The sequence below is a fragment of the Nonomuraea sp. NPDC050786 genome (assembly GCF_040654115.1).
Taxonomy (GTDB): domain Bacteria; phylum Actinomycetota; class Actinomycetes; order Streptosporangiales; family Streptosporangiaceae; genus Nonomuraea.
The window spans coordinates 279,574-336,392 of record NZ_JBFAHJ010000005.1 but is presented as its reverse complement, the minus strand read 5'-3'; the positions used below and the strand labels follow the sequence as shown (position 1 = coordinate 336,392).

The window sequence follows — 56,819 nt, the reverse complement described above, 5'->3', positions numbered from 1 at the left end:
ACCACCGCGATCTTGGAGTAGCCGACCACGCGGGCGTGCCTGACGGCGGCCTCCACGTCGAGGATCTCCAGGTCGCCCACCGTGGTCTCGCCGCCCGAGCGCCCGTGGCCGCGGAAGTCGAAGGCGACCACGCCGCCGTACTCACTCAGCACGTGCACGATGCGCCGCGCACTCCGCTCCCGCCACGACCCGGTGAACCCATGCGCCACGACCAGACCGAGGTCCGTACGGGCTGAGGGCGTGTGCGCGGCGTCGATGCGGACCCCGTCAGCGGTGCGCAGCATGACGGGGAAGTTGGGCGCGAAGTGCATGGATATGAGCTTATGTTCGCCCCGCGTCCGCCCCATGCTCGGCCGCCCACACCGCGATCTGCGCCCGCGAGTCGAAGTCCAGTTTCTCCATGATGTTGGCGATGTGCCGGGCCACGGTGGCCGAGCTGATCACCAGCTCCTGGGCGATGCCGCGGTTGCTGAGGCCGCGGGCGAGCAGCACGGCGATCTCCTGCTCCCGCGCGGTCAGCCTGCCGTACGGCGCCGCCTCCTGGGCCGCCTCCTGAACGGGTGCGCCCGGCTGCGCGAGAGCGCGCCCGGCCTCGCCCTCGAGCACCCACCTGGCCACCTCCTCGGGCGGCCGCTCCGCGCCCTTGGCCCAGAGCAGCGCCACCCGCCCGGCCCCGAGCCTCGATCGGGCGAGCACCAGCAGCTCCTGGACGCGGCCTGGCGTGCCGAACTGCCCGATGGACTCGCGCAGCGCGGTGGCGGCCGACCCGGCCAGCACCGCGCCCTCCAGGTCGTCCTGGGCCCGCGCCAGGGCGGACAGCGCCACGAGCGCGCGCATGACGCCCCTGCGCTGGCCCATCTTCCTGCTCAGGTCCAGGCCGGCGGAGATGTGCCTCCTGGCCGCGGCGTAGTCGCCCAGCCCGGCCGCCACCCGGCCGAGCTGGGCATGGCAGCGGGCCAGCTCGACGCGGTTGTCCATCTCCTCGATCAGCGGCAGCGCGGCGGCGTGGCGCGACCTGGCCGTCTCCAGGTCACCCGCCGCCTCGGCGACCGCGCCGAGATGGGTCAGGGCCCTGGCCACCGTCCAGTGGTGCCCGGCCTCCGTGGCCAGCGCGAGCGCCTCCTCGCCGTGGCGCTGGGCCTGGTGCAGCCGCCCTTGGAAGAGCGCCAGGTTGAGCTGGGCGATCCTGGCCGTGCTCAGGTTGAACAGGTCGTCGTGGGCGGTGGCCGCCGCCTCCAGCTCATCGAGGTAACCCCGTGCCTTCTCGCTCTGCCCGGTGCGGAAGAACACGCTCAGCGCCACGCCGTACGCCATGCCCAGCCAGTGCGTGTACGGGTGGCGCTTCTGCTCCTCGACGCTCTGCACGATGAGCTCCTCCGCCCCCGCGAGCTCGTCGGCGAGCTCCAGCCCGTACGCCAGCGCGCCCTTGGCCACCGCGATCAGGTCGGCGGGCACGCCGGACAGGTCGAGCGCGAGCAGCCGCTCGTGCCAGGCGATGCTCTCGCCCAGATCGCCACGGACGATCAGCATCGCCAGCGACACGCGGGCGAGGCGGAGCCCGAGCACCGCATCGCGGCTCTCCACCGCCCAGTCCACCGCGTTCCTGGCGTCGTCGAGGAGGGCGCGGCCCCTGGTGAAGTGCGCGAAGCGCTCCTGCCACGGCTTCCTGCGGTCGTACGAGCCCGCCGCGTAGCCGCGCTCCAGCTCCTCGCAGATCACCTTCAGGTGCCTGTCGCGCAGCCGCTCGCACTCCCCGGCCTCGTCCAGGCGCTCGGCGGCGTACTGCTTGATGGTCTCCAGCAGGCGGTAGCTGCCGGGGGCGTGGTGCAGCACCAGCGACTTGTCGACCAGGCCGCCGAGCAGGTCGAGCACGTCAGCCCTGCGCACGATGCCGCCGTCGGCGCACACCTGCTCCGCCAGGCCGAGGTCGAACAGCCCGGCGAAGACCGACAGCCTGCGCAGCAGCACGCGCTCCTTGGGCAGGAGCAGCTCGTGGCTCCAGTCGACGGTGGCCAGGAGCGTGCGCTGCCTGGCGGGGGCCGTGCGGTCGCCGGTGGTGAGCAGGCTGAAGCGGTCGCCCTTGCGGTCGGCGATGCGGTCGGCGATGCGGCCGGGGCCCAGCAGGCTGGTGCGGGCCGCCGCCAGCTCCAGCGCGAGCGGCAGGCCGTCGAGCGCGTGGCACAGGCGTACGACGTCGCGCATGCTGCCGGTCACCCCGCGCGCGCCGGCCGCGTGCGCCCGCTCCACGAACAGCAGCACCGATTCCGCCTCGGGATGCCGCTCGTCCGGCAGCTCCAGCGGCGGCACCCGCCAGATCAGCTCGCCGGGGATGTGCAGCGGCTCGCGGCTGGTGAGCAGGAACCGCGGCCGCGGGCACTCGGCGATCAGGTCGGCGACCAGCTCGGCGCAGCGGTCGACCAGGTGCTCACAGTTGTCCAGCACGATCAGGGCCTCGGCGCCGCGCAGGCGCGTGCGCAGGCCGTCGAGCAGCCGTCCGGGCACCTCGTCGCGTACGCCGAGCACCTCGGCCAGCTCGTTGACGAGCAGCGCGGGGTTGCCGATGCGGGCCAGCTCCACCAGCCACACGCCGTCGGCGAAGCGGTGCGCCTCCTGCGCCGCCACGCGCAGGGCCAGGCGGGTCTTGCCGATGCCGCCGACGCCACTCAGCGTGACGACGCGTTCTTCGTGGACCAGTGCCGCCAGCTCGGCCAGGTCGCGGGCGCGCCCGACGAAACGGTTGGGCTCGGCGGGCAGATTGTGCAGGACTTGCGCGGTCATGTGGGTGCCCAAGCGGTAGCGGGAGGATCACATCCGGTGCATAGTCTCCACCGCTTCAGTGCCCGATGGGATCACTTTCCGTGCAGAGCTCGCGACTGTTTGGATAGGAGTGTAGGGCGCTCAGGTCCGCGACGCTCATGATGATCCTTACGGGTGATTCGTCCGCCGCGTCGAGCGCCTGCGGGACGTCGGAGATCATCACCCGGGCGCCGCTCGCGCGCATGCGGTGCCTGAGGGCGCCCGCGTCCAGCTCTGCCGGCAGTGGGCAGACGACGCCTCCCACGGCGATCACCGCGGCCGCCGCCACCATCAGGTCGCACCCGAGGGGCAGGCAGATGAGCACGGTGTCACCCTCGCGCACGCCTCTGCGCCGCAGCTGGACGGTCGCGACGGCGGACCTCTCGTCCAGCTGCTCCTCGGTGAGCTTCAGGCCCGTGCCCGAGTCCACCATGACGATCCGCTCCTCCATGTGGCCCACGGTAGGGAGGGGGTCTCGTGCATACATGGGGCGGAATATGCAGATCCTTATGCAGAAGCTCCGTCACCGCCGCGGGGCCCTTCACCTACCCTCCGTGAACGCCGCCTACACACCTGCCGGCTCGGAGCTCAGGCGGGAGTGGCAGGGTGCTTGGCGGCCCACACCGCGATCTGCGCCCGCGACGTGTAGCCGAGCTTCTCCATGATGTTGGCGATGTGGCGGGCGACGGTGGCGGGACTGATCACCAGCTCGGCCGCGATGGCCCGGTTGGAGAGCCCACGGGTGAGCAGGTTGGCGATCTCCTGCTCGCGGACGGTCAGCAGCGAGTGTTTGACCGGCTCGGCCACCACGGGCAGCTTCTGCGTGACCCGCTCGCCCTCCAGCACCCGCCGGGCGACGTCGTCCGGGCTCATCGCCCGTCCCCGCGACCACAGCGAGGCCGTGCGCCCGTCGCCCAGCTTGGTGCGGGCCCGGCCGAGCAGCTCCTCGATCCTGAGCGTGGAGGACTGCTGCCCGATCGACTCGCGGAGCGTGGCCGCCGCCGCGGCGGCCAGCACAGCGGCATCCAGATCGCCTTCGCACTCCGCCAGCACGGACAGCGCCACCAGGCTGCGGGCCACGCTCTGCCGCTGCCCGGTCTCCCGGCCCAGGGCGAGGCCGGCGCCCAGGCACTCCCGCGCGGTGCCGAACTCGCGCAGCAGCGCCGCCACCCTGCCCATCCTGGCCAGGCAGCGCGACAGGTCGAGGTCGCTGCCCAGCTCGCGCAGCCAGGGGACGGCCATCTCGTACTGGGCCTTGGCGGTCACCAGGTCGCCGCGGAACTCGGCCACCGCGCCGAGCTGGGTCGCGGTCCTGGCCATGATCCAGCGATGGCCGTGCTCGCGGGCCCGCGCGAGCGCCTCCTCGCCGAGCCGCTGCGCCTCGCGCAGCCGGCCGCGGGTCAGGGCCACCGCCGACAGCCCGGCCAGCCCCGCCGCCTGGTTCCACGCGTCGCTCGAGCGGGTGGCCAGGGCCAGGCCCTCTTCGGCGTGGCGCACCGCCTCCTCGGGCCTGCCCATGCGCAGCAGGATGACGACGATGAGGCTGTGCATGACGGAGCGGGGGTAGGCGTTCGCCGAGGAGAGCCCGGTCAGGCTCTCCTCGGCCAGCTCCAGGGCGCGGCTCAGCTCGTCCCTGGCCTCCAGGCCATAGGCGAGGTACGCCTTGGCCTGCGCGATCTGCTCGGGCGGCACGCCGGTCAGGTCGAGCGAGAGGAACCGCTCGATCCAGGTGACGATCTCCGTCAGGTTGCCGCAGATGGGCAGCAGGCCCGTGCTGGCGGCGCACACGCGCAGGCCGAACTGCACGTCGCCGGACTCGGCCGCCCAGTCGAGCGCCACCCGCTGGTCGTCGACGAGGCTCTTGCTCATGGTCAGCGCCTCGAGCCGGCGCGCCCACGGCACGCCCTGCTCGACCATCTCTGTCATGAAGTGGCGCTCCTGCAGCTCACAGAGCACGTGGAGGTGGCGTTCGCGCAGGGCCTCGCGCTCGCCGGCCCGCTGGAGGCGCTCGACCGCGTACCGCTTGATGGTCTCGAGGAGCCAGTAGCGCCTGCGGCTCTCGTCGCAGAGGACCAGGGACTTGTCGACCAGCCCGCCGAGCAGATCGACGATCTCCCCCTCGGAGATCGGCTGCGCCGCGCAGATCTGCTCGGCGAGGTCGAGGTCGAAGTCGCGGGGGAACACCGACAGCCTGCGCAGCAGCACCTGCTCCTTCTCGGACAGCAGGTCGTAGCTCCACTCGACGGCGGCCAGCAGCGTGCGCTGCCGGGCGGGAGCGGTGCGGCCGCCGGTGGTGAGCAGCGAGAACCGGTCGTCGATGCGGTCGGCGATCTGCCCGGGGCTGAGCAGGCTCGTCCGGGCCGCGGCCAGCTCCAGCGCGAGCGGAAGCCCGTCGAGCGCCTGGCACAGGCGGACCACGTCGGCCAGGCTGTCGGGACCCAGCCTGGTGCCGGCGGCCGTGGCCCGGTCCATGAAGAGCTGCACGGACTCGGCGTCGGGAGCGCCCCTGTCGGGCAGGTCGAGCGGCGGCACCCGCCAGATCAGCTCGCTGGCGATGCGCAGCGGCTCCCGGCTGGTGGCCAGGATGCTCAGCCGCGGGCAGGCCGCGATCAGCCCCGCGCTCACCTCGGCGCACCGGTCGATGAGGTGCTCGCAGTTGTCGAGGAGCAGCAGGCAGTGCAGGTCGCGCAGCCGGTCGGTCACGGTGGCGAAGACCGGGCGGCCCGCCTCCTCGCAGACGCCGAGCACGCGGCCGACCTCCTGGTCGACCAGCTCCGGGCGGCGCACCTTGGCCAGCTCGACCAGCCAGACGCCGTCGGGGTAGGCGGGCACGAGCCCCGCGGCGACGCGCAGCGCCAGCCGGGTCTTGCCGATGCCTCCGACGCCGCACAGCGTGACCACGCGGGTCTCGCCGAACAGCCCGCGCAGGTCGTCGAGGTCACGCTCGCGACCCACGAACCGGTTGGGCTCAGCGGGGAGGTTGTGCCTGGGGGGCTCTGGCATGTGGTCACCCTGCGTCGCGGAAGGATCACACTCTCCCACAGTGTCGCACGACTCACAGCCCGAGCGAGCTGACGATCGCCCTTTCGTCCACGACACGCAGAATGGGGTCACCGAGCAGCCGTTTGGCGACGTCGTACGGCGCGACGACCATGGTGGCCCGGCGCTCCGCGGCCAGCACGCGGCAGCCGATCACGCTCGGCTCGTGGGCGACGATGACGTGGGCGCCCGCCGTCATCGCCAGATCGACCAGCCTGAGGCCCCTGAACGGCTCGCTGACCGCGCTGATCACCACGTCGTCCTTGTCGATCACCAGCCGGGAGGCGAGCTTGCGCAGGTCGCTCGCCAGCGTGTCGTGGCGGAACGTCCGCACGCCGTCGACGATGATCGCGGGCCCCGCCAGCGGGCCGAACTCGAGGGCCCGGTCGCCGATCAAGTTGCCGAACGGCTTCGCCCCCGGCACCGGCTGGAACGAGTAGACCTGCTCGACCTTGGCCACGGTGGGGTCGTAATGGCTCTGGGTGATCATGAAGCGGGCCGCCCCCGAGGCCGCGAGCACCGCGACCCCGCCGGCCCAGGCCACGGCGTGGACCGCGACCGGCAGCGTCGTGCCGAGCGGGACGTTGACGAGGACGTGGTCGCCGAATTGCAGGCCCTGGCGGCTCAGGCCCGCCGCGGCGCGGGTGACGCGTCTGACGAACGCGGAGTAGGACAGCACCTCGCCGGTCCTGACATCGCTCACCGCCGGCTGATCCCCCCGCGTCGGCGCCGCGGCCATAACCAGCTCTGTCCACGTCATGCCGTCAATCTAGGGACGCGGGCGGCGCTTGCCATGCGCACAATTGTGCAACCCGCTATGTACGTGAGGTTTGCCACGCGTACGGTCGATCCCGAGTATGTAGGCCCGCCCCTCACGTTCCCCGCTGGAGTTCCCCGCGTCGCGCTGGCATCTGGGGGATCAACTAGACTTATGTGGTCGCGACTTCGCGCGGCCGACCCCACCTCACATAGAGCGAGACGTCATCATGCCTTTGAACAGCCGCGACGACCTGCGGAACATCGCGATCATCGCGCACGTCGACCATGGTAAGACCACGCTGGTCGACGCCATGCTCTGGCAGTCCGGGGCCTTCCGCGCGAACCAGGACGTCGACGACCGCGTCATGGACTCAAACGACCTCGAGCGCGAGAAGGGCATCACCATTCTCGCGAAGAACACCGCGGTCAGGCACGGCGGCATGACCATCAACATCATCGACACGCCCGGCCACGCCGACTTCGGCGGCGAGGTCGAGCGCGGCCTGTCGATGGTCGACGGCGTCGTGCTGCTGGTCGACGCCTCCGAGGGGCCGCTGCCGCAGACCCGCTTCGTGCTGCGCAAGGCCCTGGCCGCCAAGATGCCGGTCATCCTCTGCATCAACAAGGTCGACCGCCCCGACGCCCGCATCAAGGACGTCGTGGACGAGGTCTACGAGCTGTTCATGGACCTCGACGCCACGGAGGAGCAGATCGACTTCCCGATCGTCTACGCCTCCGCCAAGGCGGGCCGGGCCTCCATGGAGCGCCCCGAAGACGGCGGCATGCCCGACTCGCCGGACCTCGAGCCCCTGTTCGACATCATCAAGTCGACCATCCCGGCGCCGACGTACGACCCGAGCGCCCCGCTCCAGGCCCACGTCACCAACCTCGACGCCTCCTCCTACCTGGGCCGCATCGCACTGTGCCGGATCCACCAGGGCGTGATGCGCAAGGGCCAGCAGGTGGCCTGGTGCCGCACCGACGGCACGATCCAGCGCGTCAAGGTGACCGAGCTGCTCATGACCGAGGCCCTGGAACGCAAGCCGGCCGAGGAGGCGGGCCCCGGCGACATCATCGCCATCGCCGGCATCCCCGACATCATGATCGGCGAGACGCTCGCCGACCCTGAAGACCCGCGCCCGCTGCCGCTGATCACGGTGGACGAGCCGGCCATCTCGATGACCATCGGCACCAACACCTCGCCCCTGGTCGGCAAGGTCAAGGGCTCGAAGGTCACCGCCCGCATGGTGAAGGACCGCCTCGAGAAGGAGCTGGTCGGCAACGTGTCGCTGCGCGTGCTGCCCACCGACCGGCCCGACGCCTGGGAGGTGCAGGGCCGCGGCGAGCTGGCGCTGGCCATCCTGGTCGAGCAGATGCGCCGCGAGGGCTACGAGCTGACCGTCGGCAAGCCGCAGGTCGTCACCAAGACCGTCGACGGCAAGGTGCACGAGCCGGTCGAGCGCCTCACGGTCGACTGCCCGGAGGAATACCTCGGCGCGGTCACCCAGCTCCTGGCCGTGCGCAAGGGCCGGATGGAGCACATGACCAACCACGGCACCGGCTGGATCCGGATGGAGTTCGTGGTGCCGGCGCGCGGCCTGATCGGCTTCCGCACGGAGTTCCTCACCGAGACCCGCGGCACCGGCCTGGTGCACCACGTGTTCGACTCCTACGAGCCGTGGTTCGGCGAGCTGCGCACCCGCAACAACGGCTCCCTGGTGGCCGACAGGTCCGGCCCGGTGACCGCGTTCGCGATGCTCAACCTGCAGGAGCGCGGCACCCTGTTCGTCTCGCCCGGCACCGAGGTCTACGAAGGCATGATCGTCGGCGAGAACTCCCGGTCCGACGACATGGACGTGAACATCACCAAGGAGAAGAAGCTCACCAACATGCGCTCCTCCACCAGCGAGGAGACCGAGAAGGTGATCCCGCCGCGCGTCCTCTCGCTGGAGCAGGCGCTGGAGTTCATCCGCGAGGACGAATGCGTGGAGATCACTCCGGAGCACGTACGCATCCGCAAGGTCGTGCTCGACGCCGCCACGCGCGGTCGCGCCGCGGCCCGCGCCAAGCGCGCCTGAACTTTTCCGGCCGTTCATTCGGCGGTCAGTAAAGTCGGTCAGCATCCGGCTTCGCCACGGACGATGCAACTGCCCCCGGGTAAAGGAAAAAGGCCCGGGGAAGCAGATGTAATAACACCGTGACCCCACAACATAGAACATTCTCGTATTCCGGAGAATCATCCAAATTGTGGGAAGGCTCCGGATGGCGATGGCGTTCGGGCTGGCTCTGGTGTCGTTGGGGGCGATCGTTTGGTGCACCGTCGCAGCCAGGCCGGTGGCGGGGCCCGAGGTGCCCAAGAGCACCGCGGCGCCCAACCCGTGGGTGGCGGCCGCCGCCCGCGCCGACCCCTTGGTGGGCTGGGCGCGTAAGGCCGCCACCGAGGTGACGGTGACCCGGGCGACCGCGGCCGACCTGGACCCGGTGCCCGATGGGCGCATCGACCCCCGCCAGCGGCAGGTCAAGGTGACCGTCGTGCACCGGCTCACGATGGCGCCCAAGGATCCGCTCATCGGCGCGCTCCGGCAGGGCGCGGGGTTCCCCGGCACGCTCCAGCAGGTCACCGACGCCGCGTTCGGCGCGATCAAGGTGGACGGACCGGGGCTGGCGCCCACGACGCGCCTGGCGCCGATCCTCGACACGGACTCCTCGGGCACCACGGCCAGGTTCACGGTGACGCTGCTGCGGCAGGTCAAGCGGAGCGAGCTGCTGACGCTGGACTTCACCGCCCCCACCGCGACTCCCCTGATCGTCACCTCGCGCTCGATCGCGGTGCTGCCCGGGGAGTGGACGGTGCTGCGGATGGCGGGGATCAACCCGGACCGTGAGCACGAGGAGCGGCTGGAGTTCGGCGTCGGGGCGTACCCGGTGAGCATGACGCTGGCGCCGGACTCGTTAGGGTTCGCCGACGTGGCCCTGGAGGACGACTTCTCGTGGGCCACCGCGCTCGGGGTGCTCACCGCGCTCGCGCTGGTCGTCTTCCTGGCGCGCTCGCTCGGGCGCGGGTGGTGGGAGCGCCCGCCCAACAGGGAGCTGGTCGTCGGCCTCGCGCTGGCGGCCCCGACGCTGCTGATCCCGCTGGTCGCCGAGGACTGGTCGGCGGTCACGTACGTGGTGCTCTTCGTCGTGGTGCCCGCGCTCGCGCTGCGGCACGCGGGACGGGTGCTGCCCACCAACCCGCCGTGGAACACGCGCGACCTGCTGGTCACGACCGGGCTGGGCGGGGTGGTCGGGCTCGGCATGCTGATCTGGTCGTGGCTGCACGGCCAGCTGTCCGCTCAGGTCCTGCTGGCCGGAGGGGCGGTCGCGGCGCTGGCGGCGGCGGGGTCCGCGGTGGCGTTCAGCGTGGACCTGGGGGTCAGGTCCGTGATCGTACGCCTGGCCGTGTGGGCGGCCGAATCCGCGATCGGCGCCCTCGCGCTGGCGCTGTGGCTGCGGGCGCTGCTGTCCGGGGTGTACCCGCCCGACAGCGTCCGGCTGGTCCTGGCACTGGGCTGGGCCATGATCCCGGTCGCCGCCATCGCCCTGGCGACCAGGCAGTGGACGCGCGGCGCGGTGGTCGGCGCCGTGATCGTGAGCCTGCTCGTGCAGGGCTGGCCCACCGAGTGGCTGGACTCCGGGTCGTGGAGCCTGGCGGTGCCCCGGACGGAGCCCATGATCGGCAGCCTCGCCCTCACCCCTCTGGTGCGCGGGGTGCTGGGCCTGCTCCTGCTGGGGTTCCTCATGCTGGTGCTGCGGCTCTGGCGGCTCGGCGGGCGGCTCTCCGCGATCGACAGCCCGGTCGCCGAGTCGACCATGATCGCCGTACTGATGGTGCTGTACATCACGCCCGGCGGCAGCACCACGCTGGCCGACATCGACGTGCCGCTGCCGCTGCTCGCGATCACCTCGATCGTGGCCTGGGCCACCGCGCGCTGGCTGCTCGCGGGGCCGCGCCCGGCACTCACCGAGCCCTCCTCGCACGAGGAGCACCGGCAGCTCGTCAGGACGGCCCTGCACAAGCGGCTGCTGCTCGTCGCCGAGCAGGAGCTGTACCGCGTCGGACGGGGCAGGATCGGCTCGGGCGAGATGTCGATGGCCGACTTCGACCAGCGGCGGGAGGCCCTGGAGGAGGCGCTGCGCCGGCACGGCCGCCACCCGGAGACCGCCTTCGCCACCGCCGCCGGATGCCCGCCCTGGTCCAACGGCGTGCACGCCTTCACCGTGAGCCTGCTGCTCAGCCTGCCCTTCGCGATCGTGTACGGGTGGCCGGAGGGCGCGGACCTGACCAGCTTCGTCTTCGACGGGCGCTACCTGATCACCCTGCCCGCCTTCGGCTTCCTGTTCGGCTACTTCTACCCGCGCGTCCGCGGCACCCAGCCGATGACCAAGGCCCTGCACCTCACGGCGGCGGCGCTGCTGACCGAGCTGTCGGGCTATCTCTCCACGCTGGTGGAGCCGGACATCGGGGTCTTCGACAAGGTGCAGGTCGTGGGGATCGTGGTGGGGCAGGTGACGGTGGTCTGCATCGGGCTGGGGCTGTTCTGGGAGTGGCGCATCATGCACCTGGCCGGCGAGCCTTGGGCCCGGGTCCGCAATCTGCGCAGCATCCGCAGCCTGGCGGCGCCCACGCTGGCCATCGTCCTGGCGGCGGGCACGACGGCGGCGACCTCGGTGGCCGGGCAGACCGTGGACCGCATCCTCAAGGGCGACCAGGTCACCACCACCGCCCCTCGGTGACGCCTGGTGTGCCCGCCCACCGGCCGGCCACCGACCGCATTGCGCCGGACACCACCGCAATCACGCCCCGCCGACCCGGCGCCCGCAGATGCGACCACGCCGCTCGCACACGCCGGACGGCCGGCTCCCCGCAGCGCGGCGCTCGCACGCGCGCCGGGTGGCCGGTCCCCAGCCGGGCGCAGCGGCGCCGGGGCGGGTCAGCGGCGTGGGAGCTCGCTGCCGCGTACGTGGGCGCAGAGCCAGTCGACCAGCGGGCCGTACGCGCGCCAGGTCTCCTTGACGCGCGTGAGCACCTCCGCCGTGGAGACCCACGGCTCCGGCTCGAAGCGCATCCCCGCGTAGAGCGACTTGTGCCGCAGCAGCTCGATGCGCGGGTGCTCCTCCGAGAAGCCCCGCGGCTTGGTCTTGAGCCGCTCCCCGTGCAGCGCGTACCCCTGCGCCACGAGCGCCGACGTCAGGGACTCCAGCTGCTTGCCCGACAGGTCCTCGTCCACGGCCGCCCGGTAGCGGGCCACCTGGTCGGTGGCCTGCGTGTAGAAGCCGCCCGCCGTGAACAGCCCCGCCGCGCTCACCTCGACGTAGAGCCCGATCCCCGGCTGAAGATCGACAAAGGCACCCTGATGGGTCTTGTATGGCGACTTGTCCTTGGAGAAGCGCACATCCCGATAGGGCCGGAAGAGCTGCGCGGTCCCGAACTCCGGGGCCAGCTCCTCCGTCAGCGCCAGCATCGGCTCCCGCACCGCCTGCTCATAGAGGTGCTTGTGCCGCGTGAAGTAGGTCTTCGAGTTGTCCGCCTCGAGCCCCTCGTAGAACAGGAACGCCTCGTCCGGGAAGCCGCTGAAACCCATGTCACCAGGGTGCCACGCCCCGCGGGCACGACGGACCTCAGCGCTCGCTGTACGACCGCCCGGCCGCGGGCGTCCTGCCGTACAGCTCGGAGACCGTGACGAACGTGTAGCCCTTCTTCTCAAGGGTCGCGAGTATGGCGGGCACCGCCTCCACGGTGCTCCGGTGGATGTCGTGCAGGAGGACGATCGAGCCGGGTTTGGCGGCGCCGGCCCGCTTGGCCACGACGGAAGGCACGCGGTTGAGCCAGTCGAGCGTGTCCACGCTCCAGAGGATCTCCGCCAGCCCCTCGCGGCGCAGCTCCGCCACGACGCGGTCGTTCGTCGACCCGTAGGGCGGCCGCATCACGCGCATCCGCACCCCGGTCAGGTGCTCCACGAGGTCGTCGGTCCGTTTGAGCTGCCGTTCGATCTGCTCGCGGGGCAGTCCGGCGAGCGCCGGATGGCTCCACGAGTGGTTGCCGATCTCGTGGCCCTCTTCCACGATGCGGCGCGTGAGGCGGCCGTCCTTGTCGGCCGCCACCATCTGCCCGACGACGAAGAACGTGGCCCGGACGCCATGGGCGCGCAGCAGGTCGAGCAGCCGCCCGGTGTACTCGCCCGGCCCGTCGTCGAAGGTCAGGGCCACGCACTTCAGCTTGGTGCAGTCGAACCTGCGGCTGCGCGGCCAGCCGGCCTGCATCGAGACCAGCCGTTTGGCCAGCGCCTCGGGTGAGACGACCGCCGGCCTGAGAGGCGCGGGCGGCGTCCAGCTCCGCGGGCGGGTCGCCACCGAGTAGGTGACGCAGAGCGCCAGAGCGAGCAGGGCCAACGGCAAAGCCCACACGCGCATGGTTCCCCCCGAAACGCCGCGCGCGGGGGCTCATGGATAATCCTGGACCGGTCTCCCCCGCAGCTCCCTGGTCAGGTCGTCCCACCAGAGTGGGATATCGGCCTGCAGTTCCTTGTAGCGGCGCGCCACCCTTATGGCACATCCAACCGGATCCGTACCCAGATGCCGACGTTTCACCGACCCTTCCTGCCAACGGTAAAAACCATCTCTATACCGTACGACCAGGCCTATCCACACAGAGATGGTCGCGCCGTCGCCCACCTCGTACGCGCTGGTGACGCCCAGACCATGGAGCTCCGCCTGGAGCTTCTCCGTCGCCGCTCGGGCCTCACTCACACGCCACCCCCTGCCGACGTTCCGCCGTACACCAGGGATGTACCCAGCAACGGGCAGCAGCCGTCCAAGACAGGCGGCAATCGGCAGGCGCCGGAGAGATCACGCCCGCATACGTTACAGATCGTGACCGAATTTTTCCACAGTGTTGCGAATCCGCTAATGGTCGTGCGTCTCGCGCGGCTCGGCGACCACCATGATCAGCCTGAGGTCCTCCTCGCCCCTGTTCTCGTAGCGATGCGGCCGATCGGCGGTGAAGAGCACTGCGTCATCCTTCCCGATCACGTGGCTCCTGCCGTACACGGTGAGGGTCAGCTCGCCGTCCAGCACGGTCAGCATCTCGCGGGTGCCCGGCGGGTGGGCGTCGCCGTCGTGGTGCTCGCCGGGCGCCAGCCGCCAGTCCCAGAGCTCCAGGATCATCGGCACGTCCGCGCCGACCAGCAGCCGCGCCTGCACGTCCCCCTGGTCGAACGTGACCACGTCGGACTTGCTCACGATCCGCACCGTGGGCACGTCGGCGACCTCGACGAGCCGGGCCACGGTGACGCCCAGGGCGGAGGCGATCCTGGTGAGCGTGGAGACGCTGGGGTTCGTCCTGCCCTGCTCGACCTGGACGAGCATGCCCCGGCTCACCCCCGACCTGGCGGCCAGCGCGTCCAGCGTCAGCCCCCGGTGCGCCCGCTGGGCGCGCACGTTGTTGGCGATGGCCTGGTTGATCAGTTCCGGATCTTCCACGCAGTGCAGTGTAGTGAATTCCAGGTTCAGCGGAATGTACTCTATGTGTTGTACTAAGAGTTCAATCTGTTGGACTGGAGGGGTACCGGTGACGGTGATCCTGGCGACCGCGTGCGCGGTGGTGTACGGCACGGCCGACTTCTTCGGCGGCCTGGCGACGCGGCGCTCGCAAGTGCTGTCCGTCGTCGTGTTATCGCAGCTCGCGGGCCTGGGGCTGATCCTCGTCCTGCTCCCGCTGCTGCCCGGCGCACCCAGCGCCCCGGCCCTGGCGTGGGGCCTGGCGGCGGGGCTGTCGGGCGCGGCCGGTCTGGTGCTGTTCTACCGGGCGCTGGCCACGGGCGTCATGTCGGTGGTGGCTCCGACGACCGCCGTCACCTCCGCCGCGCTGCCCGTGGTGTTCGGGCTGGCGACGGGCGAGCGGCCCGCGTTCTGGGCGCTGGTGGGCGTGGTCCTGGCGCTGGGCGCGGTGCTGCTGGTCAGCCAGGACAGGTCCGCCGAGCGGCGCGGCTCGCTCGCCTCGGTGCTGACCGCGCTGGCGGCGGGGGCCGGGTTCGGCGGCTTCTTCATCCTTCTCGCCATGGCGCCGGACGAGGCGGGGCTGTGGCCGCTGGTGGGGGCCAGGCTGTCGTCGGTGACGGCCGTGGCGCTGCTGGCGCTGGCCACGCGGCGGGCGCTGAAGCCCGGTCCTGGCTCGCTGCACATCACCGTGGCGGCGGGCGTGCTCGACATGGCGGCCAACGTGCTCTACCTGCTGGCCCAGCAGGACGGCCTGCTCAGCCTGGTCGCCGTGCTGGTCTCGCTCTATCCCGCGAGCACCCTGCTGCTGGCCAGGCAGGTGCTGGGCGAGCGGCTGCAGGCGATCCAGGTGGCCGGTGTGACCTGCGCGCTCGGGGCGGTGGCGTTGATAGCCGTTGCGCAGCCCCACTAGCGCTTGCTACGTTTCGCCCGTGCGCCCTGGCCGGGCACCTTCCGATGGCGAGTCGCTGCGGCATGTCGCCGTGCCGTACGACTCGGATGAGGCCTTTCTCCGCCTGACCGTGCCGCGCGTGCGCCCAGCCCTCGCCGAGGGCAGGCGCGTGCTGGTCATCACGTGCGCGACCAAGCTCTCCTTGCTGCGGGACGCCCTCGGCCCCGACGCCGGGCGCGTCGACGGCCGGGTCTCCACCTCGTGGTACGGCCACCCGTACCGGACCCTGGCCGCCTACCACGAGTACACCCGCGACCGCCGCACCCTCGTCGTCTGCGAGCCCAGCTGGGAGGGCAGGAGCGAGCGGGACATCAGGGAGCCGATCCGCTACGAGTCCGTGCTCAACGCCGCGCTCCACGCGGCGGCGCTCACCATGCTCTGCCTGTACGACGTGCGCCGCGCACCCGAGAGCGCGCTCGACTTCGGGCCGGTCAGCCACCCTCTCCTGCTCGGGGCAGAGGGCGAATCGGCGAGCAGCCGCTTCGTCGAGCCCCACGAACTGGTGCTGCACGGCGACCGCGCACCCCTGCCTGACCCGGACGGCGACGCCCGGACGGTCCCCTTCACCGCCCGCGAGCTGCGGCGGCTGCGCCGGATCGTCGGCGACTACGCCAGGGCGGCCGGCATGGACTCCGACCTGGTCACCTCGCTGGTGATCAGCGTGTCCGAGATCGCCGCGAACAGCATCGAGCACGGCGCCGGGTACGGCACGATCACGATGTGGGTCGGCGACGGCGAGCTGATCTGCGAGATCGCCGATCCCGGCGGCTTCCTGGACGACCCCTTACCCGGCTATATACCACCCGAGCCCGGATCCCCTCGGGGATACGGGCTCTGGATCAGCCGGCAGCTCTGCGATCTCGTGCAGCTGCGCCATGAAGGCGGCGTGTTACGCGTCCGCCTTCATCTCGCTATGGGGTCTTAGGCTGCGGCACGCTGGGCGGGGAGCCGGACGGCGCCCTCTTCGCGGGCGTACTCCTCCAGCATGCCGCGCAGCTGGCGCCGGCCCCGGTGGAGGCGGGACATGACGGTGCCGATGGGCGTGCCCATGCGCTCGGCGATCTCCTTGTACGCGAACCCCTCGACGTCGGCCAGGTAGACGGCCACGCGGAAGTCCTCGGGGAGCGAACGCAGGGCGTTCATCACGACGCTGTCGGGCAGCCGGTCCAGCGCCTCGGTCTCGGCGGAGCGCAGACCGGTCGAGCTGTGCGACTCGGCGGCGTGCAGCTGCCAGTCCTCGATGTCCTCGGCGGCTGAGAGCTTGGGCGAGCGCTGCTTCTTCCGGTAGTCGTTGATGAAGTTGTTGGTGAGGATCCGGTGCAGCCACGCCTTGAGGTTGGTGCCCTCCCGGAACTGGTGATACGACGTGTACGCCTTCGCCACAGTCTCCTGTACCAGGTCCTCCGCGTCAGCGGCGTTACGGGTCAGGCGCATGGCGGAGGCGAACAGCTGCGACGTCACGGGCACGACATCGCGCTCGAACCAGTCCTGACGCTGCTCATCGGTCATAGTGATCAATTCATTCCCCCTTGCGCTATCCCCCGTTCCGGCACAAGCCGCCTGAGGGCGGATTCCATCATGGCAAGCCCCGGTTAAGGGACGCGTTAGAGATCCGCCTTGGTCAGAGGGGGTTTCCGTCCATCTGCTCGCGGCGTGTGCTATCACGTCCACGGCCGGACAAGTCTCAGTATCATAACACTACCCGCCCAATTTTTCGGAAATAGTGGCGAGAGTCACATGGGATAGCGTATGGGCATGAGTTTCGTGGACCGTCACGACCTGGGGACGCGCCGTTGGGTGGCGGAGGCCATACGCAAGGTCGAGGCCGACGCCAACCGTAGCTGCGACACACACCTTCACGTCTTTCCGCTGCCCTCGCACTGGGGTGTAAACCTCTACTTGAAAGACGAGTCAGTGCACCCCACCGGTTCACTCAAACATCGTCTTGCCCGTTCCCTCTTCCTGTACGGCCTGGCCAACGGCTGGATCGGGCCCTCCACGACGATCGTGGAGGCGTCGAGCGGGTCCACGGCCGTGAGCGAGGCGTACTTCGCCCGCCTGCTGGGCCTGCCGTTCATCGCGGTCATGCCGGCGTCCACGTCGCCGGAGAAGTGTCACCTCATCGAGTTCTACGGTGGGAAATGTCACCTCGTGTCGGACCCTCGCGCGATCTATGACGAATCTCACCGTCTGGCCGCCGAGACCGGTGGCCATTTCATGGACCAGTTCACCTACGCCGAGCGGGCCACCGACTGGCGCGGCAACAACAACATCGCCGAGTCCATCTACTCCCAGATGTCCCTCGAGCCCCACCCGGAGCCGGCGTGGATCGTGGTGGGCGCCGGCACCGGGGGCACGTCCTCCACCATCGGCCGCTACATCCGCTACCGCCGCCACGCCACCCGCCTGGCCGTCGTCGACCCCGAGGGCTCGGCCTTCTACCCGAGCTGGGTCTCCGGCGACACCACGGTCACAGCGCCGGGCTCACGCATCGAGGGCATCGGCCGGCCCCGCGTGGAGCCCTCGTTCCAGCCGTCCGTCATCGACCGCATGATCGCCGTGCCCGACGCCCGCTCGATCGCCGCCATGCACTGGACGCGCGAGGTGACGGGGCTGGACGTGGGCGGCTCGACCGGGACGAACATGGCGGCCTGCGTGGACCTGATCGGCGAGATGCGCGCGGCGGGCGAGCAGGGCAGCATCGTCACGCTGGTCTGCGACAGCGGCGACCGCTACCGCGGCACGTACGGCAACCCGCAGTGGCTCGCCGGCCAGGGCCTCGACATCGACCCCTATCTGACGGAGCTCCACGCGTTCCTGAGCTCGTGAGCTCAGGCCCGCGCGGGGTCCACCGAGAAGAGCTTGGCCACGTCGTCCAGGATCGCGTGCGCGCCCTGGATCCCCACCGCGGTCATCCAGGTCAGGTCCTGGACCTCGTGCTTCTCGCCCTTGAGCTTGCCCCAGAGCGGGTTGTTCACGAACTTCTCCTTGGGCCCCTCGGCCGACGGGTCCGGATATGTCGCGACGAAGATGTGGTCGGCATCGAGGTCGGAGATCCGCTCCTGGCTGACGTCCACCGCGATGGCGTCCTGCTTGGTCGGCTGTCCCTCAGGCCGCGGGAACCCGACGTCCTTCATCACCAGCCCGGAGTAGGACTTCTCTACATAAAGCCGGACCGTCGGCTCGCCGGCGAACCGCACGACCGAGATCGTCGGCATCTCGCCGTCCTTCGCCTTGACGGCCGCGCCGATCGCGGCCGCCCGGCTCTCGTACTCCTTGATCCTGGTGTCGGCGAGCTGCTCCTTGCCCAGGGCCCGTCCCATGAGCCGGAGGTTCTCCTTCCAGATGGCCCCGGTGGTCTCGCTGAACACGGTGGGCGCGATCTTGGAGAGCTTGTCGTACAGGGCCTCGTGCCGGACCTTGGCCGAGACGATCAGGTCCGGCTTGAGCGCCATGATCTTCTCCAGGCTGGGCTGCTCCAGCGTGCCGACCGGCGTCGCCTCCTTGCCGTACCGCTCGGCCACGGCGCCGAGGTAGGCGGGCAGCTTGTCGTCGAGCGACCGGTAGGTGGTGTACCCCACCACCGGCGTCTCCAGCGTCAGCACCGCGTCGACAAAGCTCTGGTCGAGCGCCACCACCCGTTTCGGCTGGGCGGGGATCACGGTCTTGCCCATGGCATGTTCGACGGTCGTGAACACAGAGGGAGCGGCCTCGGTCTTGCCCTCGGAAGAGCCGCAGGCCGCGAGCCCCGCCACCAGGACGGCGCCGACCAGCACGCGCAACGATCGCATCAGATCCCTTCCCGAATCCAAAAGTAAGGTAACCCTAAATTAGGTTAGCCCTGCCTAAGCTGGCATACTTCTGCAGGATCGAGCAAATGGTGAGGAGGGCGCGGGTGAGTGCGACCGCCGTGGCACCGCGCCTCCACGTCCTCCGGCAGAGGCGGCTCACGGTGCTCCTCGCGCTGCTCGCCGCCGTGTTCGTCGCGATCGTGCTGAGCATCACCATCGGCTCCAAGTCCGTGCCGCTCCCCGACGCCTGGCACGCGCTCACCGCCCCCACCGGGACGGAGAACGACATCGTCATCCGCTCGCTCCGCGTCCCCAGGACCGCCCTGGGGATCCTCGCCGGGGTCGCGCTGGGCGTGGCGGGCGCGCTCATGCAGGGCCACACCCGCAACCCGCTCGCCGACCCGGGGCTGCTCGGCGTCACGCAGGGGGCGGCGTTCGCGATGGTCTCCTCGATCATCCTGCTCGGCGCCTCCAGCCTGCTCGCCTACATCTGGTTCGGCCTGGCGGGCGCGCTGGTCGCCAGCGTCGCGGTGTTCGCGCTCGGCATGGTGGGCGGCAGGGGCGGCCCGACCCCGGTCACGCTGGCGCTGGCGGGCACCGCGGTGAGCGCCCTCCTGTACGCCCTGACCTCGGCCATCGTGCTCCTGGACGAGCAGGCGATGGACGTGTTCCGCTTCTGGCAGGCCGGTTCGATCGCGGCCAGGGGACCCGACGTGGTCTGGCAGGTGCTGCCGTTCATCGTCGTGGGCCTGGTGCTCGCGATGGTCAACGCGCCCGGCCTCAACGCGCTCTCCCTGGGCGAGGACGTGGCCAGGAGCCTCGGCCAGAACATCCCGAGGACCCGCGCCGTCGGCGTCGCCGCGGTGACCCTGCTGTCCGGCGCGTCCGTCGCGGCCTGCGGCTCGCTGGCGTTCGTGGGCCTGATCGTGCCCCATCTGGTCCGCCCGCTGTCGGGCACCGACCACCGGTGGCTGCTGCCGTACTCGGGGCTGGTCGGGGCGGCGCTGCTGCTGCTCGCCGACGTGATCGGCCGGGTGGTGGCCCCGCCGGGAGAGCTGGAGGTAGGCGTGGTGCTCGCCCTGCTCGGCGCGCCGTTCTTCGTCGCGCTCGTACGGCGCAGGAAGCCCGTGCGACTGTGATGACCGCTCTCCCCCTGCGCGTCGCCGGCCTGTCCTGGCGGGTACGGCTGCGCGGCGTCACCGTCACCTTGACGGGGCTCGCCCTCCTCGTCCTGCTCATGGCCTTGAACATGCGCATCGGCGAGCTCCGGATGAGCTTGTCGGACGTGGTCGCCGGCACGTTCGACGTCAACAGCGCCGCCCACTTCGTCATCATGGAGCTGCGCCTGCCGCGCGCCCTGACCGGTGCCCTGGTCGGGGCCGCGCTCGCGCTGTCCGGCGCGATCATCCAGTCCATCGCGCGCAACCCGCTGGCCAGCCCCGAGATCCTCGGCGTCACCACCGGCGCCTCGGTGACGGTCGTGGCCGGCGTCGTGGCCAGCGGCACAGCGTACGGCGGCACCAGCGGCCTGCTGGCCACCGCCGGCATCCCGGCGCTGGCCCTGCTCGGCGGCCTGATCGGCGCGGCCGTCGTCTACGGGCTCGCCTGGCGGCGCGGTCTGGACGGCTACCGCCTGGTGCTGGTCGGCATCGGCGTGGCCGCGGTGTTCACGAACGTCAAGTTCTGGCTCCTGACCGTCGGCGACGTGAACGACACCGGCCGCGCCATGGTCTGGATCAGCGGCTCGCTCAACGGCCGCGGCTGGGAGCACGTGACGCCGACGGCGCTGGCCCTGGTCGTGCTCGTGCCGCTGACCCTGCTCGGCACCCGCTCGCTCGACGCCCTGAGGTTCGGTGACGACACGATCGCCGCGCTCGGCGTCCGCACGAACCTGGCCCGCGCCCTGATGATCCTGGCCGCCGTGCTGCTGGCCGCCGTGGCCACCGCCTCCGCCGGCCCGATCGCGTTCGTGGCGCTCGCCTCGCCGCAGATCGCGCTCAGGCTCGTCCGCTCCGCCCAGCCGCCGCTGCTCTGCTCGGCGGTCGTCGGCGCCGTGCTCACCACCGCCGCCGACCTGATCGCCAGGACCGCGTTCTCCCCGCTGGAGCTGCCCGTCGGCATCGTCACCGCCGTGCTCGGCGCCCCGTACCTGATCCATCTGATCTGGAGGTCACGCAAATGAGGCTGCAGGCCGCGGGCGTCAAGCTCGGGTACGGCGACCGCCTGGTGGTCGACGGCCTCGATCTCGGCATCGAGGCAGGCACCGTGACCACGATCATCGGCCCGAACGGCTGCGGCAAGTCCACGCTGCTGCGCGCGCTCGGCCGCCTGCTCAAGCCCCAGGGCGGCGAGGTGCTGCTGGACGGCAAGCGCATCGACAAGGTCCCCACCCGCGAGGTCGCCAAGATCCTCGGCGTGCTCCCCCAGGCGCCCACCGCCCCCGAAGGACTGACCGTGGCCGACCTGGTGGCCAGGGGCAGGCATCCGCACCAGACGTGGTACCGGCAGTGGTCGTCCGACGACGAGAGCGCCGTCGCCTCCGCCCTGGACATGACCGGCCTGGCCGACCTGGCCGAGCGGCCGCTGGAGGAGCTGTCGGGCGGGCAGCGGCAGCGGGCGTGGATCTCCATGGCCCTCGCCCAGGGCACCGACCTGCTGCTGCTCGACGAGCCGACCACGTTCCTGGACCTGGCGCACCAGGTGGAGGTGCTGGAGCTCGTACGGCACCTGCACCGGGAGGCGGGCCGCACGGTCGTCATGGTCCTGCACGACCTCAACCTGGCCGCCCGCTACGCCGACCGGCTGGTGGCCATGCGCGCCGGCAAGGTGATCGCCGCCGGCACCCCGCACGAGGTGCTGACCGAGGAGCTGCTGCGCGAGGTGTTCGACCTGGACGCCAAGGTCATCGAGGATCCGGTGGCCGGGACTCCCCTGGTGGTTCCGATCGGGCCGCGTTCGCATCCTGGAGGACCGCGAGCCTGACCCGCCGCAGCGGCGAGCGCGCCACGGCCGCCGCGATGGCGAGCCAGCTCACCCCGGCGAAGGCCATCAGCGCGTACGCGTCGCGCGCGAAGGACTCGAACACCCCGGTCGCGAGCGAGGCGAGCGGGATGGACAGGAAGGCGATCATCCTGGCCGTGCCCAGCACCCGCCCGAGCAGCTCGTCCGGCACGAGGAGCTGGCGGACGGTCGCGGTGGCCACGATCGACGTGCCCGCCGCGGCGAACTGCCCCAGCCACGCGAGCCCGATCAGCACGGGACCGCGCGCCGGGATCATCAGCAGCATGGCCAGCCCGCCCGCGACGACCGCCCAGCAGATCACCCACCCCGGCGGATAGCGGCGGATCAACCGGCTGCCGAGCATCGCGCCCAGCACCGCGCCCGCCCCCTGGAAGGCGTAGACGACGCCGATCTCGCCCGGCGTGAACCCGTGGTAGGAGCTCAGGTAGTAGACCAGGCCCGCCAGCAGCAGCCAGACGCCGAAGTTGCAGGCCGACGCGGTGAGCGCGGTGGTGAGCACGACCTTGTCACCGCTCAGGAGGAAGCGCAGCCCCTCGCGCATGTCCGCGAGCACCGAGCGCCCCCGGGCCGTGGCCACGGCCGGGGTCCTCCTGATGAGCCAGATCAGCAGCGCCGAGGCCAGGAAGGTCCCGGCGTCGGCGTAGACCGCGACCTCGTAGCCGAAGCTCACGACGAGCGCGCCGCCGACCGCCGGGCCGATCATGTTCACCGCGTGCTCGCCCATGTGGATGCGCGCGTTGGCCTGCGGCAACCGGTCGACGGGGACCAGCGACGGGACGATCGACCGGAACGCGGGCTGGTACAGCGGATCGACGCAGGCCAGCAGGAAGGCCACCACGTAGAGCGGCCAGAGCTGCGACACCCCCGCGCTGACCATGACCGCGAGCACGGCCGTGATCGCCCCGGAGACGAGGTCGCCGATCACCAGCACGCGCCTGCGGTCCAGCCGGTCCGCCAGCACCCCGCCGAACATCCCCAGCACCAGGTACGGCAGGTACTCCATGACGTAGACCAGCCCGGTGCCCAGCGCGGACCCGGTCAGGTCGTAGACCAGCAGCGGGAGCGCGAGCCGGTAGATCCAGGTGCCGAGCGACGAGGCCAGGAACGCGCTCAGCAGCAGCCAGTAGTGCCTGCCCATGAGTCACACCTCGGCGAGCGCCCGCCCGACGTCCTGGTCGTCAGGAGCCAGTTCGGCGGCTCTGAGGAGGTCCTGCCTGGCCTGGCCCGCCAGCCCCGCCGCCCGGTAGACCACGGACCTGTTGAACAGCAGCTCGGCCGTCTCCCCCAGCTCCAGCGCGCGCGTCAGGTCGGCCAGCGCCGTGTCGTGGTCGCCGCGCTCGAAGGCCAGCTCGGCGCGGCCCGCCCAGGCCGCCACCAGCCCGGGGTCGCTCTCCAGCGCCCCGTCGAACGCGGCCAGCGCCTCCGGGCGCCGCCCCTCGGCCAGCTCCACCTGCCCGAGCACGCACAGCAGGTGCGGGTCGCGCGGCGCCAGCTCCAGCCCGCGCAGCACGTCCTGCCTGGCCCTCGCGTACTCCCCCAGCCCCGCGTGGATCCCGGCGCGGTTGACGTACGCGGGCGCGAAGCCGGGGTCCAGCTCCAGCGTGTGGTCCAGGTCGGCGCGGGCCCCGTCGAGATCGCCCGAGGCGAACCTGACCTCGGCCCGGTTGTAGTACGCCTCCGGGAAGGGCGGGCTGAGCCGCATGACCGCCTCGTAGTCGGCCACGGCCTCCTCCGACCGGCCGAGCCGGTGCAGCAGGTTGCCGCGCTCGAGGTAGTAGTCGGGGTAGCCGGGGTCGGCCTCGACGGCCCGCGTGTAGTCGGCCAGCGCCTCCTCCGACCTGCCCGCCATGGCCAGGAGCTGGGCGCGGTTGGCGTACAGCACCAGCCGGTGGATCGGGTGCTCGTCGGGCAGGTCCGTCTCGGCCAGGTCGATGGCCTGCCGGACGAGCTCCATCGCGGCCTCGTGGCGGCCCCTGCGGACCTCCACCAGGGCCTTGCCGTTGAGGTCGAACCCGAGGTGGAAGGCGCGCTCGCGGCGGTCCGGCAGCAGCGACGTGATGGTGATCGCCTCGTTGATCCAGGCCAGGGCCTCCTCGGGGTCCCGGCGGGCCGGGTCGTGGTGGCGTACCAGGATCATGGCGGTGGCGTAGGCGATGGTGGCGCGGTGCTTGGGCTCGGTGCTCTCGCGCCTGGCCGTGTCATAGAGCTCGCGGGCCTCGTCCTCGCGCTCGATGGCCTCCAGGGAGACGGCGACGCGCTGCAGGAGGCGCCGACGGCCCTCCGGATCGTCCTCGTACGCCGTCCCGCGCAGCGCCTCCAGGCCCGACTCCGCCAGCGCGTGGTGGAAGCCCTCGTCGCGATAGCGGTCGAAATCCCTGCACAGCGGCCCCGCACTCGGGGCCGAGGGTCCTTCGTCGATCCGGAGCAGCCCCGGATCCACCCGGCGCCGCAGCACGGCCACCAGTTCAGTGTCGGTGTGGTCGGCCTCGCCCAGGTTCGTCACGGTAAGGGCGAGCGGGCCCGCGCCGCGCAGGTGGTCGCGGACGAACTCGGCCAGCCCGTTCGCGATCCTGAGGGTGCGCCGGGCGCCCGGCACGAGAATGCGCTCGCCTCTGGGCAGGCTGCCGGCCAGCGAGCGCCTGCGCTCGGGCACGGACTCGCGTAAGGCCGGGGCGGCGGCGCGGATCTCGATGTCGTGGGCAGCGACCAGGTCGGGCAGCGCCTGGGGGACGAGGTGGCCGAGCAGCGCGGCCGCGAACGTGTAAGGGCCGCCGATCCGGCGGTCGGCGTCAAGAATGATCGTGTTCACAGGGGCCTTTTCTCCGTGGTGGCCGGCGCCCCCGCACGAGACGCCGGCCGGGCGGCTTACTGGCCGTGCCTCGGCGAGGCCGCCCCAGTCGGCTTCACAGTGCCAGGCCGGTGAACAACGATCTTCTTCATGAACGCCCCTTTGCGCGGAATCGAGCGGTGACCGCTACATGTCAGCACAGACAAATGGCGCAAAACAACGTTTATCTGGTAATGGCTATTTCTGCGGCAATTAGCGAATGACCGGAAATATCCCGCTTCAGTCGCCCAAGATCGCGTCCACGAACACCTCGGGGTCGAACGGCGCCAGATCGTCGGGCCCCTCGCCCAGCCCCGCGAGCTTGACCGGCACTCCCAGCTCCCGCTGCACCGAGATCACGATGCCGCCCTTGGCGGTGCCGTCGAGCTTGGTCAGCGCGATGCCCGTGATGTTGACCACCTCGGCGAACACCTGAGCCTGGCGCATGCCGTTCTGGCCCGTCGTGGCGTCGAGGACGAGCAGCACCTCGTCGACCGTGGCCTTCTTCTCGATGACCCGCTTGACCTTGCCGAGCTCGTCCATGAGCCCGGTCTTGGTGTGGAGGCGGCCCGCGGTGTCGACGATGACGGTGTCGACCTTCTCCTCGATGCCCCTGGCGACGGCGTCGAACGCCACGGAGGCCGGGTCGCCGCCCTCGGGACCGCGTACGACGTCGGCGCCCACCCGCTCGCCCCAGGTCTGAAGCTGGTCGGCGGCGGCCGCCCGGAACGTGTCGGCCGCGCCGAGGACGACCTTCTTCCCGTCGCCGACGAGCGAACGGGCGAGCTTGCCGGTGGTGGTGGTCTTGCCGGTGCCGTTGACGCCCACGACGAGCACCACCGCGGGCCGCTCGCCGTGCTTCTGGACGTGGAGGGTGCGGTCGAGGTCGGGGTTGACCTGCGCGAGCAGCTCCTCCTTCAGCAGCTCCCGCACCTCTTCCGGGGTGCGGCTGCCCAGCACCTTGACCTTGGTGCGCAGCTCCTCGACGACGGCACGGGTCGGCGCGACGCCCATGTCGGCGCCGATCAGCTTCTCCTCGACCTCGTCCCACACCTCGTCGTCGAGCCGGTCGCGGGAGAGCAGCTCGAGCAGGCCGCGCCCGAGCGCGCTCTGCGAGCGCGCCAGCCGGGAGCGCAGCCGGACCATCCGGCCCGCGGACGGCGGCGGGACCTCGATCTCCGGCACGACGACGGCCGGCTCGGCGGGCTTGACCGGCGGCGGGAGCGTGGTGGTCGCGCCTTCGCCCTCCTCGCCGGCTCCGGCGGGCCGCTTCTCCTTCTCCTCGGGAAGCACGGGCGGCTCTGGCGGCTTGACGGGCGGGGCCGCCTTGCGGCCCGGCCTGAAGTAGAGCAGGAAGCCGCCGGCCACGAGCAGGGCGACGACGGCCACGATCACTATGACGCCGAGGTAACCATCCACAAGATGTCAGTTTTCCAGATCGACCGGCATGGTCATGCCCAGGGCCCGCCTGAGCGGAGTGTCAGGCCGACTCGCGCTCCCGCAGCCGCTGGCTGACCACCTGCGTCACGCCGTCACCGCGCATCGAGACGCCGTACAGCGCGTCGGCGATCTCCATCGTGCGCTTGTTGTGCGTGATGACGATCAGCTGCGAGCTCTGCCGCAGCTCCTCGAAGAGCATCAGCAGCCGCTGCGTGTTGGTGTCGTCGAGCGCGGCCTCGACCTCGTCCATCACGTAGAACGGCGAGGGCCGCGCCTTGAAGATGGCGACCAGGAACGCGACGGCGGTCAGCGACCGCTCGCCGCCCGACAGCAGCGACAGCCGCTTGACCTTCTTGCCCGGCGGCCTGGCCTCGACCTCGATGCCGGTGGTCAGCATGTCGTTGGGCTCGGTCAGCACCAGCCGGCCGTCGCCGCCGGGGAACACCCTGCCGAAGATCTGCTCGAACTCCCTGGCCACGTCCTCGTACGCCGAGGCGAACATCTGCTCCACCCGGTCGTCGACCTCCTTGACCACGGTCAGCAGGTCGCGCCTGGTCTTCTTGAGGTCCTCGAGCTGGGAGTTGAGGAACGCGTGCCGCTCCTCCAGCGCCGCGAACTCCTCCAGCGCGAGAGGGTTGACCTTGCCGAGCTGGTTCATCTGCCGCTCGGCGGCCCTGGCCCGCTTCTCCTGCTCCTCGCGCACGTACGGCACGGGCGGGTCGCCGGGGACCGGGGCCTCGGGGCCGTACTCGGAGATCAGCGTCTCCACCTCGACCCCGAACTCCTCCAGCGCCCGCTGCTCCATCTGCTCCAGCCGCAGCCGCTGCTCGGTGCGGGCGACCTCGCTGCCGTGCGCGCGGTTGACCAGCTTGTCGAGCTCCTGGCCGAGCTCGCGTACGCGGAGACGGACCTGCTTGAGCTCGGCGTCGACGGCGACCCTGGCGAGATCGGCCTCGTCGCGCTCCCTGGAGGCGAGCTGGATGGACGACTCGAGCTCACGGAGCACCTGCTTGGCGCCCCTGCTGACGGAGTCGGCCACGGCCGCCTGCCGGCGGCGCCTGGCGCGCTGGGCGGCCGCCTGGGCACGCTCCTGGCGTTCGCGCTGGGCGGCCCGGACGAGGCCGTCGGCGCGGCCCTCGATGCCCTTGACGCGCTCCTCGGCGGTGCGGACCTGCAGGCGGGTCTCCATCTCGCGCTGCCTCGCGGCCTCGCAGGCGCCCGCCAGGTCGTCGCGGAGGTCGGTGGTGGGCTCGGCCTCCAGCTCCTGGGCGTACTCGGCCTCGGCCAGCCGGATCTCCAGCTCGGCCAGCTCCTCCAGCCCCTCGGTGCGGGACTCCTCCGCCCTGGTCACGCTCCTGGCGAGGCGCTCCGCCTCGTCGTGGGCGGCGTTGGCGGCGGCCTCCAGCTGGGCCAGGCGCTTGGCGGCGGCGGCGTTGCGCTGGTCGGCCTCCCGCTGGCGGCTCCTGACCTGGTCGAGAGCGCCCTGGGCGGCGCTCACGCCCGCCTGTGCGGTGGTGACGGCGGTCTGGGCCTCGTTGACCTTGGCCTGGGCGGCCTCCAGCGCCGCCTGGGCCGCCTGCTCCCGCTCGATCGCCTCGTCCAGCGCCTCGGCCGTCTCTTCCGCCCTGCGCTCGGCCTCCTCCAGGTCCCTGACGGCCTCGTCGAGCGCGGCCCGCACCTGGAGCACGGAGGTGCCGCCCTCGGCGCCGCCACTGGCCAGGTGTGCGCCCACCAGGTCACCTGTCCTGGTGACGGCTCTGAGGCCGGGGTGGCGCTCGGCGACCGCGCGGGCGGCTTCGAGGTCGTCCACGACCACGACGTCCGCGAGGATGTGGTCGAGGGCGGGCCGCAGGTGGTCGGGGACCGCGACGAGGCCGGCGGCCCACTGACCGCCCTCCGGGGCGGCCGTGCGCGCGGGGTGGCCGTCTTCCGCGCCTCCTGGGCGGGCCACCAGCAGGGTCGCCTGGCCCGATCCCCGGGCGCGCAGCAGACCGAGCGCCTCGACGGCGGTGTCGAGGGTCTTGACCGCGATCGCCTCGGCCACGGGGCCCAGCACGGCCGCCACCGCCAGCTCGGCGCCGGGCGCGACCTGCATCGAGGCCGCCAGCGGCCCCAGCACCCCGGCCAGGTCCGCGTCGAGCAGGGCCGCGCCGCCGTCGCCCTTGGCGAGTCCCAGCTCCAGGGCGTCCCGGCGGGCGACCAGAGCGGCCACGGAGCGCTGCGCCTCCTGGTCGGCGGCGCGCGCGGTGGACACCCCCGACTTGGCGGCCTGCAGGGCGGCGCGCGGCGCGTCGAGGCCCGACTTGGCCTCCTCCACCGCCGCACGCGCCTCGTCGGCGACCGCCCTGGCCTCCTCCACCAGGGCCTGCGCGGTGGCGAGCTCCTCGGCGAGCGCGGGATCGACCGCGGGCTCCTCCAGCCGCTGCGCCTCCAGGTCCTCCCTGGCCCGCCGCTCGCGTTCGGCCGCGTCGGTCACGGCCTGCCGGAGCCGGCCGATCTCCTCCTCGGCGGCCCGCGCCCGGCTCCGTACGGAATCGACCTGCCCCCGCAGCTTGGCCAGCCCTTCGCGGCGGTCGGCGGCGGCGCGGGCGGCCAGGGCGAGCCGCTGCTCCTCGGCGCTCAGCCCGGCCTCGGCCTCGGCCCGCCGCTGGACGGCCTCCTCCAGCAGCTCCTGCGCCTGCTCCAGCTCGGCCCTGAGGATCAGCTCGCGCTCGCGGACCTCGGCCGCCTCGCGCTCGAGCTCCTCGGGGTCGCGGCCGCGGCGCTCGATGGCGGCGGCGTCGAGCGCGTGGCGGTGGCGCTCGGCGGCGAGCTGCGCCAGGCCGGTGATGCGCTCGCGCAGCGACGAGAGCCGGAAGTACGTCTCCTGCGCGGCGGCCAGCCGCGGCTGCGTCTCGGCCTCGGCGGCCTCCAGCGCCGCCTCGCGCTGCTGGCCCTCGGCCAGCTCGGTCTCCACCTGGTTGCGCCGGGTCATGACGGCCGCCTCGTCGGCCGCCTCGCGCTCCAGCGTCGTACGCAGGATGCACACGTCGTCGGCCAGCAGCCGCAGCCGGGCGTCACGCAGGTCGGCCTGGATGACGGCGGCCTTGCGGGCGATCTCCGCCTGGCGGCCCAGCGGCTTGAGCTGGCGGCGCAGCTCGGTGGCGAGGTCCTGCACCCGGGTCAGGTTGGCCTGCATGGCGTCGAGCTTGCGCAGCGCCTTTTCCTTGCGCTTGCGGTGCTTGAGCACGCCGGCGGCCTCTTCGATGAACGCCCGCCGGTCCTCCGGCCCCGCGTGCAGCACGGTGTCGAGCTGGCCCTGACCGACGATCACGTGCATCTCGCGGCCGATGCCCGAGTCGGACAGCAGCTCCTGGATGTCGAGCAGGCGGCAGGTGTCGCCGTTGATCGCGTATTCGCTCTGCCCCGACCTGAACATCAGCCGGCTGATCGTGACCTCGGTGTAGTCGATCGGCAGCGCGCCGTCGGAGTTGTCGATGGTCAGCGTCACCTCGGCGCGCCCGAGCGGCGGCCGGGAGGAGGTGCCGGCGAAGATGACGTCCTCCATCTTGCCGCCGCGCAGCGACTTGGCGCTGTGCTCGCCCATGACCCAGGCCAGGGCGTCGACGACGTTGGACTTGCCCGAGCCGTTGGGGCCGACGACGCAGGTGATGCCCGGCTCGAAACGGAGGGCGGTCGCGGAGGCGAAGGACTTGAAGCCGCGCAGGGTGAGGGTCTTCAAATACAAGCGCGACCCCCTTCACCGTGATGCGGACTCGGGAAAGCCTACTGGTCCGCACCGCTCGACGTGGGCAGGTACCTTCTGGGCCGCATTGACCTGGGCAAAGGAAGCTTTCCGTAAGTGCGCAAATAACAAGGGACGCCTCTTTGAGACGTCCCTGGGGTCTTGCGCTCCGATCACTCTCAGGTGAGTGCCGGCTCGCGCTCTTGCATGCGGCTTATCGCCTCGTCGCGGGTTTGCGCCGCAAGAGCGTCATTGGTGGCCTGAAGTCGGATGAGTTCTGCCTCCAGATCCCGGATACGCTGCTGCAGGCGGCGCATCTCCGAGACCATCCGAGGGTCAGGACCGCCGACGTGGCCGAGTAGAGCCTTCGCCATGGTAAAGGGTCCTCCACGCTGAGTGACCAGACTGGTTCGCGCACTTCTATTCCGCGGGAGGGGTGCGCGTGGTACCTAACAAGAGTCGCACCGGCAGTGTGGGCGGTCAAGTCGAACAAACCGCTGCGCCCTACTGATGGGCACTCCCGACATACAACTATACCCTATTTGGGCGGTTTAACGGAAGGCCCTACCGTTCCACAAAACCACCCAAACTACCTCGAGCTTCGCTCCAACGTTCTACTACTCCATCCACTCTCCCCGGCGTGTCGCAACCTCTGAGCAGCTCCAGCAGCTTGACGCACGCCTCGCGGGGGCCCTCCGCGACCACTTCGACCCGGCCGTCGGCCGTGTTGCGCGCCCAGCCCTCGAGCCCCAGCTCCAGTGCCCGGGCACGGGTCCACCAGCGGAACCCCACACCTTGGACCCTGCCCCGAACCCAGGCGGTCAATCGGGTGTTCTCCCTGTTCGTCTGCATGTCCTCTCCCATCAGGCCACCAGGACTCCACCCCGAGTGCGTGCCCGGCCGCCGCCTCGTCGAACGCCCTGATCGCGGCGGTCTCGGCGGCCTTCACCCAGGCCAGGCCCATGACGGACGGGCGCAGCCCCGCGACGGGCACGAAGGTCACGTCCGGGCGCCTGTGGTGGGCCGCCGTCGGCGTGCAGAACAGCATGCCACCCCGGTTCAGCGCCACCTGGATCAGGCCCTCCTGGCTGGTGGCCACCGCACCGGCCCGGGGAATCGGACGCCCGGACGGGGTCGCGGACGGTGTCATGCGCTCGAGCCAGGCACGCGGCGCGGGGCCGTCCAGGCTGATCAGGGGCACGTCCGCGAGCTCCTCGGCGGCGATGCCCGCGCGACCGGCGAGCGGATGCCGCGTGGAGACGCCCAGCTGGTACGAGACCTCGTTCAGCCCCTGCCCGGTGGCCAGGTCGGGCTCGTCCACCGGCAGCAGCGTGAACGCGATGTCCACCTGCCCGGCCCGCAGCCTGCCGAAAGGATCCGAGAGCGGGATCTCGACCAGCTCCACGTCGCACCCCGGATGGCGGCGCTCGAAGGCCCGCACGCTGCCCGTGACGACCTCCGTCGGCGTGGACAGGAACCCGACCCTCAGCACGCCGGTCACCTCGCGGGCCGCCGCCTTGGCCCGGCTCACCGCGTCCGCCAGGCCGTCATAGGCGGGGCGGAGGTCGGCCAGGAAGCGCTCGCCGAGCGGCGTGAGGCGCACCCTGCGGCTGGTCCGCTGGAAGAGCCTGCCGCCGATCCTGGTCTCCAGCGCGCTGATGAGCTGGCTCACCCTCCCGGGCGACAGGTAGAGGCGGTCGGCCGTACGCGCGAAGTGCAACTCCTCGCTGAGCACCACGAAGCATTCCAGCTCCCTGAACTCCATCCCTCACAACCTCCGGATCGCTTAGCCCACCTAAACCAAGCCTTCGGACTTCGCCATTGTTCCCGCAGGCCGCCCGGCCAAGGCTGGGTGGCATGACCATGACCGAAGTTTCCCCTGCTACGAGGGCTCGCTGGCTGGCCGTGTCGGCGGTCGCCGTCGGCACCTTCACCATCGTGACCAGCGAGATGCTCCCCGTCGGGCTGCTGACCTCGATCGCCTCCACCCTGGGCGTGTCCGAGGGGACCGCCGGGCTGATGATGACCGCCCCGGGGCTGGTCGCCGCCGTGTCGGCACCCGTGCTGGCCGTCGCCACCCGCCGGCTCGATCGGCGTACCACGTTGCTCGGGCTGATGGCGGTGCTGGCGGTGGCCAACCTGGCGGGCGCGTTCGCACCGAGCTATCCCGTCATCCTGGCGGCCAGAGTGCTGACCGGGGTGAGCATCGGCGGGTTCTGGGCCTTCGCGGCCGGCCTGGCGACGCGGCTGGTGCCGGAGCGATCCGTCGGGCGGGCCACGTCGATCATCTTGAGCGGTGTCTCCGTGGCGTCGGTGCTGGGGGTGCCCGCGGCGACGTTCATCTCGTCGCTGGCGGGGTGGCGGACGGCGTTCGCCGCGATGGGCGTGGTGGCGCTGCTCCTGATCGCGCTCCTGTACGCCACGCTGCCGCCGCTGCCGGGCGAGGCCCCCGCCCCGGCATCGGGACCCCGGCGGGAATGGCTCTCGGGTCAGCTCAGGACCGTCCTTGTCCTGACCGTCCTGATCGTGTGCGGCCACTTCGCCGCCTACACCTACGTCCAGCCGTTCCTCGAGCAGGTCTCGCACGCCGGTCCCGCCCTCATCAGCACCATCCTGCTCCTGTACGGGGCCGCGGGCGTGGTGGGCAACTTCACCGCCGGCGCGTGGGCGGCCAGGAACCCCAAGCCGGTCCTGATCACGCGGGCCGTCCTCATCGCGCTGGGCACGGCGGCACTGCCCGTGATCGGCCTTCCCCTGGCCGTGCTGGTGGTGTGGGGCTTCGGCTACGGGGGCGTCGGGGTGACGCTGCAGCTGTGGATCATGCGTGCGGGCGGCGGCGAGCTCGGCACGGCGCTCTTCGTCAGCGCCTTCAACGTCTCCATCGCGCTCGGCGCGTTCGCCGGCGGCAGGGTCGTGGACGGGTTCTCGATCTCGGCCACGATGTGGCTGGGCGCGGGTCTGGCCGTGCTCACCGCGGCCGTCGCTGGCATGTGGGGCAGGAGTAGGACGACCGGTTCATGAACGGCTCGCGCCTGATGGGGGTGCCGCAGCGCGAGCAGGGCAGGTCGCGCCGGCCGTACACCTCCAGGGAGCGCTCGAAGTAGCCGCTCTCGCCGTTGACGTTCACGTACAGGCTGTCGAACGAGGTGCCGCCGGCCCGCAGCGCGGAGGCCATGACCGTGCGCACAGCGGCCAGCAGCTCGGCGATCTTGGGGCGGGTGAGCGTCTGTGTGGGCCTGGCCCAGTGGAGCCGCGCCATCCACAGGGCCTCGTCCGCGTAGATGTTGCCGACGCCGCTGATCAGCGACTGGTCGAGCAGCGCCCGCTTGATCTCGGTGTGCCTGGCCCTGAGCCTGCGGGCGAACTCGGCCTCGTCGAACACCGCCTCGAACGGGTCGGGCGCGATGTGGGAGATCGGCTCCGGCACGCCGCCGACCAGGGGCGTGACCATGACGTGGCCGAACGTCCGCTGGTCGACGAAGCGCAGGTCGGGGCCGCCGTCCTCGAAACGGAGGCGTACCCGGAGATGCTTCTCCGGCGGCGAGTCCTGGTCGACCACCAGCAGCTGACCGCTCATCCCCAGATGGGCCATGAGGGCTTCCTCGGCGCCTGACAGCCGCAGCCACAGGTATTTGCCGCGGCGCTCGGCGGACAGCACCTCCCGGCCCTTCAGCCGGGCGGTGAACTCGTCGGCGCCGGGCACGTGCCGCCTGATCGCGCGGGGGTGCAGCACCTCCGCCGAGGCGATCTCGCGCCCGGTGACCCATTGCGCGAGGCCGCGCCTGACGACCTCGACCTCTGGCAGCTCAGGCACCTCAGACCCCTATGACTCGGGCAGCTCTGTACGCCCCGGACGCTGCGGGGGACAACCTCATTCTCGCCCTCCGGGCACATCCGGAGGGCCCGTTCAGCCGGCGGGCTGGCTCTCGCGCTGCTCGCGCCTGGCCCTGATGCGGGTCCAGGCCGCCTCGGCCGCCTGCTGCTCGGCCTCCTTCTTGCTGCGCCCGGTGCCCGACCCGTACGACTCGCCGCCCACCCGCACCATGGCCGTGAACGACTTGGCGTGGTCGGGGCCGCTCTCCTCGACGTGGTATTCGGGCACGCCGAGCGCCTCGGAGGCGGTGAGCTCCTGCAGCGAGGTCTTCCAGTCGAGCCCGGCCCCGAGCGAGGCCGAGCGGACGATCAGCGGGTCGAACAGCACGTGCACCACCCGGAACGCCTCGTCGAGCCCCTTGTCGACGTAGATCGCGCCGATCAGCGCCTCGAGGGTGTCGGCCAGGATCGAGGACTTGTCGCGCCCTCCGGTGCCCTCCTCGCCCCTGCCGAGCCGCAGGAACCGGCCCAGGCCCAGGTTTCTGGCCACGTCGGCCAGCGCCCGCATGTTGACCACCGCGGCACGCAGCTTCGCCAGCTGGCCCTCGGGGAGGTCGGGGTGGTTGCGGTAGAGGGTGTCGGTGACCACCAGGCCCAGCACCGAGTCGCCCAGGAACTCCAGGCGCTCGTTGGTGGGCAGGCCGCCGTTCTCGTACGCGTAGGAGCGGTGGGTCAGCGCCCGCTCCAGGATGTCGGGGTCGAGCCCGACCGACAGGACCCGCTCCAGCTCGTCTCTGGCGACCTCCACGGCCACCGGCTTAGGACCTGCGCCCACGTCTTTCCTCCTCGGACATCTTTCGCATGGCGCGCGCCGGCTGCGGAAGATGCCCGAAAACGTGGTGGGCGTCGGGGTAACGCGTAGCCCCGGCGTCCACCACGGCCGCGGGCGAACCGCCGCCGTACGCATCTGAGACGGTAACGCCGACCGAGGCACAATGGCACCCGGTCGGCATCACGTCAAGCGGTCAGACTGATCAGGCGGACGGCTCGATGACCTGACGGCGGTTGTAGGTGCCGCAGGTGGGGCACGCGATGTGCGGCTGCTTGGGCGAACGGCACTGCGGGCAGCTCACCAGGGCGACAGCAGTCGTCTTCCACTGGGAGCGACGGTGGCGGGTGTTACTCCGCGACATCTTTCGCTTCGGGACGGCCACGTCACTTCTCCTGATCGTTATCTTTGTCGGTAACCAGACCTTGCAACGACGCCCAACGGGCATCGATCTTCTCGTGCCGGTGATCCTCGCCGGCCTCGGCCAGCTTGATCCCACACTCCGTGCAGAGCCCTTCGCAGTCCTCGCGGCACACGGGGCTCAGCGGCAGTGCCAGCACCACCGCGTCGCGGAACGTCGGCTCGAGGTCGAGCAGCTCACCGTCGAGCAGTGAGTCCTCCTCCGAGGCGTCCTCGTCGGAGTAGAAGAACAGCTCCTGCAGGTCCACCTCGATCTCCGAGGAGACCGGGTCGAGGCAGCGCGCGCACTCCCCGGCGAGCGGGGCCTGCGCCGTGCCTGACACGAGCACGCCTTCCATCACTGCTTCGAGCCGGAGGTCCAGCTCGACTTCGGCGTCCTTGGGGACACCGATCATGTCGACGCCGAGGTCCGCCGGTGCCGGGAGGGTCAGGGTCATCTGCCGCATCGTGCCCGGCCGCTTTCCGAGGTCATGAGTGGAGATCACCCACGGGGAGCGGGGGTCGAGGTGCTGAGTCATCCTGCTCTCGCTAGGCATGGCGAGACGATCGCCGTCGTACAAGGCCGAAATGAAAGGATAGCAGGTCGCGCTCAGCCCCTGAGCCGCTCGACGAGCAGCTTGTGCACAAGATCGGGTACGAGGCCCGACACGTCGCCACCATATCTGGCGATCTCCTTCACCCTGCTGGAGGACAGGAACGAGTATTCGGGGTTCGTGGGCATGAAAAGCGTCTCGACCCCCGACAGGCGATAGTTCAGCTGCGCCATCTGCAGCTCGTAGTCGAAGTCGCTGACCACCCTGATGCCCTTGACGATGGCGGGGATGTCGTTCTGCTTGCAGAAATCGACCAGCAGCCCGTGGAATTTCCGCACCTTGACGTTCGGAAAGTCCTTGGTCACGGCCTGCAGGATGTCGATTCGCTCGTCCACCGTGAACAGGCTGCTTTTCTCGACGTTGATGAGGACTGCCACGGTCACCTCGTCATACAGGCGGGCGGAGCGGCCGATGATGTCGAGGTGGCCATTGGTGATGGGGTCGAACGACCCCGGGCAGACTACGCGGCGCAAGACGCCTCCCAGGTCTACGGGTTCCCGGCGGCGCGACCGTACCAAACGGACGCTTCGCCATAACGACGGACCCTCTCCTCAACGTAGCCTTCTGGCCACATCAGGGCCTTTCCCCTGCTTTCCCGCTCGAATGCCACCAACGCCTCATCCGACAGCCACCCGTTGTCCCGCAGCAGTTCCAGAACGCGCTGCACTTCGGCGTCGGACGTGGCATAGGGCGGATCGGCGAAAACGATGTCGTACGGCTCGTCAGGCGCCTTCTGGAGCAGCCGCTCGACCTTGTCCGCGATCACCCTGGCGCCTTCGAGGCCGAGCGCCTGGACGTTCGCCTTGATGGTCCGCACGGCCCGGGGGTCGGACTCGACCAGCACGGCCTCCTTCGCCCCTCTGGACAGGGCCTCGAGGCCGATCGCCCCCGACCCGGCGTACAGGTCGATCAGGCGGACGCCGTCGAGCCCGTACAGCGAGTCGAGCGTCAAGAAGATCCCTTCTCTCGCCCTGTCGCTGGTCGGTCTCGTGCCCCGTCCCGGCGGGACCGCGAGCCGCCTGCCACCCGCGCTGCCTGCGATGATCCGCGTCATGTGACCCATTGTTCCGCATGTTCATGCAGGTCAAGAGTGGACAAGTGTCTCCCTCGAGTGCGCAAGGGTGATTCACATCGCCCCGGTCGTTCCGCATGATGAGTTCTGCGGCCTTCAAGGTGACCCACATGGAGGCCGACCGGCGTGATCGTGAGCCCTTCCGCACGCCGGTTCCCTCGGCACCTGACCCGAGGGTGGGCCCAGCCGGGGACGGCATTCGGGGGGAGGCCGTCCCCGCGGCTGGGCCTTTTTTCGTTGCCCGTCAGGTCTTCTCCAGGTATTCGGCCCGCTCGTCGGCCAGCAGCCGGCCGATCTCGGCCCGCAGGCCCTCGTGGGCGGTCAGATCGGGGTCCTCGGCGAGCAGGGCGGCCGCCTCGTCGCGGGCGGTGGCGATCACGTCCTCGTCCCGCAGCAGCTGCAGCAGCTTCAGCGAGGACCGCTTGCCCGACTGCGCCGCGCCCAGCACGTCGCCCTCCCGCCGCTGCTCCAGGTCCACGCGCGACAGCTCGAAGCCGTCCAGGGTGGCGGCCACCGCGTCCAGGCGGGCACGGGCCGGGGTGCCTTCGGGGAAGTCGGAGACCAGGAGGCACAGGCCCGGCAGCCCGCCGCGGCCGACGCGGCCGCGGAGCTGGTGGAGCTGGGAGACGCCGAAGCGGTCGGCGTCCATGATGATCATGACGGAGGAGTTGGGCACGTCCACACCCACCTCGATGACCGTGGTGGCCACCAGGACGTCCAGCTCGCCCCGCGTGAACGAACGCATGATCGCGTCCTTCTCCTCCGGCGGCAGCTTGCCGTGGAGCGTGCCGACGCGCAGGTCGTGGAAGGGTCCGCTCTTCAGCAGCTCGGCCACGTCGAGGACCGCGAGCGGCGGGCGGCGCTCGTCGTCGCCGCCGGCCGCCGCCAGGTCGCCCTCGTCGCCCTCCAGGTCGCCGATGCGCGGGCACACGATGTACGCCTGCCGCCCGAGTGCCACCTCCTCCCGCACCCGCTGCCACGTGCGTTCGAGATAGTGCGGCTTCTCGGCCGCCGGGACGACGTGCGTGGTGATGGGGGCGCGACCGGCCGGCAGCTGCGACAGCGTCGAGACCTCCAGGTCGCCGAAGACCGTCATGGCCACCGTGCGCGGGATCGGGGTGGCCGTCATGACCAGGACGTGCGGCCGCCCGCCGCCCGCCTTCTCGCGCAGCGCGTCACGCTGCTCGACCCCGAACCGGTGCTGCTCGTCCACCACGACCAGCCCCAGATCGGCGAACTGCACGTGCTCCTGGAGCAGCGCGTGCGTGCCCACGACTATCCCCGCCGTGCCCGAGGCGGCGTCGAGCAGGGCCGAGCGGCGCGCGGCGGCACCCATCGAGCCGGTCAGCAGCGTGACCGCCGTGCCCCCGAACATGCCCCCCTGCGCCAGATCGCCCAGCATGGTGGTGATCGAGCGGTGGTGCTGCTGGGCCAGCACCTCCGTGGGCGCCAGCAGCGCCGCCTGGCCGCCCGCGTCGACCACCTGGAGCATCGCCCGCAGCGCCACCACCGTCTTGCCCGCGCCGACCTCGCCCTGCAGCAGCCGGTGCATCGGGTGCTCGCCCGCGAGGTCGGCGGCGATCTCCTCGCCGACCTGCGCCTGCCCCTCCGTCAACGAGAACGGCAGCCGCGCGTCGAAGTCGGCCAGCATGCCGCCGGGACGCCTGGGCCGCGCCTTGGCGGGCAGCGCGCCGGCGGCCTGGCGCCGCTGCAGCAGCACGGCCTGCAGCACGAACGCCTCGTCGAACTTGAGTCTCTTGCGCGCCCGCCCCACCTCGGCGAAGTCCTTCGGCCGGTGGATGGCCACCAGCGCGTCGCCCAGATCCTGCAGGCCGTGGCGGGCCCGCAGCTCGGCGGGCAGCGGGTCGTCGAGCGGGCCGAGCGTGTCGAGCACGACGCCGACCGCGCGCCTGATCGCCCACGGCGTGAGGTCCTTGCCCGCCGGATAGATCGGCACCGGCGCCGACGCGAACTCCTCCGCGCTCGCCTCGCTCTCCTCGAACAGCTCGAACTCCGGGTGCGTGAGCTGCCAGCGCGGGCTCGTACGCGACCCGAACAGCCCCACCTTGCCCGCGAACATGCCCCGCCGCCCCGGCTTGAGCCGCGACTCCGCCACATGGGAGCCCTTGCCGAAGAACGACAGGTAGATCTTGTTGCCGTTTCCGTCGACGACCTCGACCTCCAGCCAGGTGCCGCCGCGGTTGCGCATGGGCTTGCGCATGAGCCTGGTCACCTCGCCGACCACGGTGACGTGCTCGTCGACCTCCAGCGCGTCGAGCGAGGTCAGCTCGCCGCGCTCGGCGTAGCGGCGCGGGTAGTGGCGCAGCAGGTCGCCGACCGTCTCCAGCTCGAGCACGCTCTGCAGGAGCTTGGCGGTCTTCGGGTCGAGCGCCTTCGTCAGAGGCTCGTCGAAACGGCTCACGGCATTAAGTTCTACCGCCTCGGCCCGACAGGAATCCCGCTCATCGGCCCGGCGTCACATCACTCGACGCCGATCAGGAGCCGGTGGCCCCTCACTCCACGCCGATCAGCAGCGGGTAACCGCCCTGCTCGCCGTCGTACACGACCAGGTCCACGTCCGGCCGCGTCCGTCCCAGGTGCTCCTCCAGCCGCTCGGCCAGCCCGTGCGGCGCCTCCGAGCCCGTGACCACGGTCACCAGCTCGCCGCCGCCCGCCACCATCCGGTCCACGACCATGGTCGCCACCCGGTCGATCGAGCCGCCGATCATTGCGACGTCCCCGTCGATCATGCCGAGCACGTCCCCCGGGTGGCACACCCCCGCGCTCGTGACCGCCTCACGGTCCGCCACCGTCACGTGGCCGTACCGCGTGTGGCCCGCGGCGTCGGTCATCGCCACCACGTCGTCGTCGAAGCGGCGCAGCGGATCGTGCACGGCCAGGGCCGCCAGCCCCTGCACGGTCGCCTCCGTGGGCAGCACGCTGACCGTGACCCCGTCCTCACGGGCGATCTCCGCGGCCGCGGCGGCGATCGACCTGACACCCTCGTCGTTCGGCAGGACCGCGACCTCGCTGCCGGCCTGCCTGATCGCGGCCAGCATGGCGGAGAGCGTGGGCCGCGTGCCGGGCGCGCGCCGTACCACGACGGCGCCGCACTCCTCGAAGAGCGCCGCGATCCCGTCCCCTGCGGCCACCGCCACCACGCCCCTGCCCGCGCTGCCGCGGTGGGTGCGCTCGGCCAGGTACGTGATCCGGATCCGGTGCGGCCGCCCGGCCCGCACGCCCGCCTCCACGGCGGGACCCGCCTCGGCCACGTGGACGTGCACGTTCCACAGGCCCCCGCCGCCGACCACGACGAGCGAGTCGCCCATGGCGTCGAGCTCCTCGCGCAGCGCGGCCACCGCGGCGTCGTCGGCCTCCAGCAGGTACATCACCTCGTACCCCGCGCCCACCTCGGTCATCGGCGAGACCTTGGCGGTCGGCGCCGGCACGTCGTAGTGGTCGGTGTAGGAGTCGGTGATCACGGCGGCCAGCGTCTCCAGCACGATCGCCGCCCCCGCGCCGCCCGCGTCCACCACGCCGCTGCGGGCCAGCACCTCCAGCTGGCCGGGCGTGCGGCGCAGCGCGGCGCGGGCCTCACCCGCCGCCTCCCGCGCCACCCCTGCCAGATCGTCCCCGTCCATGTCCTGTACGGCTCGCGCGGCCGACTCCAGCACGCTCAGCACCGTGCCCTCCACCGGCCTGGCCACCGCCTCCCTGGCCAGCACGGCGGCCCGGTGCAGCCCGGCCCGCAGGTCGGGGCCCTCCTTCAGCACCTCGGCGAGACCGCGTAACGCCTGGCTGACGATCACCCCTGAGTTGCCGCGGGCCCCGACCAGGGCGCCGTACGAGAGCGTCTGCCACATCACGGCCGCGTCCACGTCATCGGGCAGCGACTCGACGGCCTCGGCCGCGGAGAGCATGGTCAGGTGGAGGTTGGTGCCGGTGTCGCCGTCGGCCACCGGGAACACGTTGAGCGCGTCGATCTCCGCTCTGGCCCGGCCCAGCGCCTCGGCGGCCAGGCGGGCCCAGCGGCGCACCGCGGGCGGGTCGAGGATCTTCATCTACGCCCTCCCGGCCCCGATGCGCTACCGTTGTCGAAGGAGAATATCGCCGCCGGGCCTGCGGTCCAGCGCTCCAGTTCGCGCCCATCGGTGTGGATCGGATATTCTCGTCTGGCTGGCCGGTTGTCCCGGCATGCCCTCCGCCCGGAAAGCATCAGCGGACAGGGCTACATCGACTGTTTTAAGGAGCGAACCGTGGCTTCCGTCTGCGATGTCTGCCGCAAGGGCCCGACCTTCGGCAACAACGTGTCCCACTCCCACCGCCGTACCCGTCGTCGTTGGAACCCCAACATCCAGACGGTTCGCGCGGTCGTCGGCGGCACGCCGAAGAAGCTGAACGTGTGCACCTCGTGCATCAAGGCGGGCAAGGTCGCCCGCTAGTCCACGCTTTCTCGCGCAAGCCCGTCGCTCCTAGCGGAGCCGCGGGCTTGCGCGTTTTCGTTTCCCGGCACGGCCCCATGCGTCGCCGGCCGGCCGGTCAACGGGGCATCCGCGACGGCTCAACGGGGCATAGGCGACGGCTCATCGGGGCTACGGACGGCTACCCCCTGGCCACCACCACTCCGAGCGCCTGCACCGTGCCCGCCGCCTGCGCCCCGTCCCGGGGAGAACCCGCCCGTCCGGCGGGACGCGGCCCGGCACGCCCTCCTGAATCCCGACGCGGCCAGCGTCCTCCCACGGACGCCACGAGCGTGCGTCCCGACGCAGCAGCGCCCTCCCACAGACGCCACGAGCCCGACACCGGCGGCGCCGGGCGCTTTGGCGGTGGGCGGCCCGTAGAAGGGCTCAGGGATCGGCGGTCAGCGCCAGCGCCAGGCGTGGTCCACCGGTCCGATGCCGCCGCCCAGGGGGAAGCCACGGGCGATGGCGCCCGTCACGTACTCCTTGGCCTTGCCCACCGCCTCCGGCACGTCGTCACCCAGCGCGAGCCGGGACGCGATGGCGGAGGCCAGGGTGCAGCCCGTGCCGTGGGTGTGGCGGTTGTCGAGGCGTTCGGCGGTGAAGCGGTATTCGCTGGTGCCGTCCGTGAGCAGGTCGACCGGCGCCCCGGGCAGGTGGCCGCCCTTGATCAGCGCCCAGGTGGGCCCCAGCTCCAGCACGGCGTCCGCGGCCTGCCGCAGCCCGTCCTCGTCCTCGACCTTGACGGAGGTGAGCTGCTCCACCTCCCACAGGTTCGGCGTCACCACGGTGGCCACGGGCAGCAGCCGCGTCCGGACCGTCTCGACGGCCTCGGGGGCGAGCAGCGCGTCGCCGTGCTTGGACACCCCTACAGGGTCCACGACCACCGGGGCAGGGTACGAGCCGAGCACACCGGCCACCGTCTCGACCAGGACGGGAGAGGCCAGCATGCCGGTCTTCACCGCCTGCGCGCCGATGTCGCCGAGCACCGAGTCGAGCTGCGCCCGCACGGCCTCGGGCGGCAGCTCCCAGTAGCCCTGGACGCCCAGCGAGTTCTGAGCCGTCACCGCGGCGATGACGCTCATGCCGTGGACGCCCATGGCCATCATGGTCTTCAGGTCGGCCTGGATGCCCGCGCCGCCTCCTGAGTCGGAGCCGGCGACGGTCAGCACGCGGGGAGGAGTCATATCCCCCATCCAACCACTCAGCTGACGGCGCAGGCCCCGCTGACCAGCCCGCAGTTCGCGGCCTTCTCGCCCTTGCCCGTGGCGGTGAACGAGACGGCGACCGAGTCGCCCGCCGCCAGCGACGCCGACAGGTCGAGGATGAGCAGGTCGCCGTCCTGCGTCCACTGGGCGCCGGACACGCTCATGACCTTGCCCTCGACCGGGACGGACACGGTGGGGTTGTCGATCGTCTGCCGGGACGTGTTCGAGAGCGTCATGTCGGCCTTGTAGCTGAGCACGCCCTGCCTGATGACCTGCCGGACGTTCATCGAGCCGGCGCCGGAACCGAAGATGCCCGTAGCGGTGGGGGCGGGCGTGGCGCCGCTGGTGGGCGCGCCGCCGGTGTCGGAGTCGTCCAGCGTCGACGGCTCCTCGGTCGGGGACTCGGACACGCTCTCCTCGACGGGCGGCTGCGTCGAGTCCTCCGTCGGCTGCCTGGACGTCTTCACCTTGGTCTTGGTGGGCGTCGGCGTGGCGGACGAGGTGCGCCGCGGCGTGCGGGCGCTGTACGAGGCCGTCGCCGACGGGGTCGTGGAGGGCTGGGTGTCCTCCTCGGACGGCTCCTCCGTCGGCTCCTCCGAGGGCTCGGTCTGCTCGTCGCTCGGCTGGGCGACCTCGGGGCCCGGCTGGTTATTGGTCGCCTGTACGGCGGCACAGGCCGAACCCGCGCACTTGGCGGGATCGCTCGACGAGCTCATGAACTTGACGCCCGCCACGGTGCCGCCCAGCACGACGGCCACGGCGGCGACCGACAGCAGCGCCACCCGGCCCTTGCCTCCCCCGGAGGAGGGCGCGGCGAGCACGTCGTCGCCGCCGCCACCGCGTCCGCCGTTACGGCGCCCGCGGCGGCCCTTGGGCTCCTCCGGCTCGTCGGGGCCGCCGTCCGGCGACCAGTCGGGGCCGAGGAACCCGGTCTCGGCGTTCGCCCAGGCGGGCGCCTGCACGGCCGTCGGCTCCCCGGCCACCTTGACGTCGCCCGGCTCGGGCGGGCCGGGCGACTGAGGAACGTCGAACCGTCCGGTACGGTCGCCCTGGGGCCCGGCGAAAGCGTCACCCGGCACATCGGGACCGTTGAGAAAGGCCGTGCGCTCAGAGGGACCGGGCGCGTCCGGGCCGTCGAAAAAGGCCGTCCGCTCCGAAGGACCAGGCGCATTCGGACCATCGAAAAAGGCCGTCCGCTCCGAAGGACCAGGCGCATTCGGACCATCGAAGAAAGCCGTCCGCTCCGAAGGACCAGGCGCATTCGGACCGTCGAAGAAAGCCGTCCGCTCCGAAGGACCAGGCGCGTCCGGGCGGTCGAAGAAGCTCGTGCGCTCCATGGGCCCGTCAAAAGGACCCGGCGGGTCGAAGGGGCCCCGTTCGGCGCCAGGGCCCGGGTGGTCGGCGGGAGGGCCCCACTCCGACGGGCGGACGAAGGCGCCCGTCGTCTCGAACGGCCCGGCCTCCTCCCCTGAGCCCTGCGGCGGGAAGGCACGCGCGGGATCGTTGGCCGGGGAGATGCCGCCGGCGAGGTCGTTGGGCAGCGCGAAGGCCCCGGTGGTCTCGAACGGCTCGGGCTGCGGCCCGCGCGGCGGCGGCCCGTCGGTGCGCCGCGGCATGGGAGCCCACTGGCCTGTCACCTCGGGCGCGTCCGGCAACGAGGGCCAGCCAGGCGGCTCGGCCTGCTCGTCAGGACCCCAGAATGCGCTGTCGCTCCCCCGTTCTTCCCCGTCGTCGGATCCACCTGTGCCGTGGCGGCCCATGGCTGCCCTTTCTCGCGGTTACAGTGGCCGCCAATCTTCATAACACCTTCGCTAGACCGTTGTCACAACAATCCCGGTAGTCCCACCTCAAATCAGGAAAATGTCACGTAAATCGGGACAAGCTGTCACCGAAAGTGATCCCAGCCCCGCCGGCCGATCTCGCGCCCCCGCACCAGAACGCCCTCGCCCTCGGCCACCCGGCCCACGACCTGCCACGATGGCGGCAGCCGTACCTCTGAGGGGAAGACCGCGGCGAGCGCGTGGTCCTCACCGCCCGTGAGCACCCACTCCAGCGGGTCGGACCCCAGCTCCTTGGCCGCGACCGCCACGGGCTCCCCCACCGCGAACGCCCCCGGATCCAGCTCGATACGCACGCCGCTGGCCTCGGCGACGTGGCCGAGGTCCTGCAGCAGCCCGTCGCTGACGTCCAGCATCGCGCTCGCGCCCAGCGCCGCCGCCTGCGGCCCCATCGCGTACGGAGGACAGGGCCGCCGATGCGCGACCACGGCCTCCTCGAGAACGGCGTTCAGCGGCACACCAGCCTCCAGCAGCGCCCACCCGGCGGCGGCGTACCCCAACCGGCCGGTCACCGCCACCACCTGCCCGGGCCTGGCCCCCGAGCGCGTCACGGGCGCCCGTCCGCCCAGGTCGCCCAGGGCGGTCACGCCGATGACCACCAGGTCGCACCTCGTGATGTCGCCCCCGGCCACGCTCGCCCCGACCACGGCGCACTCCTCACGGAACCCGTCCGTGAGGTCGTCCAGCCACGTCAAGGGGAGGTCAGCGGGCATGCCCAGCCCGACCACGATGGACGTCGGCTGTGCGCCCATGGCCGCCACGTCGGCCAGGTTCTGGGCCGCGGCCTTGCGGCCCACGTCATAGCCGCTGGACCAATCGCGCCGGAAGTGCCTACCTTCGATCAGCAGATCCGTTGAGACCACCACACGGCCGTCGGACGCGCCGATGACAGCGGCGTCGTCACCCGGGCCTAGCATCACCGCCGCGCCCTGGGGCAGACGTCCGGTAATACGATTTATCACTCCGAACTCGCCGAGATCTCCGACTGTGATGACGCACCTCCAGATGCACACAGGGTACGGTGGCCCTTCGGCGTGATCCAATCGCCTGGGAGGACGTGATGGTGCAGGCCTACATCCTTATTCAGACCGAGGTCGGCAAGGCTGCCGCGGTGGCTCAGGAGATTTCCGGGATTCCCGGCGTCACCCAGGCTGAAGACGTGACGGGACCCTACGACGTCATCGTGCGCGCGGAGGCCAACAACGTCGACGAGCTGGGCAAGCTCGTGGTGGCCCAGATTCAGGCAGTGGAGGGCATCACGCGTACTCTTACCTGTCCGATCGTTCACATCTGAAAGTAGTCGTCGCATGCGTGCCGCCGCCGTCCTGCTTCTTCTCCTGGCACTCGCCGGTTGCGGCGGCACCGTGCAGGTCGATCCGCCCAGGCCCCAGGGCGACGCGGTGGCGGCCTGCGACAAGCTGGCGGCGCTGCTGCCCCAGACGCTCGACGGCGCCGGGCGTGGCACTTCCACACCGCGGTCGCCGTACGTGGCCGTCTGGGGCGATGCGGCCATCGCGCTGCGCTGCGGCGTGCCCAGGCCGGCCAAGATGGCGCCCACCGACCAGCTCCAGGAGGTCGGCGGGGTGGGCTGGTTCGCCGATCCGGACCGGCCCGCCCTGTTCACCGCGGTGACGGACACGGCCTACGTGGAGGTCACGGTCGGCGGCGACCACGTGCCCGCCGAGGTGCTCGCGGACCTGTCGAAGCCGATCTCCCAGGTCTCCACGCCGCCCCGCTGAACCGTCGCCGCAGCGAGAGCTGGACGAGACGTCGACGCAGTTCCGTCGGCTGTGACGGCGCGGACTGGACGAGACGTCAACGCAGCCCCGTCGGCCGTGACAGCGCGAGCTGGATGAGCCGGTCGACCAGCGCCGGGTAGTCCAGGCCCGAGGCGGCCCAGAGCTGCGGCGCCACCGACAGCGACGTGAAGCCGGGCATGGTGTTGATCTCGTTGAGGACCAGCTCGCCGTCGGGCGTGTAGAAGAAGTCCACCCGCGCGAGCCCCTCGCAGTCGAGCGCCTCGAACGCGCGTACGGCCAGCGCCCGCAGCTCCGCGGCCGTCTCCTCGGGAATGTCGGCGGGCACGGTGAGCGACATCTGGTCGGGGTAGTACTTCGCCTCGAAGTCGAAGAACTCCTGACCGCCCTCGACCCGCACCTCGCCGGGCACCGACGCCACCGGCGGCTCGTCGCCGAGCGACTCCAGCACCGCGCACTCGATCTCGCGGCCCGCGATCGCCGCCTCGATGAGCACCTTGGGGTCGTGCTGCCTGGCGAACTCCACGGCCGCCTCCAGCTCCGCCAGGTCGGAGGCCTTGGAGATGCCCTGCGACGAGCCGGCCCTGGCGGGTTTGACGAACACCGGCCAGCCGAGCGTCTCCGCCTCCTTGAGCACGCGGCCGCGGTCGAGCCGCCAGTCGCGGTCACGTACGACGACGTAGCGGCCGGTCGGCAGCCCCGCGGCGGCCATCACGGTCTTCATGTACGCCTTGTCCATGCCGACGGCGCTGGCCAGCACGCCGGAGCCGACATAGCGCACCCCGGCCATCTCCAGCAGCCCCTGAATGGTGCCGTCCTCCGCGAAGGGCCCATGCATGACCGGGAAGACCACGTCCATGCTGCCGAGCTCCACGGGGATGCTGCCCGAGTCGTACGCCACCAGCGAACTCCCCCCGGACGGCAGCGCCAGCGCCGCGCCCGAGGTGTCGACGACGGGCAGCTCGCCCGACTCGATGGCGAACCGCTGGTCGGAAGCGGCCAGCACCCACCTGCCGTCCTGGGCGATCCCGATGGGGATCACCTCGTACTTGCTCCTGTCGATCGCATCCAGCACGCTGCCCGCGCCCATCAGGGACACGGCGTGCTCAGAATTGCGACCTCCGAAAACGACGGCAACGCGTGGCTTGCTCATGGTGTCCGAATCTACCGGGGGTGTCCCGGTCACAGCGAGCCGAGCACGCCGTAATCAGGTCTTTCACCCAGTGTGTTAGATGCCGTACCGCTCCGGCTTGGGTGAGCGGGACATGAGCAGCATGCCCGCCTCTGCGGGAGACATGCCGTCGTGCACCACACCGACGACGACCTCGGTGATCGGCATCTCGACGTCGTGCTTCCTGGCCAGCTCCAGGACCGACTCGCAGGACTTCACGCCCTCCGCGGTCTGCTTGGTGGCGGCCACCACCTCGTCGAGGGTCATGCCCCTGCCCAGGTTCTCGCCGAAGGTGCGGTTGCGCGACAGCGGCGAGGTGCAGGTCGCCACGAGGTCGCCCATCCCGGCGAGCCCCGCGAACGTGTGCTGGTCGGCCCCGAGCGCCGCGCCCAGGCGGGAGATCTCGGCCAGCCCCCTGGTGATGAGCATGGCGCTGACGTTGTCGCCCATGCCCATGCCCGCGGAGACGCCCACGGCCAGCGCGATCACGTTCTTCACGGCGCCGCCGAGCTCGACGCCGACCACGTCGGGATTGGTGTACGGGCGGAACCACGGCGGCAGGTGGCAGATCGCCTGGAGACGGGCGGCGACCGACTCGTCGGTGCAGGCGACGACCGTGGCGGCGGGCTGGCGCGCGGCGATCTCCTTGGCCAGGTTGGGACCCGAGACGACCGCGACGCGCTCCTCGGGCACCTCGGCGACCTCGCGGATGACCTCGCTCATCCGCTTGGTCGTGCCCAGCTCGATGCCCTTCATCAGGCTCACCAGGACCGCGTTCGGCGGGATGTGCTCGCGCCAGGCGGCGAGGTTGGGCCGCAGCTGCTGCGACGGCACGACCAGCACCACGAACTCGGCCCCGTCGAGGGCCCGCGCCGGGTCGGTCGTGGCGCGCAGCTTCTCGGGGAGCGAGACGCCCGGCAGGTAGTCGGGGTTCGCGTGGTCGCGGTCGATCGCATCGACCAGCTCCTGCCTGCGTCCCCACAGCGTGACCTCGTTGCCGGCCTCCGCGAGGATCATCGCGAACGTGGTGCCCCACGAACCCGTGCCGAACACGGCCACCTTCGTCATGCCATCACCGCCTGGACGGATCGTAGGGAGTCTCGGGACCCTTCTCGCCGCGCAGCTCGGCGAGCTGCTCGGTGATGGCCGCCATGATGTCGGCCGTCGCCTCGCGCAGCACGTCCGCGTGCATCGGCCTGCCCTCGTACTTCGACAGGTCCACCGGGGGCCCCACCATCACGTGGAAAGTCTTGCGCGGGAACAGTCTGGGCTTCTTCTCCCCATAGGGCAGCAGCTCATGCGCGCCCCAGTGGGCCACCGGGATGACCGGCGCGCCGCTCTCCAGCGCCAGCCGGGCCGCGCCCGTCTTGCCCACCATGGGCCACAGGCCGGGATCGCGGGTGCAGGTGCCCTCGGGGTAGAACAGGATCGCGCAGCCGTCCTTGAGGCGCTGGGCGGAGACGTGCAGTGACTTGGCCGCCTCGGCGCTGCCGCGGTAGACGGGGATGGCGAGCAGCCCCCTCACGGCGCTGCCCAGGAACGGCACCTTGAACAGCGCGGCCTTGGCCAGGATCACCGGCCAGCGGCCGTTGTTGTAGAGGAAGTGGGAGAGCAGGACGGGATCGGTCCAGGAGAGATGGTTGGCCGCGATGATCACGCCGCCGGTGCGCGGGATGCGCTCCCCTCGGCGCCAGTCCCTCTTGACCAGGAGCCGGGACAGTGGTTTCACGATAACTACTGCCAAGGTTTCCCAGAAACGCGACGGGCGCGTGGGGCGGCTCATGGACTCCTCCAACACTTACGGGGTGCGCCCCAAGTCTCCCGGGTGGCCGCGCGGGATGTCGAGGCGGGATCCTTAAGACTATGAGCATCCGCTGGTCCCTGGTGATCCCCGTGAAGACGCTGGTCGCGGCGAAGACGCGGCTGGCCGCGGCGACGGGTCCGCATCGCACCCGGCTGGCGGTGGCGGTGGCCAGCGACACCGTGGCGGCGGCGCTCGCGTGCGCGCACGTCGCCCGGGTGATCGTGGTGACGGCCGATCCCGCCGCCGCCGGGCCGCTGGCCGCGCTGGGGGCCGAGGTCGTGCCCGACCCGGACCGCGGGCTGAACACCGCCTTGCGGACGGGGGCCGCCCACGCCGTACGCGTCGCGCCCGGCGACGCGGTCGGCGCCCTCCAGGCGGACCTCCCTGCCCTGCGCTCGTCGGAGCTGGGGATGGCGCTGGCCGCGGCGGCCGAGCTGGACCAGGCGTTCGTGCCGGACGCCCTCGACGTCGGGACGACCTTCTACGGGGTACGGCCCGGGATGCCGTTCACGCCGAGGTTCGGCGGGGAGTCGCGGGCCAGGCACCTGGCGGGCGGGGCCAAGGAGCTCTGCCTGTCGGGGATCGAGTCCGTACGGCGTGACGTGGACACGCCCGACGACCTGCGCGCGGCCATCGCGCTGGGCCTCGGCCGGCACACGGCCGCGGTGGTCGCCGAGCTGTGGCCCTCCTCATGAGAGCCGGGCTCTGGCCCTCCTCATGAGAGGGGCACGGGCGCCTTCCTGATGGCGGGCGAGGTCACCACCGCCAGATGTGCCAGGCCGGTCAGGGCCACGCCCGCGGCGAAGACCGCGTAGCCGCCGAGCCACTCCCCCAGCGCGCCGCCGATCAGGCCGCCCAGCGGGAACGCGCCCCACATCAGGAAGCGCATGCTGGCGTTGACCCGGCCGAGCAGGTGTTCAGGGGTGATGCGCTGACGGTAGCTGAGCTGGGCGATCCCGAAGATCGAGCTGACCACCCCGAACAGCGCCGCGGCCACCGGGTAGATCAGCAGCCGCCAGCCGGGGCCGGTCGCCAGCGCGGGCAGGTAGAGCAGGGTCGCCAGGACGGCGGAGCCGTACAGGGTGCGGCCGGTGCCGAAGCGGGCCGTGACGCGGGTCACCAGCGCGGCGCCCACGATGGAGCCGGCGGCGGCGGCCGACAGCAGCAGCCCGTACAGGCCCGAGCCGAGGTCGAGCTGCTTGAACAGGTAGAGCGGCAGGCCCACCGCGCAGATGCTGTTGGCCATCATGGCCAGCGCGCCGTTGACCGCGATCCTGCGCAGGACCCGCTCCTTGGCGACGAACGTGATGCCCTCGGCCACCTCGTGCCGCAGTAACCTGCGCTCGCCGCGCCGCGGGCTCTCCTGAGCCCGCACGCCCGACAGCAGGAGCGCGGAGAGGAGATAGCTGACGGCGTCGGCGAGCAGCGCGATCGGCGCGGTGAGCGCCGCCACCATCCAGCCTCCGACGCCCGGCCCCGCGAGCATCGAGGCGTTCCTGGTGACCTCCAGGGCGCCGTTGCCGCGTTCGAGGCGCTCCTTGGTCACGATGGCGGGCAGGAAGCTCATGTGGGCGACGTCGAAGAAGACCGTGCCCACGCCCAGCACCAGGGCGACGGCGTAGAGCTGGGGCAGCGTCAGCACGCCGAGCCAGGCCGCCACCGGGATGGACAGCAGCGCCACGCCGCGCGCCACGTCGGACCAGATGAGGATCGGGCGGCGTCGCGCCCGGTCCACCCACACGCCCGCGGGCAGACCGATCAGCAGGAAGGCGAGCATCTCGGCCGCCGACAGCAGGCCGAGCTGGAACGCTCCGGCATCCAGCACCTCGAGCGCCGTCAGCGGCAGGGCCACGACCGTGACCTGGGTGCCCATCTGCGTGACACCGTTCGCCCACACGAATCGCCAGAAATCGCCCGCACGCACCATGACAAGGGATCTTTCTTACCTCGCAGGGATGAGGCAAACGAATTACGCTGATCTGCGTGCAGGGGACGGTACGCAGCTTCGACGAGGCCACGCGCTCGGGCACGGTGTTCCTGGACGACGGGACCGTGCTGGAGTTCGGCACGCCCGCCTTCGACGCGGGGCCGCTGCGGCTGCTGCGCACGGGCCAGCGGGTCAACCTCGCGGTGGCCGGCGAGGAGATCACCTACATCACGCTCTCGACCTTCCCGGTCCCGGCCGCATTCGCCCCGCCGCGCCCCGCGGACGACGCCGAGTAATCGAAGGCCGAGAGGCCGGCTCCCGGCGGATTGCGCGGGGAAAAGCGAACGCCCGGGCCGAGGCCCGGGCGTGCAGCTGCGCTGAGACTACTTCTTCTTTCCGACTTTCTTGCCGCCCTGGTTGACCAGCTCCTTGAAGTCGGATCCCGGGCGGAACTTCGGCCCCCAGCTCTCGGGAACGTTGATTTCCGCGCCGGTGGACGGGTTCCTGGCCGTGCGGGCGGGCTTGTTCACCATCTCGAACGCGCCGAAGCCCGTGATCGAGACCTTGTCGCCGCTGGCCACGGCCTTCTGGATGGCGTCGATGACCGCGTTTACGGCCTCGGTGGCCGTCTTCCTGTCGCCCACCCGATCCGCGATGGCCTCGACGAGTTCTCGCTTGTTCATGAAAGTCCTGCTCCCCCAGTTACGGCTCGGGGTTCCAGCTCACGAGTTCGACGTAGAAACCCCTTACGCGGTCGAAAGTAGGCTGGATCGCGGGGGAACTCAATCACCGAAGGTGTTTTCCTCACTACGTGGCGTGTCGAGCGAGGCCAGAAAGGCGTCAAGGCGGGCGGCGGCCCTTTCCGGATCCCGCTTCGCCAGGTCGCAGATCGCGAGGTAACGACGGGCCAGCCGGGCCTTCTCGCTCGCGGGAAGCATGCGGACGCGGCGGTGCGCCTCGCGCAACCGCCGCGCCAGTTCGTCGTCTTCTAGACGGTCGTCGGCAGCCATGGCTGCCGACCATTCTCGTACGCCGCCACTTCGTCGGCGTGACGCAGGGTCAGCCCGATGTCGTCAAGGCCCTCCATGAGCCGCCAGCGGGTGTAGTCGTCGATCTCGAACGGCACGACCTCGCCGGCCCAGCGGACCTGGCGTTCGACCAGGTCGACGGTGACCTCCAGCTTCGGGTCCGCCTCGACGGCCGCCTGCAGGGCCTCAACCTTGTCGCCCGGCAGGATGACCGGCAGCAGGCCCATCTTCGTGGAGTTGTTCCGGAAGATGTCGCCGAAGCGGGGGGCGATCACGACGCGGAACCCGTACTGCTGCAGTGCCCAGACCGCGTGCTCGCGCGAGGAGCCGGTGCCGAAGTCGGGACCGGCGACGAGGATCGAGCCGCCCTCGTAGGACGGGTCGTTCAGCACGAACGTCGGGTCCTCGCGCCAGGCCGCGAACAGGCCCTTCTCGAAGCCGGTGCGGCTGACCTGCTTGAGCCAGACGGCCGGGATGATCTGGTCGGTGTCCACGTTGCTGCGGCGCAGCGGCACCGCCGTACCGGTGTGGGTGGTGAAAGCGTCCATGGGAAGTGGCTCCTTTAGAGGTCGGCGGGCGCGGTGAGGCGGCCGGTCACGGCGGTCGCGGCGGCGACCTGCGGCGACACCAGGTGGGTGCGGCCACCCTTGCCCTGGCGGCCCTCGAAGTTGCGGTTGGAGGTGGAGGCGCTGCGCTCGCCGGGCTGGAGCGTGTCGGGGTTCATGCCGAGGCACATCGAGCAGCCCGCCTCGCGCCACTCGGCGCCGGCGGCCTTGAACACCTCGTGCAGCCCCTCCTGCTCGGCCTGCAGCTTGACCAGCATCGAGCCAGGCACGATCAGCGTGCGGGTCTTCACCTGACGGCCGCGCAGGATCTCGGCGGCCGAGCGCAGGTCCTCGATGCGGCCGTTGGTGCACGAGCCGACGAACACCGTGTCGACCTCGATCTCGCGCAGCGGCGTGCCGGCGGTCAGGCCCATGTACTCCAGGGCCCGCTCGGCGGCCGAGCGCTCGACGGGGTCGGAGAAGCTCTCCGGGGCCGGGACGGACTCGCCCAGCGGCAGGCCCTGCCCGGGGTTGGTGCCCCACGTGACGTACGGGGTCAGCGTCGAGGCGTCGATCTCCACGACCTTGTCGAAGACGGCGTCGTCGTCGGTGCGCAGCGACTTCCAGTATTCGACGGCCTGGTCCCACGCCTCGCCCTCGGGCGCGTGCGGGCGGCCCTTGAGGTACTCGAACGTGGTCTCGTCCGGCGCGATCATGCCGGCGCGGGCGCCCGCCTCGATCGACATGTTGCAGACCGTCATCCGGCCCTCCATGGAGAGCTTGCGGACGGCCTCGCCGCGGTACTCGACGATGTAGCCCTGGCCGCCGCCGGTGCCGATCTTGGCGATGATGGCCAGGATCAGGTCCTTGGCCGTGACGCCCGTGGGCAGCTCGCCGGAGACCTCGATGGCCATCGTCTTCGGCCGGTACGCGGGCAGCGTCTGCGTGGCGAGCACGTGCTCCACCTCGGAGGTGCCGATGCCGAACGCGATGCCGCCGAACGCGCCGTGCGTGGACGTGTGGGAGTCGCCACAGACGATCGTCATGCCCGGCTGCGTCAGCCCGAACTGCGGGCCGATGATGTGCACCACGCCCTGACCGGCGTCGCCCATCGGATGGAGCCTGATGCCGAACTCGGCGGCGTTCTTGCGCAGCGTCTCGACCTGCGTCTTGGACACCGGGTCGGCGATCGGGCCGAGCACGGTCGGCACGTTGTGGTCCTCGGTGGCGATCGTGAGATCGGGCCGCCGCACCTTCCGGCCGGCGAGACGGAGCCCGTCGAACGCCTGCGGGCTGGTCACCTCGTGAATGAGGTGCAGGTCGATGTAGAGCAGGTCCGGTTCGCCCTCGGCGCGCCGGACTACGTGTTGCTCCCAGACCTTTTCGGCCAGTGTGCGGCCCATGATTCTTCCTCCTGTTTGTCAGCGATGCACCATCGCACCACTGCCTCGAGGCTCAATCTCCCCTGCCGTGGAGTGGAGTTTGCCCCCGACTTGCTTTCTCATATGTCGAGACGGCAGTATCGGTGTATGGACAACTCTAGCGGAGTCGGAGTACTCGACAAGGCCGTTCTTGTACTCAATGCCCTCGAAGCGGGACCCGCTTCACTGGCGCAGCTCGTCCAGGCCACCGGTCTGGCCCGCCCCACGGCCCATCGGCTGGCCGTCGCACTTGAGCATCACCGCATTGTGAGTCGTGACACACAGGGCAGATTCGTCCTCGGCCCGAGACTTTCCGAGTTGTCCACAGCGGCCGGCGAGGACCGGCTGCTCGCGGTGGCCGCGCCCGTGCTGATGCAGCTGCGCGACCTCACCGGAGAAAGCGCGCAACTTTACCGCCGCCAGGGCGACGAGCGCGTCTGCGTGGCCGCCGCCGAGCGCGCCAGCGGCCTGCGCGACACCGTGCCGGTCGGCTCCGCGCTGCCCATGACGGCGGGTTCGGCGGCGCAGATCCTGCTGGCCTGGGAGGAGCCGGACCGGCTGCACCGGGGGCTGCGCGGCGCCAAGTTCAGCGCCGCCACCCTCGCCTCCGTACGGCGCCGCGGCTGGGCCCACAGCGTCGGCGAGCGCGAGCAGGGGGTGGCCAGCGTGTCGGCTCCCATCAGGGGCAGCGGCGGCAAGGTGATCGCCGCCGTGTCGGTCTCCGGCCCCATCGAGCGGCTCACGAGGGCCCCTGGACGGCTCCACGCGGTGCCCGTGATGGCGGCCGCCGAACGTATAACGGAGGCAATGCGTCGCACGTCATGATCGGAGAAAGCAGGTATTTGGGGAGCCGACTGCCTCGTGGGCGCACTAGCCTGAGTGGGTGACAGATCGCATCGAGGTAGCCGCCACTGAGCTGCGACCCCTGCTCGAAGAGTTCATCATGTGGGCGCGTGCGAACGCGCCCGGAAGCGACCCCGAGCTCGTGGGGCCTGCCGCACTCTGGCACCGTCTCGCCTTCTCGCAGGACCTCGGCACCTGGAAGCGCGCCGACCTGCGTAACCTGCTGCTCGATCGCATGCCCAAGGTCGTGGAGGATCCCGACGCCGCCGCCGACGGGATGCTCCCGGCCGTGGACGCGTACCTGACGTTCCTCTCCCAGACCGGCAGGCTGGCCAAGGGCTCGGACTCCCTCGCCGATCTGCAGGCGGAGCTGGACGACGTCGAGGACGAGTTCGTCGACCTCATGGAAGAGCTGCTGGACGACGCCGAGGGCGACGACGAGGAGGACGAGGTCGGCGACCTTGGCGATTTCGAGTCGTTCGCGGACGAGCTCGCCGATCTCGACACGATCCGGTTGCGGCCCGACTCGGAGCTGGCCGAGGCGGCCCGGCAGGCGCCGCTGGTGGCCAAGGCCCGCGACCTCGCCCTGTGGGTGGGGTCGGGCCGCCGGGTCGGCGAGGACACCCTGCTGACCGACGCCGAGGTGGAGGAGGCGCTGGCGGCCGTCGGGCTGCCCAGGCCCGAGACCGACGGCCCGATCGCCGAGGCGGTCCCGCAGCTCTGGAACATCTGGAACCTGGCCGTGGACCTGGAGTTCCTCCAGCCCGGCGAGGGCAACACGGTGGCGGTGCAGGACGACACGTCGGAGTGGCCGTTCGACGACGACGAGGACGTGCTCGACGCCTGGATGCTGGGTCTGCACTCGGTCGACTACGGCGACCCGGAGCTGGACGACGAAGACCTCACGATGGCGCTGACGGGCCTGACGCGGGGCCTGCTGATACGCCTGCTGCTGGCGGGCGGCGCGCGTGCCCGCGAGGAGCTGGCACAGGACCTGGCCGAGGCCGCGGCCGACCTCGACGAGCTGGGGGCGGACGCGTGGGAGGCGGCGGGCGACCCGCTGACGCCCGCGATCGACTGGCTGATCGGCTACGGCATGGTCGAGGTCGACGGCGACACCGTCCGGCTGACGCCGCTCGGCACCGAGGGCGTCGTCCACCTGGTGGACGACGCCGACATCGAGGTCGACGCGCGGCCCGCGATCGAGTCCATGAGCGCCCACGAGCTGCTGGCGCTCAGCGCGGAGCTGCCGGAAGACGAGGCCGACGCGGAGTTCGCGGCGTGGATGCGCCTGCGGGAGCCGGAGAAGGCGGCCGAGGAGCTGCTGGAGGCGGCGGCCGAGGACGAGAGCGACGCGCTGATCAGGGTGCAGGCGGCCAGCGTGGTCGGCACGCTGGGCGAGGCCGCCGTCCCGGCCTGGCAGGCGGCGCTCAAACAGCCCTCGCTGCGGCCCTACGCCGCCACCCACCTGAGCCAGCTGGAGATCGAGGGGGCGCCCGAGCCCACCCAGGACGACACGCACTGGTTGATCCTGGACATGTGGACCATCTCCGCCGGTCTGGGGCGGTCGGAGTTCGTGAGCAGCCTGCGGGACATCGGGCCCGAGATGGTCAACAGCCTGCTCGAGGTGGTCTGGCGGATCCCGCACGCGCACGTGGAGGAGCTGCTGGACCTGATCTCCCAGGTCCACCCGGACAAGCAGGTCGCCAAGGCGGCCCGCCGCGCCCTCTTCAAGGCCCGCTCGGCGTGAACCGCCACTGCTGATTGATCAAGGCCCTCGCCATCGCTCTTCCAGGCGAGGGCCTTCCTCATCGCAGGACGAGCCGGCGCCCTCGACGACCTGCCGGAGCCCATCCCACCGGGACGCCCCAGTCCGGACGACGCCACCTCAGCACCCCCTCACAGGCGCAACCTCAGCACCGCCCTCACAGGGCGCAACCTCAGCACCGCCCTCACAGGGCGCAACCTCAGCACCGCCCTCGCAGGGGTGCAGCTCCCGCAACGCCCTCACAAGGCGCAGCCTCAGCACCGTCTCCTGCAGCGCCGTGTGGCGTTGTCCGGCCCCACAAGGGCGCGGCTGCGCTGGACCGGCCGTGGGCGTCTGGGAGGGCTGCGCGTCGATGGCTGTCGAGAGCCTCAGGGCTGGTGTGGCGCTGTCCGGACCCACGGGTGCGCAGCCGCCCCCGACGCACGGGCGCCCCGGCG

General features: G+C 71.3%; 51 protein-coding genes and 1 pseudogene (1 of these 52 running past the window's edge). 16 read left to right on the top strand and 36 right to left on the bottom strand.

The window, feature by feature from the left end:
• The 5 genes from AB0H84_RS13605 to AB0H84_RS13585 form a co-directional block, all read right to left on the bottom strand.
• Window positions 1-311, bottom strand: partial view of an alpha/beta fold hydrolase gene (locus AB0H84_RS13605; RefSeq protein ID WP_357602870.1) — the 5' end (the start) only. Its footprint begins 442 nt before the window's first position; only the first 311 of its 753 coding nucleotides appear in the window; its start codon is at window positions 309-311; its stop codon lies beyond the left edge, outside the window.
• 10 nt (window positions 312-321) lie between these two features.
• Window positions 322-2,778 carry a LuxR C-terminal-related transcriptional regulator gene (locus AB0H84_RS13600; protein ID WP_357602867.1) on the bottom strand — a complete coding sequence of 819 codons (2,457 nt, stop codon included), beginning with the start codon at window positions 2,776-2,778 and terminating at the stop codon, window positions 322-324.
• Between the two features lie 55 nt (window positions 2,779-2,833).
• Window positions 2,834-3,247, bottom strand: a complete 414-nt coding sequence (locus tag AB0H84_RS13595; RefSeq protein WP_357602864.1) for an AMP-binding protein — start codon at window positions 3,245-3,247, stop codon at window positions 2,834-2,836.
• A gap of 137 nt (window positions 3,248-3,384) precedes the next feature.
• Window positions 3,385-5,799: a LuxR C-terminal-related transcriptional regulator gene (locus AB0H84_RS13590; protein WP_357602861.1), complete on the bottom strand. Its 2,415-nt coding sequence runs from the start codon at window positions 5,797-5,799 to the stop codon at window positions 3,385-3,387.
• Between the two features lie 52 nt (window positions 5,800-5,851).
• Window positions 5,852-6,595, bottom strand: a complete 744-nt coding sequence (locus AB0H84_RS13585; protein ID WP_357602858.1) for an AMP-binding protein — start codon at window positions 6,593-6,595, stop codon at window positions 5,852-5,854.
• A gap of 226 nt (window positions 6,596-6,821) precedes the next feature.
• Between AB0H84_RS13585 and typA the strand changes: the two genes are divergently transcribed.
• Window positions 6,822-8,672: a translational GTPase TypA gene (typA, locus tag AB0H84_RS13580; RefSeq protein ID WP_357602856.1), complete on the top strand. Its 1,851-nt coding sequence runs from the start codon at window positions 6,822-6,824 to the stop codon at window positions 8,670-8,672.
• Window positions 8,673-8,841: 169 nt separating this feature from the next.
• On the top strand, window positions 8,842-11,370 hold the full coding sequence (locus AB0H84_RS13575) for a hypothetical protein (RefSeq protein ID WP_357602854.1): 2,529 nt from the start codon (window positions 8,842-8,844) through the stop codon (window positions 11,368-11,370).
• Between the two features lie 197 nt (window positions 11,371-11,567).
• Here the strand turns inward: AB0H84_RS13575 and AB0H84_RS13570 are convergent, their stop codons facing one another.
• The 3 genes from AB0H84_RS13570 to AB0H84_RS13560 form a co-directional block, all read right to left on the bottom strand.
• Entirely contained in the window at window positions 11,568-12,218 is a 651-nt protein-coding gene (locus AB0H84_RS13570; protein WP_357602851.1) for a DUF2461 domain-containing protein, read from the bottom strand.
• Window positions 12,219-12,255: 37 nt separating this feature from the next.
• Complete coding sequence (locus tag AB0H84_RS13565; protein WP_357602849.1) at window positions 12,256-13,026, bottom strand: polysaccharide deacetylase family protein; 771 nt, start codon at window positions 13,024-13,026, stop codon at window positions 12,256-12,258.
• A 513-nt stretch (window positions 13,027-13,539) separates the two neighbouring features.
• Window positions 13,540-14,115, bottom strand: coding sequence for an XRE family transcriptional regulator (locus tag AB0H84_RS13560; protein WP_357602846.1), 576 nt, complete (start codon window positions 14,113-14,115; stop codon window positions 13,540-13,542).
• Window positions 14,116-14,203: 88 nt separating this feature from the next.
• Here AB0H84_RS13560 and AB0H84_RS13555 point away from each other — a divergent pair, with 88 nt between their 5' ends.
• Window positions 14,204-15,043: a DMT family transporter gene (locus tag AB0H84_RS13555; protein ID WP_357602843.1), complete on the top strand. Its 840-nt coding sequence runs from the start codon at window positions 14,204-14,206 to the stop codon at window positions 15,041-15,043.
• 19 nt (window positions 15,044-15,062) lie between these two features.
• Window positions 15,063-16,007, top strand: a complete 945-nt coding sequence (locus AB0H84_RS13550; RefSeq protein ID WP_357602840.1) for a sensor histidine kinase — start codon at window positions 15,063-15,065, stop codon at window positions 16,005-16,007.
• Here AB0H84_RS13550 and AB0H84_RS13545 read toward each other — a convergent pair.
• Window positions 16,004-16,591, bottom strand: a complete 588-nt coding sequence (locus AB0H84_RS13545) for a sigma-70 family RNA polymerase sigma factor (protein WP_344991417.1) — start codon at window positions 16,589-16,591, stop codon at window positions 16,004-16,006. The two genes, AB0H84_RS13550 and AB0H84_RS13545, sit on opposite strands and share 4 nt — an antisense overlap.
• 246 nt (window positions 16,592-16,837) lie before the next feature.
• On the opposite strand from AB0H84_RS13545, the gene AB0H84_RS13540 reads away from it, so the two are divergent.
• Window positions 16,838-17,911 (top strand): PLP-dependent cysteine synthase family protein, encoded by a 1,074-nt coding sequence (locus AB0H84_RS13540; protein ID WP_357602837.1) that lies wholly within the window; start codon window positions 16,838-16,840, stop codon window positions 17,909-17,911.
• A gap of 2 nt (window positions 17,912-17,913) precedes the next feature.
• Here the strand turns inward: AB0H84_RS13540 and AB0H84_RS13535 are convergent, their stop codons facing one another.
• Window positions 17,914-18,873, bottom strand: coding sequence for an iron-siderophore ABC transporter substrate-binding protein (locus tag AB0H84_RS13535; RefSeq protein WP_357602834.1), 960 nt, complete (start codon window positions 18,871-18,873; stop codon window positions 17,914-17,916).
• 104 nt (window positions 18,874-18,977) lie between these two features.
• Here AB0H84_RS13535 and AB0H84_RS13530 point away from each other — a divergent pair, with 104 nt between their 5' ends.
• From AB0H84_RS13530 to AB0H84_RS13520, 3 genes are read left to right on the top strand one after another with little or no spacing between them, the layout of a single operon-like run.
• Entirely contained in the window at window positions 18,978-20,012 is a 1,035-nt protein-coding gene (locus AB0H84_RS13530; RefSeq protein ID WP_357602831.1) for an iron ABC transporter permease, read from the top strand.
• On the top strand, window positions 20,012-21,055 hold the full coding sequence (locus tag AB0H84_RS13525) for an iron chelate uptake ABC transporter family permease subunit (RefSeq protein WP_357602828.1): 1,044 nt from the start codon (window positions 20,012-20,014) through the stop codon (window positions 21,053-21,055). Before AB0H84_RS13530 ends, AB0H84_RS13525 begins: the two co-directional genes overlap by 1 nt.
• Window positions 21,052-21,855: an ABC transporter ATP-binding protein gene (locus AB0H84_RS13520; RefSeq protein ID WP_357602825.1), complete on the top strand. Its 804-nt coding sequence runs from the start codon at window positions 21,052-21,054 to the stop codon at window positions 21,853-21,855. Before AB0H84_RS13525 ends, AB0H84_RS13520 begins: the two co-directional genes overlap by 4 nt.
• On the opposite strand, the gene AB0H84_RS13515 is transcribed toward AB0H84_RS13520, so the two are convergent.
• The 7 genes and pseudogenes from AB0H84_RS13515 to AB0H84_RS13485 form a co-directional block, all read right to left on the bottom strand.
• Window positions 21,776-23,032, bottom strand: coding sequence for an MFS transporter (locus AB0H84_RS13515; RefSeq protein WP_357602823.1), 1,257 nt, complete (start codon window positions 23,030-23,032; stop codon window positions 21,776-21,778). The genes AB0H84_RS13520 and AB0H84_RS13515 overlap by 80 nt on opposite strands.
• 3 nt (window positions 23,033-23,035) lie before the next feature.
• The gene (locus tag AB0H84_RS13510; RefSeq protein ID WP_357602820.1) at window positions 23,036-24,703 is read right to left on the bottom strand and encodes a tetratricopeptide repeat protein; all 1,668 of its coding nucleotides are present in this window, start codon (window positions 24,701-24,703) and stop codon (window positions 23,036-23,038) included.
• Between the two features lie 258 nt (window positions 24,704-24,961).
• A complete protein-coding gene (ftsY, locus tag AB0H84_RS13505; RefSeq protein WP_357602817.1) occupies window positions 24,962-26,140 on the bottom strand; it encodes a signal recognition particle-docking protein FtsY in 1,179 nt (392 codons plus the stop codon).
• 61 nt (window positions 26,141-26,201) lie between these two features.
• The gene (smc, locus tag AB0H84_RS13500) at window positions 26,202-29,888 is read right to left on the bottom strand and encodes a chromosome segregation protein SMC (protein WP_357602814.1); all 3,687 of its coding nucleotides are present in this window, start codon (window positions 29,886-29,888) and stop codon (window positions 26,202-26,204) included.
• Between the two features lie 176 nt (window positions 29,889-30,064).
• Window positions 30,065-30,259, bottom strand: coding sequence for a hypothetical protein (locus AB0H84_RS13495; protein WP_106249247.1), 195 nt, complete (start codon window positions 30,257-30,259; stop codon window positions 30,065-30,067).
• A 190-nt stretch (window positions 30,260-30,449) separates the two neighbouring features.
• The gene (locus AB0H84_RS13490) at window positions 30,450-30,749 is read right to left on the bottom strand and encodes an acylphosphatase (protein ID WP_357603053.1); all 300 of its coding nucleotides are present in this window, start codon (window positions 30,747-30,749) and stop codon (window positions 30,450-30,452) included.
• Between the two features lie 52 nt (window positions 30,750-30,801).
• A pseudogene (locus AB0H84_RS13485) lies at window positions 30,802-31,650 on the bottom strand (LysR family transcriptional regulator); the annotation flags it as partial.
• A 98-nt stretch (window positions 31,651-31,748) separates the two neighbouring features.
• On the opposite strand from AB0H84_RS13485, the gene AB0H84_RS13480 reads away from it, so the two are divergent.
• Complete coding sequence (locus tag AB0H84_RS13480) at window positions 31,749-32,906, top strand: MFS transporter (protein WP_357602811.1); 1,158 nt, start codon at window positions 31,749-31,751, stop codon at window positions 32,904-32,906.
• Here the strand turns inward: AB0H84_RS13480 and mutM are convergent.
• The 8 genes from mutM to AB0H84_RS13440 all read right to left on the bottom strand — a co-directional run bounded on the left by mutM (window position 32,854) and on the right by AB0H84_RS13440 (window position 40,673).
• Window positions 32,854-33,699: a bifunctional DNA-formamidopyrimidine glycosylase/DNA-(apurinic or apyrimidinic site) lyase gene (gene mutM, locus AB0H84_RS13475; RefSeq protein WP_357602808.1), complete on the bottom strand. Its 846-nt coding sequence runs from the start codon at window positions 33,697-33,699 to the stop codon at window positions 32,854-32,856. The genes AB0H84_RS13480 and mutM overlap by 53 nt on opposite strands.
• Window positions 33,700-33,792: 93 nt before the next feature.
• Window positions 33,793-34,512, bottom strand: coding sequence for a ribonuclease III (rnc, locus tag AB0H84_RS13470; protein WP_344992999.1), 720 nt, complete (start codon window positions 34,510-34,512; stop codon window positions 33,793-33,795).
• A 220-nt stretch (window positions 34,513-34,732) separates the two neighbouring features.
• Window positions 34,733-34,912, bottom strand: a complete 180-nt coding sequence (rpmF, locus tag AB0H84_RS13465; protein WP_139632166.1) for a 50S ribosomal protein L32 — start codon at window positions 34,910-34,912, stop codon at window positions 34,733-34,735.
• A gap of 1 nt (window position 34,913) precedes the next feature.
• Window positions 34,914-35,483: a YceD family protein gene (locus AB0H84_RS13460; protein WP_357602806.1), complete on the bottom strand. Its 570-nt coding sequence runs from the start codon at window positions 35,481-35,483 to the stop codon at window positions 34,914-34,916.
• 53 nt (window positions 35,484-35,536) lie between these two features.
• Window positions 35,537-36,013: a pantetheine-phosphate adenylyltransferase gene (gene coaD / locus AB0H84_RS13455; protein ID WP_357602802.1), complete on the bottom strand. Its 477-nt coding sequence runs from the start codon at window positions 36,011-36,013 to the stop codon at window positions 35,537-35,539.
• A gap of 14 nt (window positions 36,014-36,027) precedes the next feature.
• The gene (gene rsmD / locus AB0H84_RS13450; protein WP_357602799.1) at window positions 36,028-36,594 is read right to left on the bottom strand and encodes a 16S rRNA (guanine(966)-N(2))-methyltransferase RsmD; all 567 of its coding nucleotides are present in this window, start codon (window positions 36,592-36,594) and stop codon (window positions 36,028-36,030) included.
• A 262-nt stretch (window positions 36,595-36,856) separates the two neighbouring features.
• The gene (recG, locus tag AB0H84_RS13445; protein ID WP_357602796.1) at window positions 36,857-39,034 is read right to left on the bottom strand and encodes an ATP-dependent DNA helicase RecG; all 2,178 of its coding nucleotides are present in this window, start codon (window positions 39,032-39,034) and stop codon (window positions 36,857-36,859) included.
• A gap of 91 nt (window positions 39,035-39,125) precedes the next feature.
• Window positions 39,126-40,673, bottom strand: a complete 1,548-nt coding sequence (locus AB0H84_RS13440; RefSeq protein ID WP_357602793.1) for a DAK2 domain-containing protein — start codon at window positions 40,671-40,673, stop codon at window positions 39,126-39,128.
• 195 nt (window positions 40,674-40,868) lie between these two features.
• Here AB0H84_RS13440 and rpmB point away from each other — a divergent pair, with 195 nt between their 5' ends.
• Entirely contained in the window at window positions 40,869-41,054 is a 186-nt protein-coding gene (gene rpmB / locus AB0H84_RS13435; protein ID WP_354909561.1) for a 50S ribosomal protein L28, read from the top strand.
• 419 nt (window positions 41,055-41,473) lie between these two features.
• Here the strand turns inward: rpmB and thiD are convergent, their stop codons facing one another.
• The 3 genes from thiD to AB0H84_RS13420 form a co-directional block, all read right to left on the bottom strand.
• Window positions 41,474-42,259, bottom strand: coding sequence for a bifunctional hydroxymethylpyrimidine kinase/phosphomethylpyrimidine kinase (gene thiD / locus AB0H84_RS13430; protein WP_357602791.1), 786 nt, complete (start codon window positions 42,257-42,259; stop codon window positions 41,474-41,476).
• Between the two features lie 17 nt (window positions 42,260-42,276).
• Window positions 42,277-43,896 (bottom strand): hypothetical protein, encoded by a 1,620-nt coding sequence (locus tag AB0H84_RS13425; protein ID WP_357602788.1) that lies wholly within the window; start codon window positions 43,894-43,896, stop codon window positions 42,277-42,279.
• A gap of 269 nt (window positions 43,897-44,165) precedes the next feature.
• Window positions 44,166-45,125, bottom strand: coding sequence for a thiamine-phosphate kinase (locus AB0H84_RS13420; protein WP_357603050.1), 960 nt, complete (start codon window positions 45,123-45,125; stop codon window positions 44,166-44,168).
• Window positions 45,126-45,178: 53 nt separating this feature from the next.
• Between AB0H84_RS13420 and AB0H84_RS13415 the strand changes: the two genes are divergently transcribed.
• Window positions 45,179-45,412, top strand: coding sequence for an Lrp/AsnC ligand binding domain-containing protein (locus tag AB0H84_RS13415; protein ID WP_344991475.1), 234 nt, complete (start codon window positions 45,179-45,181; stop codon window positions 45,410-45,412).
• 13 nt (window positions 45,413-45,425) lie between these two features.
• Window positions 45,426-45,857, top strand: coding sequence for a DUF3515 family protein (locus AB0H84_RS13410; RefSeq protein WP_357602785.1), 432 nt, complete (start codon window positions 45,426-45,428; stop codon window positions 45,855-45,857).
• A gap of 76 nt (window positions 45,858-45,933) precedes the next feature.
• On the opposite strand, the gene AB0H84_RS13405 is transcribed toward AB0H84_RS13410, so the two are convergent.
• From AB0H84_RS13405 to AB0H84_RS13395, 3 genes are all read right to left on the bottom strand, one after another.
• Complete coding sequence (locus tag AB0H84_RS13405) at window positions 45,934-47,028, bottom strand: D-alanine--D-alanine ligase family protein (RefSeq protein ID WP_357602783.1); 1,095 nt, start codon at window positions 47,026-47,028, stop codon at window positions 45,934-45,936.
• Between the two features lie 75 nt (window positions 47,029-47,103).
• Window positions 47,104-48,114, bottom strand: a complete 1,011-nt coding sequence (locus AB0H84_RS13400; protein WP_357602780.1) for an NAD(P)H-dependent glycerol-3-phosphate dehydrogenase — start codon at window positions 48,112-48,114, stop codon at window positions 47,104-47,106.
• Between the two features lie 4 nt (window positions 48,115-48,118).
• Entirely contained in the window at window positions 48,119-48,775 is a 657-nt protein-coding gene (locus tag AB0H84_RS13395) for a lysophospholipid acyltransferase family protein (RefSeq protein WP_357602777.1), read from the bottom strand.
• Window positions 48,776-48,909: 134 nt separating this feature from the next.
• On the opposite strand from AB0H84_RS13395, the gene cofC reads away from it, so the two are divergent.
• On the top strand, window positions 48,910-49,545 hold the full coding sequence (cofC, locus tag AB0H84_RS13390) for a 2-phospho-L-lactate guanylyltransferase (protein ID WP_357602774.1): 636 nt from the start codon (window positions 48,910-48,912) through the stop codon (window positions 49,543-49,545).
• Window positions 49,546-49,565: 20 nt separating this feature from the next.
• On the opposite strand, the gene AB0H84_RS13385 is transcribed toward cofC, so the two are convergent.
• On the bottom strand, window positions 49,566-50,777 hold the full coding sequence (locus tag AB0H84_RS13385) for an MFS transporter (protein ID WP_357602771.1): 1,212 nt from the start codon (window positions 50,775-50,777) through the stop codon (window positions 49,566-49,568).
• Between the two features lie 56 nt (window positions 50,778-50,833).
• Between AB0H84_RS13385 and AB0H84_RS13380 the strand changes: the two genes are divergently transcribed.
• Window positions 50,834-51,073 carry a hypothetical protein gene (locus AB0H84_RS13380; RefSeq protein ID WP_357602768.1) on the top strand — a complete coding sequence of 80 codons (240 nt, stop codon included), beginning with the start codon at window positions 50,834-50,836 and terminating at the stop codon, window positions 51,071-51,073.
• A gap of 87 nt (window positions 51,074-51,160) precedes the next feature.
• Here the strand turns inward: AB0H84_RS13380 and AB0H84_RS13375 are convergent, their stop codons facing one another.
• The 4 genes from AB0H84_RS13375 to leuC form a co-directional block, all read right to left on the bottom strand.
• Window positions 51,161-51,460, bottom strand: a complete 300-nt coding sequence (locus tag AB0H84_RS13375; RefSeq protein ID WP_344991495.1) for an HU family DNA-binding protein — start codon at window positions 51,458-51,460, stop codon at window positions 51,161-51,163.
• Window positions 51,461-51,559: 99 nt separating this feature from the next.
• Window positions 51,560-51,787, bottom strand: a complete 228-nt coding sequence (locus tag AB0H84_RS13370) for a hypothetical protein (RefSeq protein ID WP_357602765.1) — start codon at window positions 51,785-51,787, stop codon at window positions 51,560-51,562.
• The gene (gene leuD / locus AB0H84_RS13365) at window positions 51,766-52,353 is read right to left on the bottom strand and encodes a 3-isopropylmalate dehydratase small subunit (RefSeq protein ID WP_357602762.1); all 588 of its coding nucleotides are present in this window, start codon (window positions 52,351-52,353) and stop codon (window positions 51,766-51,768) included. Before leuD ends, AB0H84_RS13370 begins: the two co-directional genes overlap by 22 nt.
• A 14-nt stretch (window positions 52,354-52,367) precedes the next feature.
• A complete protein-coding gene (gene leuC / locus AB0H84_RS13360; RefSeq protein ID WP_357602759.1) occupies window positions 52,368-53,753 on the bottom strand; it encodes a 3-isopropylmalate dehydratase large subunit in 1,386 nt (461 codons plus the stop codon).
• 126 nt (window positions 53,754-53,879) lie between these two features.
• Here leuC and AB0H84_RS13355 point away from each other — a divergent pair, with 126 nt between their 5' ends.
• Window positions 53,880-54,596: an IclR family transcriptional regulator gene (locus AB0H84_RS13355; protein WP_139632184.1), complete on the top strand. Its 717-nt coding sequence runs from the start codon at window positions 53,880-53,882 to the stop codon at window positions 54,594-54,596.
• Between the two features lie 58 nt (window positions 54,597-54,654).
• On the top strand, window positions 54,655-56,364 hold the full coding sequence (locus AB0H84_RS13350; RefSeq protein WP_357602756.1) for a hypothetical protein: 1,710 nt from the start codon (window positions 54,655-54,657) through the stop codon (window positions 56,362-56,364).
• Window positions 56,365-56,819: the final 455 nt, after the last annotated feature.

Coding starts and splice junctions, on each gene's coding strand:
- AB0H84_RS13600 (WP_357602867.1), bottom strand. CDS start 2,778: ATGACCGCGCAAGTCCTGCACAATCTGCCCGCCGAGCCCAACCGTTTC.
- AB0H84_RS13595 (WP_357602864.1), bottom strand. CDS start 3,247: ATGGAGGAGCGGATCGTCATGGTGGACTCGGGCACGGGCCTGAAGCTC.
- AB0H84_RS13590 (WP_357602861.1), bottom strand. CDS start 5,799: ATGCCAGAGCCCCCCAGGCACAACCTCCCCGCTGAGCCCAACCGGTTC.
- AB0H84_RS13585 (WP_357602858.1), bottom strand. CDS start 6,595: ATGACGTGGACAGAGCTGGTTATGGCCGCGGCGCCGACGCGGGGGGAT.
- typA (WP_357602856.1), top strand. CDS start 6,822: ATGCCTTTGAACAGCCGCGACGACCTGCGGAACATCGCGATCATCGCG.
- AB0H84_RS13570 (WP_357602851.1), bottom strand. CDS start 12,218: ATGGGTTTCAGCGGCTTCCCGGACGAGGCGTTCCTGTTCTACGAGGGG.
- AB0H84_RS13545 (WP_344991417.1), bottom strand. CDS start 16,591: ATGACCGATGAGCAGCGTCAGGACTGGTTCGAGCGCGATGTCGTGCCC.
- AB0H84_RS13540 (WP_357602837.1), top strand. CDS start 16,838: ATGAGTTTCGTGGACCGTCACGACCTGGGGACGCGCCGTTGGGTGGCG.
- AB0H84_RS13535 (WP_357602834.1), bottom strand. CDS start 18,873: ATGCGATCGTTGCGCGTGCTGGTCGGCGCCGTCCTGGTGGCGGGGCTC.
- AB0H84_RS13525 (WP_357602828.1), top strand. CDS start 20,012: ATGACCGCTCTCCCCCTGCGCGTCGCCGGCCTGTCCTGGCGGGTACGG.
- AB0H84_RS13520 (WP_357602825.1), top strand. CDS start 21,052: ATGAGGCTGCAGGCCGCGGGCGTCAAGCTCGGGTACGGCGACCGCCTG.
- AB0H84_RS13515 (WP_357602823.1), bottom strand. CDS start 23,032: ATGGGCAGGCACTACTGGCTGCTGCTGAGCGCGTTCCTGGCCTCGTCG.
- AB0H84_RS13495 (WP_106249247.1), bottom strand. CDS start 30,259: ATGGCGAAGGCTCTACTCGGCCACGTCGGCGGTCCTGACCCTCGGATG.
- AB0H84_RS13490 (WP_357603053.1), bottom strand. CDS start 30,749: ATGGGAGAGGACATGCAGACGAACAGGGAGAACACCCGATTGACCGCC.
- AB0H84_RS13480 (WP_357602811.1), top strand. CDS start 31,749: ATGACCGAAGTTTCCCCTGCTACGAGGGCTCGCTGGCTGGCCGTGTCG.
- AB0H84_RS13460 (WP_357602806.1), bottom strand. CDS start 35,483: ATGCCTAGCGAGAGCAGGATGACTCAGCACCTCGACCCCCGCTCCCCG.
- rsmD (WP_357602799.1), bottom strand. CDS start 36,594: ATGACGCGGATCATCGCAGGCAGCGCGGGTGGCAGGCGGCTCGCGGTC.
- AB0H84_RS13440 (WP_357602793.1), bottom strand. CDS start 40,673: ATGAAGATCCTCGACCCGCCCGCGGTGCGCCGCTGGGCCCGCCTGGCC.
- thiD (WP_357602791.1), bottom strand. CDS start 42,259: ATGACTCCTCCCCGCGTGCTGACCGTCGCCGGCTCCGACTCAGGAGGC.
- AB0H84_RS13425 (WP_357602788.1), bottom strand. CDS start 43,896: ATGCCGCGGCGCACCGACGGGCCGCCGCCGCGCGGGCCGCAGCCCGAG.
- AB0H84_RS13415 (WP_344991475.1), top strand. CDS start 45,179: ATGGTGCAGGCCTACATCCTTATTCAGACCGAGGTCGGCAAGGCTGCC.
- AB0H84_RS13410 (WP_357602785.1), top strand. CDS start 45,426: ATGCGTGCCGCCGCCGTCCTGCTTCTTCTCCTGGCACTCGCCGGTTGC.
- AB0H84_RS13405 (WP_357602783.1), bottom strand. CDS start 47,028: ATGAGCAAGCCACGCGTTGCCGTCGTTTTCGGAGGTCGCAATTCTGAG.
- AB0H84_RS13400 (WP_357602780.1), bottom strand. CDS start 48,114: ATGACGAAGGTGGCCGTGTTCGGCACGGGTTCGTGGGGCACCACGTTC.
- cofC (WP_357602774.1), top strand. CDS start 48,910: ATGAGCATCCGCTGGTCCCTGGTGATCCCCGTGAAGACGCTGGTCGCG.
- AB0H84_RS13385 (WP_357602771.1), bottom strand. CDS start 50,777: ATGGTGCGTGCGGGCGATTTCTGGCGATTCGTGTGGGCGAACGGTGTC.
- AB0H84_RS13375 (WP_344991495.1), bottom strand. CDS start 51,460: ATGAACAAGCGAGAACTCGTCGAGGCCATCGCGGATCGGGTGGGCGAC.
- AB0H84_RS13370 (WP_357602765.1), bottom strand. CDS start 51,787: ATGGCTGCCGACGACCGTCTAGAAGACGACGAACTGGCGCGGCGGTTG.
- leuD (WP_357602762.1), bottom strand. CDS start 52,353: ATGGACGCTTTCACCACCCACACCGGTACGGCGGTGCCGCTGCGCCGC.
- leuC (WP_357602759.1), bottom strand. CDS start 53,753: ATGGGCCGCACACTGGCCGAAAAGGTCTGGGAGCAACACGTAGTCCGG.
- AB0H84_RS13355 (WP_139632184.1), top strand. CDS start 53,880: ATGGACAACTCTAGCGGAGTCGGAGTACTCGACAAGGCCGTTCTTGTA.